Origin of the sequence: Janthinobacterium sp. (genome assembly GCF_031995485.1) — a bacterium.
Classification (GTDB): domain Bacteria; phylum Pseudomonadota; class Gammaproteobacteria; order Burkholderiales; family Burkholderiaceae_D; genus Janthinobacterium.
In genome coordinates this window covers 20,432-76,256 of the sequence record NZ_DAMAGB010000006.1, presented here as the reverse complement: position 1 = coordinate 76,256, position 55,825 = coordinate 20,432, and the positions used below count along the sequence as shown (strand labels likewise).

Annotated in this window: 55 protein-coding genes; 35 read left to right on the top strand and 20 right to left on the bottom strand. The window is 65.1% G+C overall.

Annotation, left to right across the window (positions count from 1 at the left end):
- The first annotated feature begins 34 nt into the window (after positions 1–34).
- Complete coding sequence (locus tag RTQ46_RS06345) at positions 35–373, top strand: hypothetical protein (RefSeq protein ID WP_312435317.1); 339 nt, start codon at positions 35–37, stop codon at positions 371–373.
- Positions 374–386: 13 nt separating this feature from the next.
- Here the strand turns inward: RTQ46_RS06345 and RTQ46_RS06340 are convergent, their stop codons facing one another.
- From RTQ46_RS06340 to RTQ46_RS06315, 6 genes are all read right to left on the bottom strand, one after another.
- Positions 387–1,388: an SDR family oxidoreductase gene (locus RTQ46_RS06340; protein WP_312435316.1), complete on the bottom strand. Its 1,002-nt coding sequence runs from the start codon at positions 1,386–1,388 to the stop codon at positions 387–389.
- A gap of 107 nt (positions 1,389–1,495) precedes the next feature.
- Positions 1,496–2,122 carry a M17 family peptidase N-terminal domain-containing protein gene (locus tag RTQ46_RS06335; RefSeq protein WP_312435314.1) on the bottom strand — a complete coding sequence of 209 codons (627 nt, stop codon included), beginning with the start codon at positions 2,120–2,122 and terminating at the stop codon, positions 1,496–1,498.
- 94 nt (positions 2,123–2,216) lie between these two features.
- Positions 2,217–2,927 carry a hypothetical protein gene (locus RTQ46_RS06330; RefSeq protein ID WP_312435313.1) on the bottom strand — a complete coding sequence of 237 codons (711 nt, stop codon included), beginning with the start codon at positions 2,925–2,927 and terminating at the stop codon, positions 2,217–2,219.
- Positions 2,927–3,511, bottom strand: a complete 585-nt coding sequence (locus tag RTQ46_RS06325; RefSeq protein ID WP_312435311.1) for a hypothetical protein — start codon at positions 3,509–3,511, stop codon at positions 2,927–2,929. The genes RTQ46_RS06330 and RTQ46_RS06325 overlap by 1 nt, the downstream gene beginning before the upstream one ends.
- Positions 3,512–3,593: 82 nt before the next feature.
- Positions 3,594–3,881 carry a putative quinol monooxygenase gene (locus RTQ46_RS06320; protein WP_312435310.1) on the bottom strand — a complete coding sequence of 96 codons (288 nt, stop codon included), beginning with the start codon at positions 3,879–3,881 and terminating at the stop codon, positions 3,594–3,596.
- A 101-nt stretch (positions 3,882–3,982) separates the two neighbouring features.
- On the bottom strand, positions 3,983–4,555 hold the full coding sequence (locus RTQ46_RS06315; protein WP_312435309.1) for an FMN-dependent NADH-azoreductase: 573 nt from the start codon (positions 4,553–4,555) through the stop codon (positions 3,983–3,985).
- 134 nt (positions 4,556–4,689) lie between these two features.
- Here RTQ46_RS06315 and RTQ46_RS06310 point away from each other — a divergent pair, with 134 nt between their 5' ends.
- Positions 4,690–5,115, top strand: a complete 426-nt coding sequence (locus RTQ46_RS06310) for a winged helix-turn-helix transcriptional regulator (RefSeq protein ID WP_409518303.1) — start codon at positions 4,690–4,692, stop codon at positions 5,113–5,115.
- 89 nt (positions 5,116–5,204) lie between these two features.
- On the opposite strand, the gene RTQ46_RS06305 is transcribed toward RTQ46_RS06310, so the two are convergent.
- Together RTQ46_RS06305 and RTQ46_RS06300 are read right to left on the bottom strand one after the other, a co-directional pair.
- Positions 5,205–6,029: an aldo/keto reductase gene (locus RTQ46_RS06305; protein ID WP_312435308.1), complete on the bottom strand. Its 825-nt coding sequence runs from the start codon at positions 6,027–6,029 to the stop codon at positions 5,205–5,207.
- Positions 6,030–6,179: 150 nt separating this feature from the next.
- The gene (locus RTQ46_RS06300; RefSeq protein WP_312435307.1) at positions 6,180–7,211 is read right to left on the bottom strand and encodes a helix-turn-helix domain-containing protein; all 1,032 of its coding nucleotides are present in this window, start codon (positions 7,209–7,211) and stop codon (positions 6,180–6,182) included.
- Between the two features lie 223 nt (positions 7,212–7,434).
- Between RTQ46_RS06300 and RTQ46_RS06295 the strand changes: the two genes are divergently transcribed.
- From RTQ46_RS06295 to RTQ46_RS06210, 18 genes are all read left to right on the top strand, one after another.
- A complete protein-coding gene (locus RTQ46_RS06295) occupies positions 7,435–9,444 on the top strand; it encodes a glycoside hydrolase family 3 N-terminal domain-containing protein (protein WP_312435306.1) in 2,010 nt (669 codons plus the stop codon).
- A gap of 297 nt (positions 9,445–9,741) precedes the next feature.
- The gene (locus RTQ46_RS06290) at positions 9,742–11,550 is read left to right on the top strand and encodes a DUF885 domain-containing protein (protein WP_312435305.1); all 1,809 of its coding nucleotides are present in this window, start codon (positions 9,742–9,744) and stop codon (positions 11,548–11,550) included.
- Positions 11,551–11,638: 88 nt separating this feature from the next.
- Positions 11,639–12,094 carry a MarR family transcriptional regulator gene (locus tag RTQ46_RS06285; RefSeq protein ID WP_312435303.1) on the top strand — a complete coding sequence of 152 codons (456 nt, stop codon included), beginning with the start codon at positions 11,639–11,641 and terminating at the stop codon, positions 12,092–12,094.
- Positions 12,095–12,448: 354 nt separating this feature from the next.
- Positions 12,449–13,621: a porin gene (locus tag RTQ46_RS06280; protein ID WP_312435301.1), complete on the top strand. Its 1,173-nt coding sequence runs from the start codon at positions 12,449–12,451 to the stop codon at positions 13,619–13,621.
- Positions 13,622–13,646: 25 nt separating this feature from the next.
- On the top strand, positions 13,647–14,159 hold the full coding sequence (locus RTQ46_RS06275; protein WP_312435299.1) for a sugar dehydrogenase complex small subunit: 513 nt from the start codon (positions 13,647–13,649) through the stop codon (positions 14,157–14,159).
- A gap of 9 nt (positions 14,160–14,168) precedes the next feature.
- Positions 14,169–15,776: a GMC family oxidoreductase gene (locus RTQ46_RS06270; protein ID WP_312435298.1), complete on the top strand. Its 1,608-nt coding sequence runs from the start codon at positions 14,169–14,171 to the stop codon at positions 15,774–15,776.
- A complete protein-coding gene (locus RTQ46_RS06265; RefSeq protein WP_312435297.1) occupies positions 15,773–17,149 on the top strand; it encodes a cytochrome c in 1,377 nt (458 codons plus the stop codon). The genes RTQ46_RS06270 and RTQ46_RS06265 overlap by 4 nt, the downstream gene beginning before the upstream one ends.
- 78 nt (positions 17,150–17,227) lie before the next feature.
- Positions 17,228–17,899, top strand: coding sequence for an ABC transporter ATP-binding protein (locus tag RTQ46_RS06260; RefSeq protein WP_312435295.1), 672 nt, complete (start codon positions 17,228–17,230; stop codon positions 17,897–17,899).
- Complete coding sequence (locus RTQ46_RS06255; protein WP_312435294.1) at positions 17,887–19,086, top strand: ABC transporter permease; 1,200 nt, start codon at positions 17,887–17,889, stop codon at positions 19,084–19,086. The genes RTQ46_RS06260 and RTQ46_RS06255 overlap by 13 nt, the downstream gene beginning before the upstream one ends.
- A gap of 10 nt (positions 19,087–19,096) precedes the next feature.
- Complete coding sequence (locus tag RTQ46_RS06250; protein WP_312435293.1) at positions 19,097–19,576, top strand: hypothetical protein; 480 nt, start codon at positions 19,097–19,099, stop codon at positions 19,574–19,576.
- On the top strand, positions 19,576–20,013 hold the full coding sequence (locus tag RTQ46_RS06245; protein WP_312435291.1) for a TlpA disulfide reductase family protein: 438 nt from the start codon (positions 19,576–19,578) through the stop codon (positions 20,011–20,013). Before RTQ46_RS06250 ends, RTQ46_RS06245 begins: the two co-directional genes overlap by 1 nt.
- 50 nt (positions 20,014–20,063) lie before the next feature.
- Entirely contained in the window at positions 20,064–20,516 is a 453-nt protein-coding gene (locus RTQ46_RS06240; RefSeq protein WP_312435290.1) for an Rrf2 family transcriptional regulator, read from the top strand.
- A complete protein-coding gene (locus RTQ46_RS06235; protein ID WP_312435289.1) occupies positions 20,503–21,423 on the top strand; it encodes an NAD(P)/FAD-dependent oxidoreductase in 921 nt (306 codons plus the stop codon). The genes RTQ46_RS06240 and RTQ46_RS06235 overlap by 14 nt, the downstream gene beginning before the upstream one ends.
- Positions 21,424–21,497: 74 nt before the next feature.
- Positions 21,498–21,677, top strand: coding sequence for a hypothetical protein (locus RTQ46_RS06230; protein ID WP_312435287.1), 180 nt, complete (start codon positions 21,498–21,500; stop codon positions 21,675–21,677).
- Positions 21,674–22,369, top strand: coding sequence for an ABC transporter ATP-binding protein (locus RTQ46_RS06225; protein ID WP_312435286.1), 696 nt, complete (start codon positions 21,674–21,676; stop codon positions 22,367–22,369). Before RTQ46_RS06230 ends, RTQ46_RS06225 begins: the two co-directional genes overlap by 4 nt.
- Entirely contained in the window at positions 22,359–23,216 is an 858-nt protein-coding gene (locus RTQ46_RS06220; protein WP_312435284.1) for a metal ABC transporter permease, read from the top strand. Before RTQ46_RS06225 ends, RTQ46_RS06220 begins: the two co-directional genes overlap by 11 nt.
- A 21-nt stretch (positions 23,217–23,237) precedes the next feature.
- On the top strand, positions 23,238–24,149 hold the full coding sequence (locus RTQ46_RS06215; protein ID WP_312435282.1) for a metal ABC transporter solute-binding protein, Zn/Mn family: 912 nt from the start codon (positions 23,238–23,240) through the stop codon (positions 24,147–24,149).
- A gap of 40 nt (positions 24,150–24,189) precedes the next feature.
- Positions 24,190–25,626, top strand: a complete 1,437-nt coding sequence (locus RTQ46_RS06210) for an MFS transporter (RefSeq protein WP_312435281.1) — start codon at positions 24,190–24,192, stop codon at positions 25,624–25,626.
- Here the strand turns inward: RTQ46_RS06210 and RTQ46_RS06205 are convergent.
- Positions 25,623–26,387 carry an SDR family oxidoreductase gene (locus RTQ46_RS06205; RefSeq protein WP_312435280.1) on the bottom strand — a complete coding sequence of 255 codons (765 nt, stop codon included), beginning with the start codon at positions 26,385–26,387 and terminating at the stop codon, positions 25,623–25,625. The genes RTQ46_RS06210 and RTQ46_RS06205 overlap by 4 nt on opposite strands.
- A gap of 123 nt (positions 26,388–26,510) precedes the next feature.
- Between RTQ46_RS06205 and RTQ46_RS06200 the strand changes: the two genes are divergently transcribed.
- A complete protein-coding gene (locus RTQ46_RS06200; RefSeq protein WP_312435279.1) occupies positions 26,511–27,434 on the top strand; it encodes a LysR family transcriptional regulator in 924 nt (307 codons plus the stop codon).
- 16 nt (positions 27,435–27,450) lie between these two features.
- Positions 27,451–28,203: a DUF4303 domain-containing protein gene (locus RTQ46_RS06195; RefSeq protein WP_312435278.1), complete on the top strand. Its 753-nt coding sequence runs from the start codon at positions 27,451–27,453 to the stop codon at positions 28,201–28,203.
- Between the two features lie 88 nt (positions 28,204–28,291).
- Here the strand turns inward: RTQ46_RS06195 and RTQ46_RS06190 are convergent, their stop codons facing one another.
- The 10 genes from RTQ46_RS06190 to RTQ46_RS06145 form a co-directional block, all read right to left on the bottom strand.
- Positions 28,292–29,413, bottom strand: a complete 1,122-nt coding sequence (locus RTQ46_RS06190; RefSeq protein WP_312435277.1) for a metallophosphoesterase — start codon at positions 29,411–29,413, stop codon at positions 28,292–28,294.
- A gap of 24 nt (positions 29,414–29,437) precedes the next feature.
- A complete protein-coding gene (locus RTQ46_RS06185) occupies positions 29,438–30,289 on the bottom strand; it encodes a transporter substrate-binding domain-containing protein (protein ID WP_312435276.1) in 852 nt (283 codons plus the stop codon).
- Positions 30,276–31,790 carry a response regulator gene (locus tag RTQ46_RS06180; RefSeq protein WP_312435275.1) on the bottom strand — a complete coding sequence of 505 codons (1,515 nt, stop codon included), beginning with the start codon at positions 31,788–31,790 and terminating at the stop codon, positions 30,276–30,278. The genes RTQ46_RS06185 and RTQ46_RS06180 overlap by 14 nt, the downstream gene beginning before the upstream one ends.
- Positions 31,777–33,609, bottom strand: a complete 1,833-nt coding sequence (locus tag RTQ46_RS06175) for an ATP-binding protein (protein WP_312435273.1) — start codon at positions 33,607–33,609, stop codon at positions 31,777–31,779. Before RTQ46_RS06175 ends, RTQ46_RS06180 begins: the two co-directional genes overlap by 14 nt.
- The gene (locus RTQ46_RS06170; protein WP_312435271.1) at positions 33,606–34,682 is read right to left on the bottom strand and encodes an ATP-binding protein/SpoIIE family protein phosphatase; all 1,077 of its coding nucleotides are present in this window, start codon (positions 34,680–34,682) and stop codon (positions 33,606–33,608) included. The genes RTQ46_RS06175 and RTQ46_RS06170 overlap by 4 nt, the downstream gene beginning before the upstream one ends.
- Entirely contained in the window at positions 34,679–35,092 is a 414-nt protein-coding gene (locus tag RTQ46_RS06165; protein WP_312435270.1) for an anti-sigma regulatory factor, read from the bottom strand. The genes RTQ46_RS06170 and RTQ46_RS06165 overlap by 4 nt, the downstream gene beginning before the upstream one ends.
- Before the next feature lie 52 nt (positions 35,093–35,144).
- On the bottom strand, positions 35,145–35,507 hold the full coding sequence (locus tag RTQ46_RS06160) for an STAS domain-containing protein (protein WP_065308606.1): 363 nt from the start codon (positions 35,505–35,507) through the stop codon (positions 35,145–35,147).
- 7 nt (positions 35,508–35,514) lie between these two features.
- Positions 35,515–36,393 (bottom strand): STAS domain-containing protein, encoded by an 879-nt coding sequence (locus RTQ46_RS06155; protein ID WP_312435267.1) that lies wholly within the window; start codon positions 36,391–36,393, stop codon positions 35,515–35,517.
- Positions 36,394–36,567: 174 nt separating this feature from the next.
- Positions 36,568–37,572 (bottom strand): NADP-dependent oxidoreductase, encoded by a 1,005-nt coding sequence (locus RTQ46_RS06150; protein WP_312435266.1) that lies wholly within the window; start codon positions 37,570–37,572, stop codon positions 36,568–36,570.
- 3 nt (positions 37,573–37,575) lie between these two features.
- Positions 37,576–38,391 (bottom strand): oxidoreductase, encoded by an 816-nt coding sequence (locus RTQ46_RS06145; protein ID WP_312435265.1) that lies wholly within the window; start codon positions 38,389–38,391, stop codon positions 37,576–37,578.
- Positions 38,392–38,495: 104 nt separating this feature from the next.
- Here RTQ46_RS06145 and RTQ46_RS06140 point away from each other — a divergent pair, with 104 nt between their 5' ends.
- From RTQ46_RS06140 to RTQ46_RS06115, 6 genes are all read left to right on the top strand, one after another.
- Positions 38,496–38,927: a helix-turn-helix domain-containing protein gene (locus tag RTQ46_RS06140; RefSeq protein WP_312435263.1), complete on the top strand. Its 432-nt coding sequence runs from the start codon at positions 38,496–38,498 to the stop codon at positions 38,925–38,927.
- 127 nt (positions 38,928–39,054) lie between these two features.
- Positions 39,055–39,465, top strand: coding sequence for a hemerythrin domain-containing protein (locus RTQ46_RS06135; RefSeq protein ID WP_312435262.1), 411 nt, complete (start codon positions 39,055–39,057; stop codon positions 39,463–39,465).
- Positions 39,466–39,503: 38 nt separating this feature from the next.
- Positions 39,504–40,685 (top strand): NO-inducible flavohemoprotein, encoded by a 1,182-nt coding sequence (gene hmpA / locus RTQ46_RS06130; protein ID WP_312435260.1) that lies wholly within the window; start codon positions 39,504–39,506, stop codon positions 40,683–40,685.
- 105 nt (positions 40,686–40,790) lie between these two features.
- Positions 40,791–41,099 (top strand): DUF485 domain-containing protein, encoded by a 309-nt coding sequence (locus RTQ46_RS06125; RefSeq protein ID WP_312435259.1) that lies wholly within the window; start codon positions 40,791–40,793, stop codon positions 41,097–41,099.
- Positions 41,096–42,769, top strand: a complete 1,674-nt coding sequence (locus tag RTQ46_RS06120) for a cation acetate symporter (protein ID WP_312435257.1) — start codon at positions 41,096–41,098, stop codon at positions 42,767–42,769. The genes RTQ46_RS06125 and RTQ46_RS06120 overlap by 4 nt, the downstream gene beginning before the upstream one ends.
- Before the next feature lie 157 nt (positions 42,770–42,926).
- Positions 42,927–45,419 (top strand): ATP-binding protein, encoded by a 2,493-nt coding sequence (locus tag RTQ46_RS06115; protein WP_312435256.1) that lies wholly within the window; start codon positions 42,927–42,929, stop codon positions 45,417–45,419.
- A gap of 115 nt (positions 45,420–45,534) precedes the next feature.
- Here RTQ46_RS06115 and RTQ46_RS06110 read toward each other — a convergent pair whose 3' ends face one another.
- Positions 45,535–45,996, bottom strand: a complete 462-nt coding sequence (locus tag RTQ46_RS06110) for an Rrf2 family transcriptional regulator (RefSeq protein ID WP_312435254.1) — start codon at positions 45,994–45,996, stop codon at positions 45,535–45,537.
- Between the two features lie 386 nt (positions 45,997–46,382).
- Between RTQ46_RS06110 and ppc the strand changes: the two genes are divergently transcribed.
- From ppc to RTQ46_RS06075, 7 genes are all read left to right on the top strand, one after another.
- Positions 46,383–49,136 (top strand): phosphoenolpyruvate carboxylase, encoded by a 2,754-nt coding sequence (gene ppc / locus RTQ46_RS06105; protein WP_312435253.1) that lies wholly within the window; start codon positions 46,383–46,385, stop codon positions 49,134–49,136.
- 158 nt (positions 49,137–49,294) lie between these two features.
- Positions 49,295–50,755 (top strand): pyruvate kinase, encoded by a 1,461-nt coding sequence (gene pyk, locus RTQ46_RS06100; RefSeq protein ID WP_312435252.1) that lies wholly within the window; start codon positions 49,295–49,297, stop codon positions 50,753–50,755.
- A 274-nt stretch (positions 50,756–51,029) separates the two neighbouring features.
- The gene (locus RTQ46_RS06095; protein WP_312435250.1) at positions 51,030–51,593 is read left to right on the top strand and encodes a DUF6891 domain-containing protein; all 564 of its coding nucleotides are present in this window, start codon (positions 51,030–51,032) and stop codon (positions 51,591–51,593) included.
- A 31-nt stretch (positions 51,594–51,624) separates the two neighbouring features.
- Positions 51,625–51,963 (top strand): hypothetical protein, encoded by a 339-nt coding sequence (locus tag RTQ46_RS06090; RefSeq protein WP_312435248.1) that lies wholly within the window; start codon positions 51,625–51,627, stop codon positions 51,961–51,963.
- A 130-nt stretch (positions 51,964–52,093) separates the two neighbouring features.
- A complete protein-coding gene (locus tag RTQ46_RS06085; protein ID WP_312435246.1) occupies positions 52,094–52,666 on the top strand; it encodes a (2Fe-2S)-binding protein in 573 nt (190 codons plus the stop codon).
- Positions 52,663–53,697, top strand: a complete 1,035-nt coding sequence (locus RTQ46_RS06080) for a xanthine dehydrogenase family protein subunit M (RefSeq protein WP_312435244.1) — start codon at positions 52,663–52,665, stop codon at positions 53,695–53,697. The genes RTQ46_RS06085 and RTQ46_RS06080 overlap by 4 nt, the downstream gene beginning before the upstream one ends.
- A partial coding sequence (locus RTQ46_RS06075) for a xanthine dehydrogenase family protein molybdopterin-binding subunit (RefSeq protein ID WP_312435243.1) occupies positions 53,694–55,825 on the top strand: 2,132 nt, incomplete at its 3' end. The genes RTQ46_RS06080 and RTQ46_RS06075, both read left to right, overlap by 4 nt.

Sequence of the window (55,825 nt, the reverse complement as noted above, 5' to 3'; positions counted from 1 at the left end):
TGGCAGGGTATTTACCCTAATGATATGAACTTACATGGAAAATGAAAACATTATCGGTCACACCGATCAGCTGGAGATGGATCGCCGCCGACGGATCGACGCGCTCACCGCGCAAAAAATAGACGTGGCGATTATCTTCCAGGAGATGCTGGGTACTGCGGTGGCGGCGAAATATTTGTACGAGAATGATGTGTCATTGGCGGTTGCATTACGCGTATTGGTGCACACTCGCAGAAAAGATCCCTCGCCACCGAAAATGATCGGCATGTCGGTGCCCCCGGAAACAGCTGTTTTATCCGGACAAGTGGCAAGGGAAGCCCCGAAAAAAATACCCGGAACCGCGGCGCCTGCGGATGACGGCCGCGATCAATAAGGCAATCGCACGCTCAAGGTCCGCCATTCCCGCCGACGGCCGCATACACCTGACCGGTTGCATAGCTCGATTCACCGGACGCCAGCAACACATACACGCCCGCCAGTTCGGCCGGCTGTCCCGGACGGCCCAGCGGCGTGTCCTTGCCGAAGGTGGGCAGCTTGTCGGGTGGCTGGCCGCCGGTCACTTGCAGCGGGGTCCAGAACGGACCGGGCGCGACGGCGTTGACGCGGATGCCCTTGCTGGCCAGCTGCTTGGCCAGTCCTTTGGTAAAGATCATGATGGCGCTCTTGGTGGCTGCGTAGTCGAGCAGGTTTTCGCTCGGATCGTAGGCATTCACGGACGAGGTGTTGATAATGGCCGAGCCGGCTTTCATCAGGGGGACTGCCGCCCTGGTGATCCAGAACATCGCATACACATTGGTCTTGAAGGTTTCGTCGAAATGCGCGGTGCTCATCTCGGTGATCGAGTCGGCCGAGAACTGGCGCGCCGCGTTGTTGACGAGAATGTCGAGGCCGCCCAGCGCCTTGGCCGCGTCCGCCACCAGTTTCTGGCAGAACGCTTCGTCCTTGATGTCGCCGGGAATGGTGACCGCCTTGCGGCCTGCGGCGCGGATCAGCTGCGCCACTTCGCGCGCGTCTTCCTCTTCGGCCGGCAGGTAATTGATGGCCACGTCGGCGCCTTCGCGCGCAAAGGCGATGGCGGCGGCGCGGCCTATGCCCGAGTCGCCGCCCGTAATCAGGGCGCGGCGGCCCGCCAGGCGGCCCGAGCCCTTGTAGCTGGTTTCGCCATGGTCGGGGCGCGGATTCATCTTGCTGGTGAGGCCGGGCCACGGTTGCTGCTGGATGGCAAATGGCGGCTGGGGATATTGCGTGACGGGATTGGGCGGCACGCCGGCCGGGCGCGCGGCGCCACCCGATTGCGCCATGGCCGGTGCGACGACCGATGCGAGTGCGCCGGTGGCGGCCACGCCGACGAAGTTGCGGCGCGAGCGGTTGGTGTTATCAGCATCCATGAGTTGACCTTTCTTGTAAGCATGCGTGGAGAGAATGGCAAGCAAGGTCAAGCATGCGGTAGTGCGCGCTGAACTACCGTACGGTAACTCACATGTGAGTGATTTTGCTATCTGGCATCATTCAGCCTGGTGAAAGCAGCGGCAAACGCCAGTGCTGCCGCTTGCACGCGCGGCGCACCGACATCGAAAGTGCAGTGCTGCAGGGCAGGTGCCGGTGCCAGGCCCGTCGCGGCCAGCGTGACTTCGGCGGCCAGCGCGCTGAGCATGCCATCCAGCATTACTTCCGGCATGTTCAGCGCCGCATTGTCCGCATGCCCCGCGTCGAGCACGCTGGGCGCGAACGCCATCGAGCGCGCGCCATGGCGGATCGCCTCGCGCATGGCCACTCGGGTGGCACGGCGCAGCACGTCGGACGTCAGCAGGTCCGGATCGCCAAGGCCGATGACCAGGATCGCGCGCGGCACCATTGCCGGCGGCGGCGTGGTGATCAGCAGCGTTTCCATCGGCTGCGCGCGAAAGGCGCCATCGGCGCGCAGCCGTGTCAGCTGGCCAGCGAGCGCCTGGTCCAGGCCCAGCAGGCCGCCGGCGACAGGCGCGCCGGCCACCTCATGTTCAAACATGCAGGCCACGCTCAGGTCGACTTCGGCCAGGGCCGGTCCCCAGGCGACGACGTCGAACACGACGCCATGGGCGGAGCCGATCTGGTGGCGTACCACGGTACGGGATGGTGGCATGGCGGTCATGGCAGCAACTTTCTTTGCATAAGACGATGCGCTCAGCTTAACCGCGCACGGCGCCGCCGGCACCTGCCAGAAGGCAGGCCGTGCGTCACACCGTGTTGCGCATCAACCCCGCATGGCCCACGAACACCTGCAGCGCAGGCATGGTCTGTTCATGCAGCGCTTCCAGTTCTTTCTGCAGTACGGGCGTGACCGCGAGCACGCCGTCAGGCTGTTTGCGCACCGGCAAGCCCAGCGCCTGCGCCATCTCGACCGGGTAGTTGGTAAAGTCGCCATACGGGCGCTTGCCGTCGACGGACGGCGTGGGCCAGTAGCCTTCGGCCAGGTAATCCTCCGCAGCCATGCCCAGCATTTCCAGCGGCATCCACGCCTGGCGGCGCAGCAAGGTCAGATGCCGTCCGGAAAAGGCAAAGCCGGTGTTGCCCAGCGCATAGGTACCCGGCTTGAGGTTGGCCATCTGCACGAAATGCGGCAGCAGCAGCGCCGCTTCCATCAGGCGCTGCGCCGCTGTTGCCGCATCCTTGCCGCCGGTCGCCTGCATCGCCAGCGCAAGCGTGTCGCCTTCGCCCAGCGGGTGTTCCGGGTTGAGCATCGGCGCGCCGCTTTCGACCGGCGACCAGTCGATCCGGAAACGCCGTATCAGGGCAAGGTGCTGGACATTCAAGACCTGGGGCAAGGGTGCTTCGATGGTCGCCAGGATGCGCCGGCGCACGGTGCCGGACAGGCCGGTTTGCGCCGCGCGCGCCAGCACCGGCGAACACAGCAGAACGCTGGCCAGGCGCAGCATCTGGCGCCGCATCACGGTTTCGCTGCGGCTTGTTTCACTTGCTGCTGCTGGAACTCGATGCGGTTGTTCTGGTAATCCCATTTATTGTAGGGACCGAACACGCGCAGGTTTTCCTTGCTGACGGCATTGCCCTGCTCGCGTTTCATGCGCCGTACCAGGGCCGGGTCGGTCAGGGGCGCGGTGGTGGGCGCGAAGACATCGTGCCGCACGCTGGCCTTGGCGTCGTAACCGCGCGAGATCATGGTCAGCTTGCGCGTGGCCGGGTCAAAATACAGGCGCATGGAGTCCGTGTTCATGTCCTGCAGGTACAGGCCGTCATCGCGCCGCTGGGCGTAGAAGAAATCGCTGCAGACGGCTTTTGGCTCGCGCTTCCATTCGCAGGCGAACAGGATCAATAAATGCTTGTCGTCGAGCGGCTTGATCGAAATGCGGCCCTTGGTATAGCCCCATTTGCTGGCCGGCACGGTGGTCGACGAAGCAAGATCGTAGTCGCCGGCGATATCCGTGTTGGCGGTTTGCGCCGCTGCGTTGAACGAGGAGAAGAGGGCGGCTGCCGCCAGGGCAAGTGCACGGGGTGTGCTGCGAAATGAAATCATGATCGAGACAAGAAAGGAAAGTTGCCATATTCTATATGGCAACGTTTCCTCAGGCGCGCGCGTTTGGAAGCGCTTGAGCCGCTTACGCCAGCCTGCTCAGTTCCGCCACGTCAATCTTGACCACCTTGTCGCCGACGGCGGCGACCAGTTGCTTGAAATGCGGCGTGGCTTCATGCTCCGTCAGGGCTGCCTTGTCCGCCCACTCTTCCAGCATGATAAAGCGCGTGGGCGTCTTGTTGTCCAGGTGCAGTTCGTAGCGCAGGCAGGCGCTCTCTGCGCGGCTCGGTGGCACCACCGCTTCGAGCGCGGCGCGCACGGCGGCGATATGGTCGGGTTGGGCATCGATGGTAGCGACGACGATCAGGGTCATGGTATTCCTTGTGATGAGGGTGGGCGCAGCGCTTGCTGCGCGGGCAGCAGGAGCTTAGCGCATCTGGCGCAGGTTTGCCCGACCCTGCCGAGATTCGGTTTTTATGCCGCCTGCAGCGCGGCGATCTGCCCGAACGCGGCGGCCATGGCCTGCGTTTTCACCTCCTCGCTGACCTTCAGTCCCTCGGCGCGCACGATGTCAAATTGCGTCACGCCGACAAAGCCGAAGAAGCTTTTCAGATAGTTTTCCTGGTGGTCGAGGCTGGCCATCGGCGTGCCAGGCGTGTATATGCCGCCACGCGCCGAGGCGACGATCACGCGCTTGGCGCCCAGCAGGCCTTCGGGGCCGTTGGCGCCATAGGCAAACGTCTTGCCCGGCACGGCCAGCGCGTCGAGCCACGATTTCAGTTGAGTCGGAATGCTGAAGTTGTACAGCGGCGCGCCGATCACGATCACGTCGGCTGCCAGCACCTGCTCGAGTGCGGTGGCCAGTGCGGCGGCGTCTTCTGCGCCAGGTGCGGCGGTAAACTGCGGCAGCGGTTCGGCGGCCAGGTCGCGGTAGACGACTTGCGTGGCCGGTGCGGCCGCCCGCAGGCGCGCGGTAATGGCCGCCGTCAGCTGGCGGGTGGTCGAATGGTCGCCGAGGATGCTCGAATCGATATGCAGGATCTTCATGGTAGGCCTTGTTCAGTAGTGTGTCGAGGGTGGTATCATTTTGTACCTGAGGCTAATATAGTGACTAAAAAATGAACGCACAAGAAGGCACTTTTTCCATACCCGGGCACACCGGTGTGACTGTGGACAGCGCCATGGCGCCGGCCACGCACCTGGAACAGCGCATGCGCGAGGAGGGCGGCTATCCGGCCGTCGCGCATTCCTGCCAGCCGGCGACCGATATCCTGGCGCGCGTGGGCGACAAGTGGAGCGTGCTGGTGGTGATGTTGCTGGGCAATGGCAGCAAGCGTTTCAACGAGATGCGCCGCCTGATCGGCGGCATTTCGCAGCGCATGCTGACATTGACCTTGCGCGGCCTGGAACGCGACGGCCTGGTTACGCGCACGGTGTTTCCCACCGTGCCGCCGCGCGTCGATTACGCATTGACCGACCTGGGCCGCTCGCTGCTGCCGCCGATCAGCGCGCTGGGCCAGTGGGCGTTCGGCCACCGCGCGCAGATCGAGGCGGCGCGGCTGGCGTATGACGCGAAAAATGAGGCTGGGCTGGACGGGTTGGCCTAGGGCCTGCCATCAGCTGCGTGGCCGCTGATCCTCTGGCCGCTGCCGGCATGTCACCTGAGTAGCAATTCGACGAGGGGCCAGGCAGAGCACTACGGAAACAGCAGGGGATCCGGACCGATCCGGCCATTGCGATCCAGGGCCGCGATGGCCGCCATATCATCGTCGCCGAGCACAAAATCGAAGACGTCGAGATTCGAACGGATGCGCTCTGGCGTGACCGATTTCGGGATCGCGATATTGCCAAGTTGCAGCTGCCAGCGCAGGACGATTTGTGCCGGCGTACGATGGTGGCGTGCCGCGATGGCTGCGATGGTCGGATCTGCCAGCGCAGCGCTTTGGCCCAGCGGGCTCCAGGCCTGCGTGCGTATGCCCATGCGCTGATGGACAGCACGCAAGTCGTGCTGCTGGAAAAATGGGTGCAATTCGATCTGGTTCAGGGTCGGCACGATGCCGGTCTCGTCGACCAGGCGCTGCAGGTGTTCTTCAGTGAAGTTGGAGACGCCGATCGAACGCACCTTGCCCGCGTCGCGCGCCTGCGCCAGGGCCTGCCACGTTTCCACATACAAGTCCTGCTTCGGAACTGGCCAGTGTATCAGCAGCAAATCAACATAATCGAGTTTCAGCCGTTTCAGGCTCGCGTCAAGCGCCTGCGCGGTTTTGTGCAAGCCTTGGGCGTCGTTCCAGATCTTGGTCGTGACAAACACGTCTTCGCGCGGCAAGCCAGCCCTGGACAGGCCGGCGCCGACGCCGTCTTCATTCTCGTAGATTGCTGCCGTATCGATATGGCGGTAACCCGCAGCCAGTGCTTCCACGACGGCGGCGCTGGCCTGCTCGGGAGTCGCTTGCCAGACACCGAGTCCGATGGCCGGAATATGGTTGCCGTCGTTCAGTTCGATCAGTTTTTGTGTCGTCATTGTCAGGGAAAGAAAAAATGGGCAGCCGGTTCAGATGCCCGATGGTTGGAATAACTCGATGGCAGCAGGGTATCGCCATCGCCCGTGGCGCCACTGGTGCGCCGTGATGCCCGGTACGCCGTACCTCTGTCATGTGCGTCTGCCGCTGCGCTATCTCGCCTCCTGCCGGTAGCGCGCCGGCGGCAGTTCGAACTGGGTCCTGAAGAAACGGGTAAAGGCGCTTTGCGAGGAGAAGCCCAGGCGGTCGCCGATTTCGGCCACGCTCAGTGTCGTCTCGCGCAGCAGGCGGCGCGATTCGCGGCTTTTGGCGCGCAGTTCCAGCGCGCGGAACGAAGTGTCCTCCTGCTGCAGCTGGCGCCGCAGGGTCCAGCTGTTCATCGCCAGGCCGTCGCACAGGGCCGGCAGCAGCGAGGCGCTGTCGGCCTGCAGGCCATCACTTGTTGCCAGCAGGTCGATGATGGCCTGCTCCACGCGGGCTGAAAACCGCTGGGCGCTGCGCAGCTTGTGCAGTTGCGCCTGCGCGTGCTCCAGCGCATGCGGCGCCAGCAAGGTATTGAAGTGGCGGTACGGCGCGTCGAGCCGGCGCGCATCGAATACCAGCGTATTGCGCGCCTGGCCGTAGCGCGCCGGTGCGCCGAAGCTGTCCGACACGGCAGGCGCAAACCATGGCGCCTTGCCCTGGAAGCTGGCCTCGAATGCCGTCGGCACGCCGTCGTCATAGGCACGCGCCACCAGCGACAGGATCTTGAAGTTGGCCAGCGCCTGCATGGCGCCGCCCTGCGGGCAGAATTCGGACAGGTATTCGATTTCGACGCGGCTGCCATTTTCCCGCATCAGCATGAAATCGAATTCGCCGATCAGGCCGCGCAACTGCAGCAGCTGGTGCAGCGCGTCGCGCAGGGCAGGGCGGTTGAAGCAGACCTGGGCCACTTCCGGAAAGTGCGCCAGCCAGTGCTGTGGCTCGATGTCGAGCATGCCCCGCTGCAGCGGCAGTTGCTGCGCATACGCCACCATGCGCCGGTGGCGCTGCGCATCGATGCGTCCTCCGGGCTCGACGAGCTGCGCGCGCGTGATGCCGGTATGCCGGTAAAAATCGTCCGGGCCATGGCCATCGGCCTCCAGCGCCATCGCGCACTGGCGTGCGATATGGTTCGCCACCGTGCGGGTGTCGGTTTTGTGCATGTCGTCTCCAAAGCCTCTGCGGACTTGTTTGTAGTAATTTTTCACAAATGGTAGCACTTTTGCTGGAAATGTTTGATTGCCGCACGTCAATGTCAAAAATTGTTCACGCCGGTATAAATACTGTCTCGCGCGGTCAAGAAGATGACGACATGGCACGCTATATTGCGTCGGGGCCGGCCTCGATGCCGCGCCCCCAATCACAAAAAACACAATGGAGACAACCATGAACTGCACCATGAAACCGATGGCCCGCGTGGTCGCCGGCAGCTTCGCCGCGCTTGCCCTGGCCGCCTGCGGCAACCACGACACCGTCAGCGAGCAATACACGCAGCCCGTATTCGGCAGCACCAGCTACAGCATACTCAAGGTTGACGGCTATACCTTCAAGGACATGAACCGCAGCGGCAAGATCGAGCCGTACGAGGACTGGCGCCTGTCGGCCGAGGCGCGCGCCGACGACCTGATCGCGCGCATGACGCTCGATGAAAAGGCCGGCCTGATGATGCACGGCACGGCGCCCACGGTGGCCGACCCGACCGGCATCGGCCAGGGCAGCGGCTACGACCTGACGGAGCTGCAGGATCTGATCGTCAAACAGTACGTCAACACCTTCATCACGCGCATGGCTGGCGACTCGGCCAATATGGCGGCGCAATACAACAAGGTGCAGGCGCTGAGCGAGACCTCGCGCCACGGCATTCCGGTGTCGATCAGCACCGATCCGCGCCACCATTTCCAGTACACGGTCGGCGCCAGCGCCAGCACCAATGGTTTTTCGCAATGGCCTGAAACGCTGGGCCTGGCCGCCATCGGCGACGATGCGCTGGTGCGCCGCTTCGGCGATATCGCGCGCCAGGAATACCTGGCCGTCGGCATCACGCAGGCGCTGTCGCCACAGGCGGATCTCGCCACCGAGCCGCGCTGGTCGCGCATCAATGGCACCTTCGGCGAAGACGCCGACCTGGCCAAGCGCATGGTGCAGAACTATATCGAAGGCTTCCAGGATGGCGGTACCGGCCTGCACGATGGCAGCGTGGTGGCGGTCGTCAAGCACTGGGTCGGCTACGGCGCGACGAAAGAGGGGTTTGACGGCCACAATTACTATGGCCGCTACATGACCTATCCGGGCAATAACTTTGCCTATCACGTGAAGCCGTTCGAAGGCGCGTTCAACGCCAGGGCCGCGTCCGTCATGCCGACCTATGCGCTGCCGGACGGCAATATCACGATTGACGGCATCACGCTGGAGCAGGTGGCGGCCGGTTTCAGCAAGACCATGCTGACCGACCTGCTGCGCGGCAAATACGGCTTCGAAGGCGTGATCCTGTCCGACTGGGGCATCACCTCCGACTGCGACGCCAACTGCCGCAATGGCACGCCGGCCGGCGTGGCGCCATCGTTTATCGGCTTCGGCACGCCATGGGGCATGGAAGACGCCACCAAGGCCGAGCGCTATGTCAAGGCCGTCAATGCAGGCATGGACCAGTTCGGCGGCGTGACGGAAGCGCCTTACCTGACGCAGGCGGTGCAGCGCGGCCAGCTGACGGAAGCGCGCATCAACGCTTCGGCGCGCCGCATCCTGGTGCAGAAGTTCAGGCAGGGCCTGTTCGAGCATCCGTTCGTCGACACGGTAAAAGCGGCGGCCACGGTTGGCAAGGCCGACTTCGTCGAAGCGGGCCTGGAAGCACAGCGCCGCTCGCTGGTGCTGCTGGAAAACAAGGACAAGGTCCTGCCACTGGCAAGCACCGTGAAGAAGGTGTACCTGTATGGCATCGACGCGGCCGTCGCCCGCCAGTACGGCTATACCGTGGTGGCGACGCCACAAGAGGCCGACGTGGCGCTGCTGCGCGTGGCCGCGCCGTATGAAATCCTGCACCCGAACTATATCTTCGGCAGCATGCAGCATGAAGGGCGCCTGAACTACGTCGACGGCGACTCCGACTACGAGGCGATCAAGAACGCCGCCCGCCTAGCGCCGAAAACCGTGGTCACCGTCTACCTGGACCGCCCGGCCATTCTCGGCAACGTGCAGGACAAGGCCAGCGCCATCATCGGCAACTTTGGCGTGAGCGACGGCGCGCTGTTCGATGTCCTGACCGGCAAGGCCAAGCCACAAGGCAAGCTGCCGTTCGAGCTGCCGTCGTCGATGGCCGAAGTGCAGGTACAGAAGTCGGACGTGCCGTATGACACGGCGCGGCCGCTGTACAAGTTCGGCTATGGCTTGGGGTATTGATATGGCGTGATGTGCCGGTGGCGTGGGATGACGGCCGTTCAGGCCTGATCCGACCGGCGCCGGTGAATGCTGTGGTGGTGCCGGATTACGCTACGCTAATCCGACCGCCGGCAGCATTCAACTGCGCGATATCTTCCACGCCGGGCGTCAGCCGGGTGGCCGCCGCCAGGTCCTGCACTTGCTGCAGCCGCCTGGCGTCCGGCCAGATCCTCCATCTTCCCGCCCTGATTGACAGCCATGCAGCGCTGGCCGATACTCGCCGCTTCGCTCATGGTTCACCTCAGGAAGGAATCCCCGATGTCCGTACGCCCGCATTTGCGCCAGACCGTGTTTGCCATCGCGCTGGCCAGCGCTTTTTCCATTACAGCCGCGGTGGCCCATGCCGCACCTGTGGCGCCGGCATCCAGCGCCTGGGTCGAAGCGAGCAACCGCAATGCCGCCATCGTGCTCGAAGCGCAGGCAAAATTCTCGCCCGAAAACGCGTCCGACACGGGCCTGCCGCAATACGACGGCCTGGCTGCCGACCTGGGGCCGGATATCGTGGCGCGCCAGGTCGCGGCGCTGCAGCAGGCGCGCGGCAAGCTGCAGCAAAAACTGGAGCTGGAACGCGATGAGCGGATCCGCCAGGACCTGGAAATTTTGATCGGCGCCGTGGACCAGGAAATCGCCGGTGTGCAGATCGAGGACAAATACACCCTGCCGTGGATCGATGTGCCGCAGATGGTGTTCGGTTCGATGCAAAGCCTGCTGCAGGAACAGCGTCCGGCCGCGCGCCGCGCGAAAGCACTGGAACGGCTGCAGCGCTATGTGGGCCAGTTCAAGGGCAGCACCGCCATCACGGAACAGGCCAAGGCCCGCTTCAGGGAAAAAATCGGCCAGCCCGGCCTGGCCGGTCCCGTGCGGCTGCAGGTGGAACAGTCGCTGGAGAACGTGCCGACGTATATCGCCGGTATCCGCAAGCTGTTTGCGGACATGAAGATCGCCGGCGCCGAACCGGCGCTGGCGGCGATGGAAAAGCAGCTCAATGACTATGCTGCGTGGGAGCGTGAAGTGGTGCTGCCGCTGGCGCGCACGGATTTCCGCATGGCGCCGGAGCAGTATGCGTTCCGCCTGAAGCAGGTCGGCATCGATATCGAGCCGCGTGCGCTGGTCGAGCGGGCCGAAGTGGCCTACCTGGAAACGCGTTCGGCGATGCAGGCGCTGGCGCCGGTGGTGGCGGCCAAGCTGGCGCTGAAAGGCATCGATGGCAGCGACTATCGCCAGGTGCTGCGTGCACTGAAAAGCGCGGCGATCCCGAACGACAAACTCGAAGCGCATTACAAGGGCGTCAATACCGAGCTGGAACAGCGCATCCGCCAGCAGGGCGTGGTCGATATTCCGGCGCGTGCGATGACCATGCGCCTGGCCTCGCCGGCCGAATCGGCGGCGCAGCCGGCGCCGCACATGCGGCCGCCTCCGCTGATCGGCAATGCGGGCGAGCATGGCCAGTTCGTGCTGCCGGTCGGGAACCCGGCCGCCAGCGGCAAGGGCGAAGCGTATGACGATTTCAATTTTGCCGGCGCCGCCTGGACCCTGAGCGCGCACGAGGGCCGTCCCGGCCACGAACTGCAGTTCAGCGCGATGGTCGAGCGGGGCGTGTCGCAGGCGCGCAGCCTGTATGCGTTCAACAGCGTCAACGTCGAAGGCTGGGCGCTGTATGCGGAAGCGGAGATGATTCCGTACGAGCCGGCCGAAGGACAATTCATTGCGCTGCAGTTCCGCATGCTGCGCGCGGCGCGCGCCATGCTCGACCCGATGCTGAACCTGGGCCAGATCACGCGCGAGGAAGCGGGCCGCATCCTGACCGACGAAGTGATGCTGTCGAAGCCGATGGCGCGCCAGGAGCTGGACCGCTATACGTTCAACGCACCGGGCCAGGCCGGCAGCTACTTCTATGGCTATACGCGCATCCTGCAGCTGCGCGCCGAGACGGAAGTGGCGCTGGGCGCGAAGTTCGACCGCCTGGCGTTCAACAACTTCCTGCTGGGCCAGGGCCTGCTGCCGCCGGAGCTGCTGGCCAGGGCCGTGCGCGAGCAGTTCATTCCGGCGCAGAAGGCAAAGGGCTAAAGCCGCGCAATACGGCGCACATGGCCCGCACGTGGCCTGATGTGCGCCGTATAATTGCCAGTGTTATCACCTTTTTCAGGAGTGCAGTTTGCAGCCACCGATCCGCTATCCGAATATGCCGCAACTGCTGCTCAAGGCGCGCGATAGCCTGCTGCAGCATTTCCGCCCCATTCTCAACCACTATGGCGTCACCGAGCAGCAGTGGCGCATCATGCGCGCGCTGAACGAATGGCAGATGCTCGAGCCGCGCGAGCTGTGCGACATCTGCCAGATCTCGAGTCCCAGCATGAGCGGCATCCTGGCCCGCATGGAAGAGACGGGATGGCTGGCGCGCAGCAAGTTCGAAGGCGATCAGCGCCGCCGCAAGGTGCACCTGTCCGTGGCCGGCTCCGAGCTGCTGGTGGAAATGGGCAGGCTGATCGACCTGCAGTATGAAAACCTGGAAGCGGCCTACGGCAAGCAGGTCTTCGAAGACATGCGCCTGGCGCTCGAAGCGTTCGTGGCGCTCGATACCTTGCCGGTGGCGCCGGCGATTTTGCGCTGATTTTCCCCTTTTCTTCTAAATTCAACGGGGATGGCGCAGGTCTGTGGTGGCGTCGGATTACGCCGTTCCGCCCAATCCGACCTGCCCGGCCTGCCCGATTCGCGGATGCGCAAGCACCGACAATGTTGCCCGATTCCCCTTTATTTGACATATCCACTCCGCTCCCTGCGGGGCATATGGCCGTTCGCTCGCCGCTTTTTCTACAAGAGTTGGCCTGACAGTTAATCGCTTACATATTAGTAAAAAGGCGTATAATTTCCTGCACTTGATCCAAATCAAGAAAGACGCGATGCCAAGGCCTTGTTTGCCGGGCAGTCGCGCTACGTCACTCCCCCAGGATAGTCAGGAAAAAAAATGAAGAACCCATGCATGCGCGCTGCCGCGCTGGCCGCCACCACGCTGATCTGCGCAAACGTTTGCGCGCAGAGCAATGTCACCATCTACGGTGTCGTTGACGAAGCCGCCGCCTACGCCAGCAACCAGAACGGCAACTCGAACACTTATATGCGCAGCGGCAGCCTGTCGGCCAGCAAGATCGGCTTTTTGGGCACGGAAGACCTGGGCGGCGACCTGCAGGCGCTGTTCCTGCTCGAAAGCGGCTTCGAAGCCGACACGGGCGCGCAAAGCGTGGCCGGTTCGCTGTTCAACCGCCAGGCCTATGTGGGCCTGCAGTCGCGCGCATGGGGTAGCGTCACCGCCGGGCGCCAGTACACGCCGTACTACCTGCTGGTCGGCTCGCTCGCGTCGAGCAATATCCTGACCGGCGCCACCGGCGCGCATCCGGGCGACTTCGATGGCCTCGACACCACCGTGCGCGTGAACAATTCGCTCACGTACAGCTCGCCCGTCTGGCGCGGCCTGCAGGCCAGCACGCAGTACGGTTTTGGCGAAGCGAAGGACGGCAACGGCGCCGGCAGCAGCTTCAGCGCCGCCGTCAAGTACAGCGCTTCGCCAGCCGAATTTGCGCTCGGCTACCTGAAACTGAAAAACGGCCAGAACAGCAATGCCGCCGGCTGGAGCGACACGGCCTCCGGCAACTTCGGCGTCTCGGCGATCAATCAGGGCTATGTCTCGGCCGAGTCCATCCAGTTTGTCGCTGCCAGCGCGCGCTACACCTTCGGCAAATTTATGGTGGGCGCCAATGCCAGCAATGTGCAGTTCCAGGCCGGCAGCGCTTCCGCCTTCCGCGACACGGCCGTGTTCAATACGGCCGGCCTGGTCGCCAGCTACCAGGCGGCGCCCGCGCTGTTCCTGTCGGCCGGCTACAGCGACACGCGCGCGGCGCACGCCAACGACATAAGCGACCGCGCGCGCTACCGCCAGCTGTCGTTCGAGCAGAACTACGCGCTGTCGAAACGCACGGCGCTGTACGCGATCGAAGCGCGCCAGCTGGCGCATGGGCAAACCCTGGGTGCCAGCGGCAATGTCGTCAATGCGGTGGCCTCGATCGGCGACTCGCAGAATGGCACCCCCTCGTCGAACGGCGGCCAGACCGCCGTCATGCTCGGCCTGAAGCACGCCTTTTAAGCTGTTTCCATCCACAGGAGCTGCAATGAAAACGCATTCCAACGAGGGCGCGAGCCCCGTCAATCCCGGCCGCCGCATGGTGCTGGCCGGCCTGCTGTCGGCCTCCGCCGCCGCCCTGATACCGTGGGCGCTGGCCGAGCCGGTTGCCAGCGCGGAGCAGGGCGCTTTCCTGGGCGTGTCGGCCATGCTGGTGGGGCGCCAGGCGCTCGATCCGGTGCTGGCCACGCGCCTGTATGAAGCGCTGGTGGCGCAGGACAGCGCTTTTCCCGTCAAGGTGCGCGCGCTGCTGGCACTGATCAACACGGACGGCTTGCAGGCGGCCGGCCTGCAGGAAGCGCTCGACGCAGCCAGTTCGCCATTGGCGGCGCTGCCGCGCCAGATCGCCAGCGCCTGGTACCTGGGCATCGTCGGCACCGGCGAGGCGGCCGTCTGCGTCGCCTACGAGCAGGCGCTCAACGCCGCCGTGGTCGCCGACGTGCTCAAACCCCCATCGTATTCGTATGGCGCCTACGGCAGCTGGGCCAGAAAACCAATCTAAGGAGCCATCATGGCTGAACAAATGAGTGCCGATTACGTGGTGATCGGCTCGGGCATCATCGGCTCGCTGTCTGCGCGCAAGCTCGCGCTGGCCGGCGCCTCGGTACTGATCCTGGAAGCAGGGCCGCGCGTGTCGCGTGGCGAAATCGTCGCGCGCTTTCGCAATTCCACGCGCCGCAGCGACCTGATGTCGCCCTATCCGTCGGTGGCCACCGCGCCGCATCCGATCTACCAGCCCAAGGACAGTGGCTACCTGGTGCAGGCTGGCCCGTATCCGTATCCGGCCGAATATATCCGCCAGTTCGGCGGCACCTCGTGGCACTGGGCGGCGCAAGCGTGGCGCAATGTGCCGAACGACTTCCGCATCCACAGCCTGTACGGCGTGGGCGTCGACTGGCCGATCAGCTATGAGGACCTGGAGCCGTTCTACCAGGAAGCCGAGGAGATCATGGGCGTGTCCGGCGCGGACAATACGGGCTCGCCGCGCAAGCAGCCATTCCCGATGGCGCCCGTGATCGAGCCGTACGCCATGCGCCGCGTGCGCGAGCGCCTCGAACCCGCCTATAAAGTGGTCAGCAATACCACTGCGCGCAACAGCGTCAGCTACGATGGCCGCCCGGCCTGCTGCGGCAACAACAGCTGCCAGCCGATCTGCCCGATCGACGCGCAATACCACGGCGGCATCGCCGCGCTGCAGGCCGAAGCGGCCGGCGTCACCATCCGCGTCAACGCCAATGTCTACAAGCTCGAACACGACGAGCAGGGGCGCATCACGGCCGCGCTGTATTACGATGTCGACAGGCAGAGCCACCGCGTCACGGCCAGGACGTTTATCCTGGCCGCCAACGGCATCGAAAGCCCGCGCCTGCTGCTGCTGTCCGCCTCCGACAAATATCCGAAGGGCCTGGCCAACAGCAGCGACATGGTGGGCCGCCACCTGATGGACCATCCGAGCACCTCGCTCACCTTCGACGCCGACGAAGACCTGTGGCTGGGCCGCGGTCCGCAAAGCCCCAGCTCCATCAACACCATGCGCGACGGCGACTTCCGCGGCGAACATGCGCCATACCGGCTCGACTTCACGAATATCTCGCGCGTTGATGGCGCGACAAAAGAACTGATAGGCCAGGGCGTGTTCGGCGAAGCGTTCGAGCAGCAGCTGCGATTCCGCTCGGCGCGTGAAATGAGCCTGAAGACGGTGCTCGAAGTGCTGCCCAATCCCGAGAACCGCATCGCGCTGAGCCACGAAAAGGATTCCATGGGCATCCCGAAACCGCAGGCCCATTATTCGATCGACGATTACACGCGGCGCGGCCACGAACGGGCCAGGCAGGATTTCGAACGCATCGCCAGGCTGATGGGGGGCAGCAATCTGCGCCACAGCAAGGAAGGCGTGTTTTCCAACAACCAGCATATCTGCGGTACGCTGGCGATGGGCAAGGACCCGGCCCGGGCCGTCTGCAACGAATGGGGCCGCACGCACGACCATGCCAACCTGTTCTTGTGCAGCACCGGCGTATTGCCGACCTCGGGCACCTGCAATTCGACGGAAAATGGCCTGGCGCTGGCGCTGCGCACGGTCCAGCATATCCTCGACGAACAGGGAGCGAAGGCATGATGGCCATACTGAACCGGCCGCTGGCCGGCCTGCTGCTGGCGTTTGTTAGCGCTTCCGCGATGGCTGCGACCAGCGACGCCGCCACGGTCGAACGGGGCCGCTACCTGGCCACGGCCGGCGACTGCATCGCCTGCCACAGCGTCCCTGGCGGCAAGCCGATGGCGGGCGGCCTGGCGCTGGCCACGCCGCTCGGCCCGATTATCGCCACCAATATCACGCCGTCCAAAACGCATGGCATCGGCAGCTACACGCTGGCGCAGTTTTCCGACGCGGTGCGCCACGGCGTGCGGGCCGACGGCGCGCATCTGTATCCGGCCATGCCCTACACGGCCTACGCCAAGCTGACCGATGCCGACCTGGCGGCGCTGTACGCTTATTTCATGCACGGCGTGGCGCCGGTCGATGCCGCCCCGGCGACAACCACCAAGCTGCCGTTCCCGTTCAATATCCGCCTGTCGATGGCGGGCTGGAACCTGCTGTTTTTGGACAAAAAACCGTTCGAGCCGGATCCGGCAAAGAGCGCCGAATGGAACCGCGGCGCCTACCTGGCGCAGGGCCTTGCCCACTGCGGCACCTGCCATACGCCGCGCAACCTGCTGATGGCCGAGCAGCTGTCGAAAGAACTGGGCGGGGCAGACCTGGGTACCTGGCATGCGCCGAACATCACCTCGGATGTCAACAGCGGTATCGGCAGCTGGAGCCGGCAGGACCTGGTCGACTACCTGCGCACGGGACGCGCCGCGCAGCGTGGCCAGGCCGCCGGCCCGATGGCCGAAGCCATCGACCATAGCCTGCAGCACCTGAACGACACCGACCTGAACGCCATCGCCGCCTACCTGCAAAGCATGCCGGCGCTGCGCGACGCGGCAGATACGAAACCGGTCACGCAATGGGGCGCGGCCGGCGAGGAACTCAATGCGATACGCGGCGTACCGCTGCCGAAGGACCTGAACCGCATGTCCGGCCCGCAGTTGTACGATGCGCACTGCGCCAGCTGCCACCAGGCGAAAGGCGAGGGCAGTTTCGACGGCAGCCTGCCGCCGCTGTACCATAACTCGGCGACGGGCCGCAGCCAGACCAACAATTTGGTGATGGCGATGCTCGATGGCGTCGAGCGGCAGTATGGCGGCAGCAATCATCTGATGCCCGCGTTCCGCCAGGTGCTGTCCGACGAACAGATCGTCACCTTGGGCAATTACGTGCAGGGCAAATACGGCAACCCGGCCGGCAAGGTGACGCTGGAGCAGGTGACGACCCTGCGCCGCGGCGGCGCGCCATCGAACCTGATCGGCATTGCGCGCGGCGCCATGATCGTCGGCTTGCTGGCGCTGTTGCTGCTGTTTCTGTGGTGGCGGGGGCGCAGGGAGGAGTAAGCCGGAACGGGTGCAGCGGGCATGCTAGTATACGCAACTCATTTGCGTTTACTAATTTTCGTTCACATCGAGGCTGCCTTGCTGACCATTACCAACCTGGAGCACCGCTATGGCGGTGCGACCGTGCTGTCCGTGCCATCGTTCGACCTGCCGCGCGGACGGCACGCACTGCTGCTGGGACCATCGGGCTCCGGCAAATCGACCTTGCTGCATCTGCTGGCGGCGATCCTCACGCCCCAGTCGGGGCACATCGCGGTCGACGGCGTGCAGCTTGCCATGCTGGCGCCGCGCGCCGCCGATGCATGGCGCGCCCGCCATGTGGGCTTTTTGCCGCAGCAGCTGGCGCTGGTCGCCAGCCTCACCGTGCGCGACAACGTGCTGCTGGCCAGCTATGCCAGCGGCATGGCAGCGGACCCGCAGCGCGCCGACAGCCTGCTGCATGAACTGGGGCTGGCCGGCAAGGCCCGCGCCCATCCCCATCAACTGAGCGGCGGCCAGCGCCAGCGCGTGGCGATCGCGCGCGCCATGCTGTCCATGCCACGGCTGCTGCTGGCCGACGAACCGACGGCCAGCCTGGACGACAGCGCCTGCGCCACCGTGGTCCGGCTGCTGGCGCGCCAGGCAGCGCAGGCCAACGCCTCGCTGCTGATCGCCAGCCACGACGCGCGCCTGGTGGCCGCCTTGCCCGACGCGGCTGTCCTGCGCCTGCCGGCGCGCGGTGAATCGCCGGAGCTGCCATGCGCCGCCTGAACGCCATCTCCCTGGCGCTGGCCGCGTTGCGCCACAAGCCGCTGTCCACTTTCCTGAACCTGCTGCTGATGGCGATCGGCGTGGCGATGATGACCTTTATCGTCTCCGCTTCCAGCCAGCTGGAGCTGGGTGCCTCAAGGGATGCGAACGGCATCGATATGGTGGTGGGCGCCAAGGGCTCGCCGCTGCAGCTGGTGCTGTCCTCCGTCTACCATGCCGATATCCCGACCGGCAATATCCCGGCCTCCGCGCAGGCGGAGCTGGCGGCCAATCCGCTGGTGGCCGGCGTGATCCCCCTGGCGCTGGGCGACAGCTACCGGGGCTACCGCATCGTCGGCACCACCGTCGACTATGTGCGCCAGTATGGCGGCCAGGCGGCCAGCGGCGTGGTTTTCGGCGGCGCCATGCAGGTGGTGCTGGGCGCCGACGCGGCGCGCAACACCGGGGCGGCTCCCGGATCGCGCTTTGCCGGCTCACATGGCCTGATGGCGGGCGGCGAAGTGCATGCCCATGCGCCCTATACGGTGGTGGGCATCTTGCGGCCGACCGGCACGGTGCTGGACCGGCTGATCGTCACGCCCGTCGCGTCGGTCTGGCGTGTGCATGAAACCGATCCGGACGAAGCGCATGCAGAACAACATGAGCATGAAATCACCGCGCTGCTGGTGCGCTACGCCTCGCCGCTGGCCGCCATCAGCCTGCCGCGCTGGGTCAACAGCCAGACCCGCCTGCAGGCGGCGCAGCCGGCGGTCGAAGCGGCCAGGCTGTTCGAGCTGGTGGGGGTGGGCGCGGATGTGCTGCGGGCGATTGCCGCCATCGTGCTGGCGGTGGCGTGCCTGTCGATGTTCGTGGCCCTGTACCACGCGCTGGAAGAGCGCAAAACGGACCTGGCGATCCTGCGCGCGCTCGGCGCGCCGCCGCGCAAGCTGTTGCTGCTGTTGCTGGCGCAGGGACTGATGCTGTCCACCGGCGGCGCCGCGCTGGGCTGGCTGCTGGGGCATATGGGAGTAGGGCTGCTCGGCCAGATGATGGTCGGGCAGCAGAACCTGGCGCTGTCGGCCTGGCGCATCGATGCCCAGGAAGCGTGGCTGCTGCCGGCTGCTGTGCTGGTGGGTATGCTGGCCGCGTTTGTCCCCGCCGTGCGCGCCTACCGCACCGATATCGCCGCCACGCTGGCGCATACATAAAGGAAAGCTCATGAAATCACTGCTTGTTTTGCTGCTGCTGGCGGCCGGTGGCGCACATGCCGCCAGGATCACCACGCCCGCCACCGAGGACCATCCGCCGTCGTTCTTTGCGCCGCTGGAGGATATTCCCGGCGTGTTGCCCTGGTCGCTGCTGTCGAAGGCCACCACCGTCAAGGCGAAAGGCGGGCGCATGGTGCCGAAATATACCAGCGAGATCGCCGCGCTGGACCAGACCGAAGTGAAAGTGCAGGGCTACATGATGCCGCTGCAGCCGGGCCGGAAGCACAAGCACTTCCTGCTGACGGTGACCTCGGCCAGTTGCCCGTTCTGCCTGCCGGCCGGCCCGGAAGGCGTAGTGGAGATCAACAGTGCGGCGCCCGTCAAGTTCAGCTACGCGCCGTTGATCATGATGGGCAAGCTGACGGTGCTGAAAAGCGATCCGATGGGGCTGTATTACCGCATCAGCGGCGCCAGCCTGGTGGCGCCGTGATGGCGGCATTGCTGGCGCTGGCCATGGCGGCAGCCGCGCCGGATTTTTCGCTCTCCACGCTCGATGGCAGCCGCACGGTCAGCCTGGCCGACTTGCCCGGCCCGGTGCTGCTCAATTTCTGGTCCGGCGACTGCCTGCCCTGCGTGCGCGAGCTGCCGCTGCTGCAGGCGCAGTCGACCCGGCTGTCCGGCCTGCGCCTGGTGGGCATTGCCATCGATCAGGGCAGCAGGGCGGCGCCGTTTGCGCGGCGCGCCGGCACCACCTATCTGCAGCTGGCCGCGCCCGGCAACCACGCCTTGCTGCGCCGGTTCGGCAATACGCTGGGAGCGTTGCCGTATACCGTGATGCTCAATCGCGCGCACCAGGTCTGCACCGCGCGCATGGGGATGGTCGATGCGCAGTGGCTGGCAAAGGCAGCGCAGGCGTGCGTGCAATAGCTTTCGCAGGCTGGTTGCATTAGCGGGTCTTATGTAATATCATTGGTTACATGAGAAAAGACAGCAAACTATCGTCGATATTGCATGTGCTGCTGCATATGGCGCACCTGGACCGTCCCATGACGTCCGAACAGCTGGCCGGCTACCTGGACACCAATCCGGTGCTGGTGCGGCGCGTGATGGCGGGCCTGCGCGAGCGCGGCTATGTCGCCTCCAGCAAGGGGCATGGTGGCGGCTGGTCCATCAGCTGCGACCTGCGGCAGGTGACGCTGCGCGATATCTACGAAGCGGTTGGCTCGCCCACCGTGTTCGCCATGGGCAACCGCATCGAGCAGCCGGGCTGCCTGGTGGAACAGGTGGTCAACCAGTCGCTGGCGTCTGCCTTTGACGAGGCCGAAGCGCTGCTGATCGCGCGCCTGGGCGACGTGACCCTGGCCCAGCTGTCCGAACGCTTCAGCCAACTGTATGCCAACCACGAAAGAGCACCCCATGCACACCATTGAACCTTCCAATATATATGACGTGATGATTCTCGGCGGCAGCTACGCCGGCCTGTCCGCCGGCATGCAGCTGGCCCGCGCGCGCCGCCGCGTGCTGGTGATCGACGCCGGCCAGCGCCGCAACCGCCATGCCAGCCACTCGCACGGCTTCCTGACCCAGGATGGACGCCCACCTGCCGATATCGCGGCCGACGGCAAGCGCCAACTGCTGGCCTACCCGACCGTCACCTGGCGCGAGGGCAGGGCAGAACATGCCGAGGCGACCGCAAGCGGCTTTGGCGTGACCCTGGACGACGGCAGCGTGTTCCACAGCCAGCGCGTGATACTGGCCACCGGCGTGGTCGACGAACTGCCGCCGGTCGAGGGATTGGGCGAGCGCTGGGGCGCCAGCGTGTTTCACTGCCCGTATTGCCACGGCTATGAGCTGGACCAGGGCCGCATCGGCGTGATCGCCACCGGCGCGCTGTCGATGCACCATGGCCTGATGCTGCCGGACTGGGGCCAGGTGACGTTTTTCCTCAATGGCGCGTTCGAACCCGATGCGGCGCAGCTGGCCGAACTGGCGCGCCGCGGGACCCGCGTCGAGCGCACGCCGATCACGCGCATTGCCGGCGTGGCCGACGTGGTGCTGGCCGATGGCAGCGTCCATGCGATGGCCGGCCTGTTTGTCGCGCCGCGCACGCACCAGGCCAGCGCGCTGGCCGGACAGCTGGGCTGCGCGTTTGACGATGGTCCGATGGGCCAGATTGTACGCGTGGACGAGATGAAGGCGACCACCGTGCCGGGCGTGTTCAGCTGCGGCGACGCGGCCCGCGCGGCCGGCAATGTGGCATTTGCCGTGGCCGATGGCGCGATGGCGGGCGTGGCGGCGCACCGTACGCTGATGTTCGGGCTTCCCCAAGCCGCCTGAGCTTGCTGTTTGATGCGGGATCCTTTAAAATCATTAAATGCAACTGACTTGCATATGTTGATTTCAAGGAACCCATGAACGACTGCCTGCCCGATGTGGCAATCAAGCCGGCCCCCGCCATGCCGGAACCGGCCAGGACTGCCCGCGGGCGCCAGCGCATCAGTGTGTTTGCCTGGCCGGCCTGGCTGCGCGTGCTGGCCGTGCTGCCTGCCTGCGCGGTGTTGTGGTTGGGCGTGCGCTGGGCGCTGGCATGAGCGCGCTGGCCAGCCTGCATGGACTGACGGTGCGCTACCACGGTCATTGCGCGCTCGATGGCGTCGATGGGGTACTGGAACAGGGCAGCCTGACCGCCGTGGTTGGTGCCAATGGCGCCGGCAAGAGCACCTTGCTCAAAGCCATGCTGGGACTGGTGCCGATCGCTGGCGGCCATATCGAACTGCATCTGCCGCGCCAGCGCATCGCGTATCTGCCGCAGCAGTCCGGAATCGAACGCGGCTTTCCCATGCTGGCGCGCGAGTGCGTGCTGCTGGGCGCATGGCAGCGCGTGGGCTTGTTCGCACGCGTGCCCTCGGCGGTGCAAACGCGCGTCGACCAGGCGCTCGATGCGGTCGGCATGACGGACCTGGCGCGCGTTCCCATCGCCGCGCTGTCGGCCGGCCAGTTCCAGCGCCTGCTGTTTGCCCGGCTGATGGTGCAGGATGCGGACCTGATGCTGCTCGACGAACCGTTCAATGCGGTCGATGCGGCCACCACCGCGCTGCTGCTGTCGCTGATCCATGCCTGGCACGCGCAGGGACGCACGGTGCTGGCGGTGCTGCACGACCACGCCCAGGTGCGCGGCCATTTTCCGCAGGCGCTGCTGCTGGCGCGCCGCGTGCTGGCCTGGGGCGATACCAGTACCGTGCTGTGCGACGCCAGTGCGGACAAGGCGCGCGATGCCGCTTGAACTTCTGGCCGGACCCTTTGTCGAATTTGCCTTCATGCGCCGCGCCTTGATCGCCGTGCTGGCGCTGGCGCTCGGTGCCGCGCCACTGGGCGTGCTGCTGACGCTGCGCCGGCTGAGCCTGGTGGGCGATGCCCTGAGCCACGCGGTGCTGCCCGGCGTGGCGCTCGGTTTCATGTTTTTCGGGCTGTCGCTCACCGCGCTCAGTATCGGCGGCGTGCTGGCCGGCATGCTGGTGGTGATGGTGGCCGCCCTGGTCAGCCGCCATGCGCGCATCGCCGAAGACGCCAGCCTGGCCGCGCTGTACCTGGTGGCGCTGGCGCTGGGCGTGATGCTGATCTCGCTGCAAGGCTCGCAGATCGACCTGCTGCACATTCTGTTCGGCAATGTGCTGGGCGTGGACCGCGACGGGCTGCTGCTGGTGGCCAGCGTCGCCAGCGCCACCTTGCTGCTGCTGGCGGCGATGTATCGCGGCCTGCTGATCGACAGTTTCGATCCCGCTTTCCTCGCCGCCGGCAAGGGTGGCAACAGCGGGTTCCAGCAGCTGTTTTTGATGCTGGTGGTGGTCAACCTGGTGGCCGCTTTCCAGACCCTGGGCACGCTGATGGCGGTGGGGCTGATGATGCTGCCGGCCATTTCGGCGCGCCTGTGGCACAACACCCTGGCGGCGCAGCTGGTCCACAGCAGCTGCCAGGCGATGGCCGCTGGCCTGGCCGGGCTGCTGCTGTCGTATTACGCGGCGCTGCCCTCGGGACCGTCGATCATTGTCTGCGCGGGCCTGCTCTACGGCGGCTCGCTGCTGCTGTCGCCGCACGGCGCGCTGGCCACGCTGCGGCGCGCCCGCACCTGATTTCCACTCTGAAGGGTATTCATGTCTCGTCTGAAAAAATGCGCTGCTGTCGCCATCGTGCTGCTGCTCTTCGCCCAGCGCGCGGCCGCCGAACAGCTGCCGGTGGTGGCCAGCTTCAGCATCCTGGCCGACCTGGTGCGGGTGGTGGGCGGCGAGCGTGTCAGCGTTACCGCGCTGGTGGGACCGGACGCCGACGCCCACGCGTTCGATCCCACGCCGCAGGATGCGAAACGCCTCGCCCGCGCACGGCTGGTGGTGGTCAATGGCCTCGGCTTCGAAGGCTGGCAGCAAAGACTGGTGCAGGCTGCCGCCTACAGGGGCGAGGTGGTGGTGGCGTCCAGCGGCGTCAGGCCGCGCGGCCATGCGCACGAAGGTGAGCACGAAGGTGGCCACGACCATGGCCATCTCGATCCGCACGCCTGGCAGGACCCGCGCAATGTCATCATCTATACCGCCAATATCGCCGCCGCGCTGGCGCGTGCCGATCCGGACGGGGCCACCGTCTACCGCGCCAATGCGGCCCGCTACCAGCAGGCGCTGCGCGAACTCGATGCGTGGGCAGCCAGCCGCTTTGCCGCCATTCCTGTACAGCAGCGGCGCGCCGTGACGGCCCATGCGGCGTTCGACTACCTGGCCGCGCGCTACGGCCTGCGGCTGACGGCGCTGCAGGCCTTGTCGACCCACAGCGAGCCGGGCGCGCGCGCCATGGGCGAACTGGTACGGCGCCTGCGCGCCGACGGCACGGTGCCCGTGTTTGCGGAAAACCTGCACAACGCCCGCCTGCTGCGCCAGCTGGCCGGCGAGGCGGGGCTGACAATCGGCGGCAAACTGTATTCGGATGCGCTGTCCGGTGCACGCGGCCCGGCGCCGACTTACCTGGCGCTGATGCGCTACAACGTCGACCAGCTGGCGCGTGGCATGCAAGGCAAGTGACGCCAGGCGATAATGGCGCCTGGACTTTTCAGGACATGGCATGAATGCACAGGCGGCCGCACCGGCCCATCCCATCGAGGCGCGCAAGGCGCGCTGGATCGCGCTGCTGGTGGCGGGCGCTTTTTTCATGGAAAACCTCGACGGCACCGTGATCACCACGGCGGTGCCCGACATCGCGCGCTCGTTCGGCGTGGCGCCGCTGGACTTGAATATCGGCGTCAGCGCCTATCTGCTGACGCTGGGCGTCTTTATCCCCATCAGCGGCTGGGTGGCCGACCGCTTTGGCGCGCGCAAGGTGTTCGCGGCGGCGCTTGCGCTGTTTACGATTGCGTCGGTCCTGTGCGGCATGGCCGACGGCCTGCCGGAATTCGTGCTGCTGCGCGCCTTGCAGGGCGTGGGTGGCGCCATGATGGTGCCGGTGGGGCGGCTGGTGGTGCTGAAAAGCACCCCCAAGGAAAAACTCATCTCCGTGATCGCCACGCTGACCTGGCCGGCGCTGGTGGCGCCCGTGCTGGGCCCGCCCCTGGGCGGCTTTATTACCAGCTACAGTTCGTGGCGCTGGATCTTTTACCTGAACCTGCCACTGGGGCTGCTGGCGCTGTGGTTTGCCTGGCGTCTGATTCCCGAGCATGTCCCGTCCGAGCGCAAGCCGTTCGATACGACGGGGTTCTTGTATGCAGGCGGCGCGCTGCTGTCGCTCACCTGGGCCGCCGAAACCCTGAGCCGGCCCGCTGCGCCGTGGGCCGAGGCGGGGCTGTTCTTTGCCATCGGCGCGCTGCTGGGATACCTGGCGGTGCGCCATCTGCGCCGCGCCGCGCATCCGCTGATCGACCTGCGCACCCTGGGCACGCCCACCTTTGCCGTGGCCATTTACGGTGGCTCGCTGTTTCGCATGGCGATCGGCGCCGTGCCGTTCCTGCTGCCGCTGCTGTTCCAGGTCGGTTTTGGCCTGAACGCTTTTCACTCGGGCATGCTGGTGATCGCCGTGTTTGCCGGCAACCTGATGATGAAACCGGCCACTACCGGCATCCTGCGCCGCTTCGGCTTCCGGCCGGTGCTGCTGGTGAACGGCGCCATCAATGTATTGTCGCTGCTGGCCTGCGCCTTCCTGACGCCCGCCACGCCCATCTGGCTGATCGCCCTGGTCCTGTTCGTCGGCGGCCTGACGCGCTCGATGCAGTTCACGGCCTACAACACGATCGCCTTTGCCGACATGGCGCAGGCGCGCATGGCAGCCGCCAATACCCTGTTCAGCACTGCCTTCCAGGTCGCCATGGGCCTGGGGGTGGCGCTGGGCGCGCTCGGCGTGCGGCTGGGGCACTGGCTGTCGCAGACGGTCGGCATGGGCCAGATGCCGGCCGCCGAGTTCCGCCTGGCGTTCGTGCTGGTAGCCTTCGTCAGCTTGCTGGGGATGATCGACAGCTGGCGCCTGCAGGCGGGGGCCGGCGACCACCTGTCCGCGAAAAAACCGGCCTAGGCCGCAAAGCCGCCGTCGATCTTCAGCCCGGCGCCAGTGACGAACGCCGCTTCCTCGCTGGCCAGGTAGGCCACCATGCCGGCGATTTCGTCGGCCGTGCCGTGGCGCGGCAGGGCCATCAGGCCATGCATCAGGGTGGCGAAGTCGCCGGTCGGCGGGTTCATGTCGGTGGCGACCGGACCCGGTTCCACGTTGTTGATGGTGATGCCGCGTGGACCAAGGTCGCGCGACAGGCCCTGCGTCAGGCCCGACAGGGCCGACTTGCTCATGGCGTACGCTGCCGCGCCGCCGAACGGCATGCGGTGCGCATTGGTGCTGCCGATATTGATGATGCGCGCGCCCGACCGCATGTGCGCCACGGCGGCCTTGATGGCGACAAACACGGCGCGCACATTGACGGCCAGCGTCTGGTCGAAGTCCGCCAGCGAAAAATCGTCGATGGCGCCGGGCAGGAATACGCCCGCGTTATTGACCAGGATATCGAGGCGGCCGGTGCGCGCCGCTGCCGCATCGATGGCGGCGGTGAGCGACGCGGCGTCGGCGGCGTCGGCCTGCACGGCCTGCGCCTGGCCGCCTTCGGCCTCGATGGAGGCGACCAGCGCTGCGGCCACGCTGGCCGAACTTTGATACGTGAACACGACCTGGGCGCCCTGGCGCGCCAGGCGGCGCACGATGGCCGCGCCGATGCCGCGCGCGCCGCCGGTGACAAACGCGGTTTTGCCGGTGAATGGCAGGGTCGTGGTGGTGTTGGTAGCGGTCATGATGGGCTTTCAGTCAGTGAGTAAGGAGTACACAGTATCTTCCTCCGATTGCATGCGCGGTAGCCATCAATCGCTACAATCACTTTCAATGATCAGTATCAAATGACGCGGTAGAATGGCGGCATGGAAGCGCTCAATCATTTGCAATCGTTCGTGCTGTCGGCCGAAGCAGGCAGCTTTTCGGCGGCCGCGCGCCGCCTGGGATTGACGCCGGCCGCCGTCAGCAAGAACGTCGCGCGCCTGGAGGCCAGCCTGGGCCTGCGCCTGTTCCAGCGCAGCACGCGCAAGCTGACCCTGACCGAAGGCGGCGAGCGCTTCCTGCAGCAGATCGGCGGCGCGCTGGCCACTCTGCACGCAGCGATTGCCGACGTCAGCGAGGAGGGCGGCCAGCCGGCCGGTATCCTGAAAATCAGCCTGGCGCCGTCGTTCGGCCGCAGCTACGTGGTGCCGCTGCTGGCCGGATTCATCCACCGCTATCCTGGCGTGATTCCCGACTGCCATTTCGACAACCGCCAGGTGGACCTGGTCGGCGAAGGCTTCGACGTGGCCATCGGCGGCGGCATCGAACTGACGCCAGGCGTGGTGGCGCGCGAACTGGGCCACGCGCATATCGTCGCCACCGCGTCGCCCGCCTTCATGCGCGGCAAGGCCATGCCCAGGCACCCCTCGGAGCTGGCGCAATGGGATGGCGTGGCGCGCCGTTCGGCCGGCAGCGGCAGGCTGCGCAGCTGGATACTGCGCGATGGCAAAGGGGGCGAAGGCGTGGCCGAATGCCGGCCGCGCGCCATCTTCGACGATCCGGAAGCGATGGCGCAGGCGGCGATTGACGGCGTCGGCGTGGCGCTGCTGCCGATGCCGCATGCGCTGGCGCATCTGCGCAGCGGTGCGCTGATCCGCCTGCTGCCCGGCTGGCGCGCCGATTCCGGCCCACTGTCGCTATACTATCCGAGCAAAAAACTGTTGCCGGCCAAGACGCGCGTGTTCGTCGACTACCTGCTGGAGCAGTTCCGCCAACAGGATTTTGCGGCGCAGATGACACCCGATTAATTCAGAAGCTTGCTTGATGACGACTGACTACAGCCTGTTCTACCAATACGACGGCGATCTGCCGGCACGCTTTCGCGAAGTGCGCGTGTTCGATGCCACCGTCTGGACGGCCGCTGGCGCGGCCATGACCTGGGGCGAAGACGCGCGCACGGAGCACGGCAGCGCCGCCGAGGCGCAAGCGGCATACGAGGCCGCCTGCGCGGCCGCGCTGGCCGATGGCTACACGCTGGCGCGCGCCGCCACCATCGATCCTGCGGTATTTGATGCACCGCTGCTCAAAACGCTGCTGGTGGCCGCCACGCGCCAGGCCGTCGCCATTGTTCGCGCCGCCCATCCCGGCCAGCATTTCAACGCCTGGGCGCTGCTCGGCGACGACAGCGCCATGACCATTTCGCTGCTGGCCAACAGCCGCGAAGCGCTGGCAAGCGCGGACGACGAAAACGAGATGTTCTGGAACCCCGGCGAATGGCAGTTCGACGAGGCCGGTGCCTGCTTTGACAGCGCCTACCGGCTGCTGTTGCAGGCGCACCGCGATTTGCCGTTCGAGGTCGATTTTGACAAGTTTCGCGCCAGTGCGTTCGAGGCGTGCATCGCGGCCCTGGAGCAACTGGCGGCGCAAGGACTGTTTGGCACGGGCGTTGAACGCGAGGCGACGCTGGTGCTGTTCGAGGTCAGCGACAGCGAGGAACTCGATGGCGTGATGGAGCGGCTCAATTCGCCGCAGATGGTCAGGCGGCTCAATGACTGGATGGCCAGCTGGGAGGAGTAAACTTTTTAACCCAAAAGCAAATTCCGGGGTCGGACCCTGCAGGGTCCGACCCCGGCCTTTCCGCTGTGGGGGGTGATAATAAAGCGCGCTATTTCCCCACCAGCACAATGCGCGTAATCTCCGCCGGCGCCCCCAGCCGCATCGGCGGGCCCCAGTAGCCGGTGCCGCGGCTGATGTAGATCTGCAGCCGTCCGCGCCGGTGCAGGCCCGCCACATACGGCTGCTGCAGCGGCACGAACAGGTTCCACGGCCAGAACTGGCCGCCGTGCGTATGGCCGGACAGCTGCAGGTCGTAGCCGGCCGCCTGCGCTTCCACCACGCTGCGCGGCTGGTGCGCCAGCAGGATGCGCGGAATGTCCGTTGGCGCGCCAGCAATCGCCGCCTGCGGGTCGCTGCGCTGGTCGGGATGGAAATGGGCTGCGTTGAAGTCGGTCACGCCGGCCAGCGCCAGGCGGGCGCCGGCGTGGTCGATGATCACATGTTCGTTCATCAGCGCTGTCAGGCCGATGCGCCGGAACTCCGCCACCCACGGCGTGGCGCCCGAATAGTATTCGTGGTTGCCGGTAACCAGGTACACCCCATGGCGGGCGTGCAAGGTGCCCAGCGGCGCCGTGTGCGCGCCCAGCTGCGCCACCGTGCCGTCGACGACGTCGCCGGTGATCGCGATCACGTCGGCGTTCAGGCTGTTGGCGCGCCTGACCATCTTCTCGACCCAGTTGCGCTTGATGGTGGCGCCCACATGGATATCGCTCAGCTGCACGATGGCAAAGCCATCCAATTGCGCTGGCAGGCCCTCGATCACCACCCGTAGCTGCTTGACGCGCGCCACGCGGCGGGCGTTGACAAAGCCGATCAGCGTGGCCAGCAGGGCCAGTCCCAGCACGGCAATGGCGCTCGCTTCGGCGTGCAGGCGCGCCGGCGGATACAGCATCGCCAGTTCGCGCAGCACGCTCAACACGAACAGCGACGAGAAAAAGCCCATGCACAGCGAGCCGGCCCAGCTCAGGCGGTCGGCCAGGCGCGGATTGCCGGTGACGGAACGCGCAAACATCGTCATCGGCATCAGCATGGTTGACGCCAGCAGGATGGCGCCAGCCAGCAGGAAACCGGGCAGGCCGATCGGCAGGGCGGGCAGCAGCAGGAAGCCGAGCACGGCGTGCAGGGCGCCCAGGATCATCGTGATGCGCAGCAGTGGCGGGCGTATGCTCATGGGGTACTCATGGGTGTCTTGTCGTCAGGGTTCGAGTGCGCTCGCGCCGACGTAGGCGGAACTGATGCGCGCAAAGGTGCCGTCCTGGCGCATGCGCCTGAAGACGCGGTCGAAGGCGGCCGCCAGCGCGGCCGAGTGGGCGCTTTTGCGAAACACGATATACGTGTCGAAGCGGCTCAGGGGCGGCGCCAGCCGGGCGATGCCGGCCAGCTTGAGCTGGCGCACGGTGTACAGGCCGACGTAGCTGTCGGCCAGCACGGCGTCGATACGGCGCAGCGCGAGCTTCTGGAAGTTGGCCGCATCGCTCTGGACTTCGGCGATCTTCCAGCGGCCGCTGGCCACGCCATCGGCGATCTCGTCGGGCAGGCGGAAGCCGGCGCGCACGCCGATCACCTTGCCGGCCATGTCATCCAGGTGGCTGAACGGTTTCGCGCCGTCGCCCTGGCGCACGAACAGCGCGTATTCGGTCGGCTGCAGCGGCACCTTGCCAAATTCGAGGTATTGTTCGCGCTGCGGCGTGCGGCTCATGGCGAACGCGCAATCGACGCTGCCGCCCGGCTTGGCCAGTTCGGTTTCCAGGCGGCGCCACGGCATGGCGGTAAACGATATGGCAATGCCCAGGCGGCTGGCCGCTTCGCGCAGCATGTCGACGTTCAGGCCTTCGATGCGGCCGTCGTTCTGCATGAAGTAGGGCACGAAGATATCGTCGTGGCAGGCCAGGCTGGCCGGCAATGTCTCGGTCAACGGGGCCGGCGCGGGCACCGCCGTCACCGCCGGCGCGGCCAGCACCATCGCCGGCATGGTCAGGCAGGCCAGCGCCAGGCGCCGGCACCATGGGTGCAGCTTGAAGGTAGCGATGATACTAGCGCCCGACATGCAGTCCCAGAGTGGCCAGCTTGCCGAAATCGACCGGCTTGGCGAAATGGTCGTTGAAGCCGGCGTCGAGTGCGGCGCGCCGGTCGTGTTCCTGGCCATAGCCGGTCAGCGCGATCAGCAGGAAGTTCTGCGGGATCGGCAGGGTGCGCAGCTTGCCGGCCACTTCGTAGCCGCTCATGTCGGGCAGGCCGATGTCGAGAAACACGATATCGGGCTTGAACTGATACGTGTGTTCGACCGCCTGCGCGCCCGTGTAGGCGGTGCGCACTTCGTGGCCGTCCAGTTCCAGCAGTTCGGCCAGCGTATCGGCCGCGTCTTCATTGTCGTCCACGACCAGGATGCGCTTGCTGCTGCCGGCCACCGGCGCCGCTTTGGCAGCGGCCTGCTCCGGCACCTCGAAGTCGAGCGGCAGGATCACTTCAAACGTGCTGCCCAGGCCCACGCCGGGGCTTGTTACCGATACCTGGCCGCCGTGCAGTTCGACCAGGTTGCGCACCAGCGACAGGCCGATGCCCAGACCGTCCTGTACCCGGTCTGGCGCATGGCCGCTCTGTTCGAACAGGCCGAAAATGGTGTCGATGCTGGCGGCGGCGATGCCGATGCCGTTATCGCTCAGGCGGATATGCACTTCGCTGCCCACGCGAGCGGCGGAAATGCCGACGACGCCGCCGGGCGCGGTGAACTTGGCCGCATTGAGCAGCAGGTTGGCGACGATCTGCGACAGGCGCACGGCGTCGCCGCGCACCCACAGCTCTTCCTGCGGCAGGTCGACCGACAGCGCGTGGCCGCGTCCGTCGAATACATGCGAACTGGTCTCCAGCGCGCTGGCCATGAAGCTGGCCAGGCTGACGCGCTCCCATTGCAGCGAAATCTTGCCCTGTGAAATGCGCGATACATCGAGCAGGTCGTCGACCAGACGCACCAGGTGATCGGTATGGCGCGTGATGGTGCGGCGCGCGTTTTCCTGCATTTCCGGCACCACCGGATCGAGCTTGCGCAGCAGCGCCAGCGCGGTGCGGATGGGTCCCAGCGGATTGCGCAATTCATGCGCCAGCGTGGCCAGGAATTCATCCTTGCGGCGGTCCACTTCGCGCAGCTCGCGCTCGACCCGGCCCAGGCGCAGCAGGGCCTTGACGTTGGCGATCAGCTCATCGGGCTCGATCGGCTCGACCAGGTAGTTGTCGGCGCCGCCATCGAGCGCGCGGATCTTGTCGGCCGTGCCGATAAACGAGGCCGATGTCTGCAGCACCAGGATGGTATTGGTCTCGGGGTTGTCCTTGAGCCGGCGGCACACCTCCAGGCCGTTGATGTCGGGCAGCTTGACGTCGAGCAGGATCAGGGCAGGGCGGTCCTTGGCCGCGCGCACCAGCGCGTCGCCGCCGTTGGACGCCTCGATCACGTTGAAGCCGGCGCGCGTCAGGATGCGCGACTTGGCGTAGCGCGCGCCGTCGCTGTCATCGACATTGAGTATCAGTGCATCACTGTAGTTATGCGGAGGCATGCTTGTCCCAGGTTGAATTGCCATGCGGCGCGCCGGATTCCGGATTGTTCTCTTGTCTGGCGCCGCTGTGGCCTGTCAGTGCGCGCAGGTTCGACAGCAGCTGCTGGCGCAGCATCGGCTTGACGTAATAGGCGTCAGCGCCCAGCGCCAGTCCCTTGCGCGGATCGTCGATTTCGGTCGCGACAATGACCGGCACATGGCGCCGCAGCGGATCGTTTTTCAGCTCGGCCAGCCAGTGCCAGGCGTTTTCGCCATGCAGCATGATATCGAGGATGACGGCGGCCGGCGGTTCCTGCTCCCACTGCTCGACCGCTTCGCGCACGCTGCGCGCGGTCACCAGGCGAAACTCCGTGCCGTCCAAAAATTTTTCGTACAGCAGGCGGATCGGCGGATTGTCCTCCACCACCAGCACCGGCATGCGCTCATCGTCTGCCAGAGCGGCAACCGGTTCGGCCACCGGCTCGCCGCCGTCTGCCGGCAGGAATTTGACCGGCAGCGTCACGGAAAACAGCGAACCGACGCCGGGCGTGCTTTGCACGGCCACACTGCCATGCAGCAGGGTCGCCAGGTTGCGGCACAGCGGCAGGCCGAGACCCGTGCCCTTGACGCGGCGCTGCAGATGATTCTCCACCTGGCTGAATTCCTCAAAGATCAGCTTCTGGTCCTCGGTGCTGATGCCCAGGCCCGTGTCGGAGACGGAAAAGCGGATCGCGCCTTCGCCCGGCAGCGGCGTGGCGCTGACGATGATGGCGCCCGCTTCGGTAAATTTCAGGGCGTTCGAGATGAAATTGCGCAGGATCTGCGACAGCTTGCCCTCGTCGGTATGCATTTCCAGCGCCGGATCAGGGTCGATGAAGGTCAGGTTCAGCGATTCGGATACCAGCAGCGGGCGCAGCATGCCGCGCAGGGCGCTGAACAGATCCCCTACATTGAAGGTGTTGGCGTGCACGTCGACCTTGCCCGCCTCGATCTTGGCCAGGTCCAGCAGGTCGTTCACCAGGTCGTTGAGGCTGACGGCGCTTTGCAGGATGAACATCACCTGCTTTTCCTGCTCGCCCGACAGCTCGCCGTCGACGCGGTCGAGCAGCAGCTTGGACAGCGCGCGGATCGAACTGAGCGGCGTGCGGAATTCATGGCTCATGTTCGATAAAAAGCGCGACTTCATCTGGTCGGCGCGGCGCAGGTGGTCGGCCTTTTCATCGAGTTCCGCATACAGCGCCACCACGCCGCGGTTGGTGTCTTCCAGTTCGCGCGTCAACTGCAGCAGGTCGTCCTGGCGCGTCTTGAGTTCGGCCAGGGTCGACATCAGCTCCTGGTTCTGCTGCTGCACCTCGGACAGCGTGATATCGGACGGCAGCGCCTGCAGGCTGCCGCTCAAGGCGCCGATCTTCGGGCCATCGAGCACGGGCGCCTCGCGCGGGAACAGCTTTTGCAGCGTGATTTCCGTGCCCTTGCCCGGCACGCTGTGGATATGGAAGCGGTCCATCAGGCGCCGCGCGCCAAGTATCCCCAGGCCCATGCCGGTTTGCGACTGGTACTGGCCGGCCAGGATCCGATCGAGCTGCTCGATGCCGGGACCGCGGTCCTCGATGCGGATCGACAGCACCTGCGGCGCCGTATTGCCTTCGATCGCGAAATGGATCTTGCCGGTGACGGCATAGTTATAGACGTTGCGCGCCAGTTCCGACACGGCGGTGGCGATGCGCACCTGGTCCTGCACGCCAAAGCCGCACAGGCCGGCGATCTGGCGCGCACGCTGGCGCGCCCCGACCACGTCGAGTTCATTGCTGATGACTGCCGTCAGAATGCGCTGGCTCATGCGTCACCCGTGTGTTCGTCGCCGATTGCCGCGTGTTCGCGCAGCGCCACCACGCTGACATCGTCGCGCCCGCGCGTGAAATCGCGGTACAGCACGCCGGCGATCAGGGAAGGGTGGCACTGTGCCAGGCCCGGATACTGGTCCAGGTCCCAGCGCGTATGCAGGCCGTCCGAATGCATCACCAGCAGCATGCTGCTCTTCCACGGATGGACGAATTCCTGCACCTTGCGCAGGTTGCTGCCGACGATGCCGTTGTGCGACAGCAGATGGCGGCCCTGTCCCGCATCGAAGGCGCAGGCGGCGATATTGCCCACGCCCGCAAAGCGCAGCTCGCCGCGCGTGCTGTCGATATGCGCCACGGCCATGGCCGCGCCGCGCGTGCCGTTCAGCGCGCCGTGCGCCAGTTTCAGGAAGTTGCCGGGCAGCGGCGGCAGGCCCGGCGAGCAGGTGTCCAGCAGCGCGCTGGCTGTCTCGGACGCCTCGGCCGCCATCGGACCGTGGCCCAGGCCGTCGGCCATCATCAGACTCAGTTCATCGGCCTGGCAGACCACGTTCCAGGCGTCGCCGGAAACTTCTTCCGACGCCAGCGGCAGGCAGACGCCGCCGATCTGCCAGTGCGGGGCGGGGGGTGTGGCGGCACTGGCTGTCGCGCCCCATACCACCATCCTCAGCGCGGTGCCCAGGCCCGGCATCGAATACAGATCGAATTCCTGGCTCAGGCGGCGAATCGCGCCCAGGCCGACGCCGTAGGTGCCGGCAGTGGAGTGGCCGTCTTCCATATACTGGCGCACATTGCGCATGCCGGGCCCCTTGTCCAGCGCCAGCACTTCGATGCCGTCGGCGCCGCCGCGCGTGACCTTGCGCAGCAGGATTTCGCCGTGGCCGGCATGCTTGAGGATATTGGTGGCCGCTTCGCTGATGACGATGGCCAGCTGGCCGGCGCGTACTTCGTCAAAGCCCACGCGCCGCGCCAGGGTATTGCCGGCGCGGCGGGCGGCGGCGATCTCGCTTGGTTCGCCGATGGGAAAACGTTGTTGCCTGAATGCGTCAGGCGAAAGTGCAGCGAGGTTCAAAACAGCTTCCATTTCACAATGGTGACGGTCGTGCCGGCACCGGGTGTGGTGTCAATCTCGAAATCGTCGGACAGGCGTTTTGCGCCGCCGAGCCCTAGTCCCAGGCCGCCGCCGCTGGTGTAGCCATCCGACAGCGCCAGCGCGATATCGGCAATGCCGGGACCCTGGTCGCTGAAACTGAGCTCCAGGCCTTGGCGGCTGCCATCGCGCAGATAATTGATGCGGCCTTCGCCGCCACCGCCATAGCGCAACACATTGCGCGCCAGTTCGCTGGCGGCCGTGATGTACTTGGTCTGTTCGACCAGGCCGAAACGCATGGCGATCATGCTTTCCCGCACCTGCTTGCGCAGGCGTACCACGTCTTCATCCGTATGCAGGGGCAATACCTGCGTTTCGCCGGGGACGCTCATGCGACACCTGCAGGTCTTGCCTTTGCCGGCGAGATGGCGCGCTCACGCGCGATCAGTCCCACAGGCTGCCTCGTTCGAGCAGCTTGATCCCCAGTTCCACATTCAGCGCCGTGCTGACGCCTTCCAGCGTCAGGCCCAGCTCGACCAGCGTGATGGCGACGGCCGGCTGCATGCCGACCACCACCGTGCGGGCGTCGAGGATCTTGGCCATCGCGGCCGTGTTGCTGATCATGCGGCCGATGAACGAGTCGACGATATCGAGCGCGGAAATGTCGATCAGCACGCCAGTGGCGCGATCCTTCACGATGCGCGCCGTCAGGTCATCCTGCAAGGTCATGGCCAGGCGGTCATGCATGTCCACCTGGATCGTGACGAGCAGCAGTCGCCCCATCCGTAAAATGGGAATTCTTTCCATGGGCGCCTCAGTTCTGTTGTTGCGAGTAGGTGATGGTGGAACCGGTGCGTTTCAGCGCCACCACGAAGGCGTCGGCCAGCGTGGCCTTGGTGATCACGTCTTCCAGGTTCACGCCCAGGTGCACGATGGTTTGCGCGATCTGCGGACGGATGCCGCTGATAATGCAGTCGGCGCCCATCAGGCGGGCGGCGGCGATGGTTTTCAGCAGATGCTGGGCCACCAGGGTGTCGACGGTCGGCACGCCGGTAATGTCGATGATGGCGATCAGGGCGCCCGTGTCGACGATTTTCTGCAGCAGGCTTTCCATCACGACCTGGGTACGCGCGCTGTCGAGCGTGCCGATCAGGGGCAGCGCCAGCACGTTCTGCCACAGCTGCACCACCGGCGTGGACAGTTCCAGCAATTCCTGTTGCTGGCGCAGGATGACCTGCTCGCGCGCCTTCTGGTAGATTTCAATCGTCAGCAAGCCCAGCTTGTCGAACAGGTTGCTGGTGCTGACGATGGTGTCGCTCAGCTGTTGTGGGTTGTCACCCAGTGCCACGCGCAGGTAGCCGAACAGCGGTTCCTTCAGCGAGAACACAAAGCTGGCGGTGTCGATCGGCGAATGGCCCTGGCGCACGCGCGATTGCGACATTTCGCTCAGCAGCTGGCGTGTATCGTCCCAGGCGCGTGTCTCGATATCGAACGAGCCGCTCGATTCGAGCGCACCGGCCAGCAGCGGCAGGAATTGCGATGCCTGCTGGCGCAGCTCGTTTTCCGCATTCTTGTCGCGGCGCATCAGGCGGCCGATCAGGTCGGCCATCCAGCCTTCCAGCAGTTGCGTGTGGTGTTCGCTGATAATGCTGGCCAATTGCTTGGCCTGGCCGGCGCCCGTCTCTATGTTCATGCTCATCCTTGGCTGGTGTGTTTGGTTGTTTGCCGCTGGCCTGGTGCCCCTGTTCAGGCAGGGGCGCCGGCTACGGTCTGTCGTGCCCGATTATAAACGCGGCGATTCATTTTATTATGTTCTCTGGCGAACATTAGGATAAAAAGACCGGACTTTTTTTGCCCGGCTGCGGTTTTAAGGGTGGCCGCCGACAATCACCTTGCCTTTCGCATGGCCTGTCTCGACATATGCCAGTGCCTCGGGCGTGCGCGCAAACGGAAAAACGCTGTCGATCACGGGCCGGATCACGCCCGCGTCGACCAGCGCGGCGAGCTGCTTCAGCTGCGCGCCATCGGCCTGCATGAACAGGAAGTCATACCGCACCTGGCGTTGCCGGGCCAGGCGCCTGACCCGGGCGCTGAGCAGCCGCACGGCCAGCCGCAGCAGCCATGGCGCGCCGATGGCGCGCGCAAAGGCGGGGTCGGGCGGACCGGATAGCGACACCAGCCGCCCGCCTGGCCTGAGGACGGACAGCGATTTGAGCAGCGTGGCCGTATCCTGGCTGTGCAGCACCACGTCGTAGCCATGCAGCAGGGCGGCAATATCGTCGTTTTTGTAGTCGAGCACCAGGTCGGCGCCCAAATCCTTCAGCCATGCGGCATTGGCCGCGCTGGCGGTGGTGGCGACATGGGCGCCCAAGTGTTTCGCCAGTTGAATGGCGATGCTGCCCACGCCGCCGGAACCGGACTGGATGAACACTTTTTCGCCGGCCTGCAACTTGGCCACGTCGACCAGCGCCTGCCAGGCCGTCAGGCCGACCAGCGGCAGCGACGCCGCCTGTTCCATCGACAGCGTGGCCGGTTTCTTCGCCAGCGCGCTTTCCCTGACGGCGATGCGCTCGGCAAAGGCGCCGATGCGCAGGTCGTCCGGCCGCGCGTATACCTCGTCGCCAGGCGCAAAGCGCGTCACGCGCGCGCCGATGGCCAGCACGGTGCCGGCCACGTCATGACCGAGTACCAGCGGCAACTTGTAAGGCAGCAGCAGCTTGAATTCGCCATGCTTGATCTTCGCGTCGAGCACGTTGACGCCGGCGGCCCGCACTTGCACCAGCACGTCGTCGGCGGCCAGCGCCGGTTCTGCCACCTCGGCCAGGCGCAGCGGCTGTTTTTTTCCATATTTGTCGAGTAACCAGGCTTGCATGGCTCACCCCTCCAGGCGCAGGTCTTTGCGCACGCCCGCGTCGAGCATGCGGGCAGGGGCGAAGCGGCGCAGCCACTGCATGCGCCGCGCCAGTCCCGGCGTGTAATGCAGTTTCGGTGCTGGCGCGGCGGCAGCCCTGACGACGATGGCAGCCACTACTTCCGGCCCATCGGCGCCGGCCAGCACCTGCTTGACGCGCTGCCCGACTTTTTCACAGATGGCGCGGTAGGCCGGCAAGGGCGCGTCGGGCGCCATCAGGTTGGCGTCGAACGGGGTGTTGATATACGCGGGTTCGACCACCGAGACGCGCACGCCCATGGTGCGCAACTCATGGTCGAGCGCCTCCGAGTAGCCGGCCACCGCGTGCTTGCTGGCCGAATACAGGGCCATGTAGGGCATCGGCAGGAAACCCAGTACCGAGCCGATATTGATGATATGGCCGCTGCCCTGCAGGCGCATATGTGGCGCCACGGCGCGCGTCATGCGCACGATGCCGAAGAAATTGGTGTCGAAGATGGCTTGCGCCTGTGCCAGCGAGCTTTCTTCGGCCGCGGCCGGCGCCACGCCGAAGCCGGCATTGTTGACCAGCAGGTCGATGCGTCCGGCGCGCTGCAGCACGTCGTCCACCAGCGCCGCGACCGAGGCGTCGCTGGTGACGTCGAGCGCCAGCATCTCGATGCCTGGCGCCGCATGGGTGGCGGCGCGGCGGCTGGTGCCGAAGACCCGGTAGCCGGCCTGGGCCAGCTGCTGCGCCGTGGCCTGGCCGATGCCCGATGAGGCGCCCGTGACGACGGCGACGCGTTGTGCTGCTTGATGCATGGAGTACTCCCTTGTAAGGATGGTGGTGCGATGGGCTGCAAAGTGTTACTATCTTTTTAGTACGAATATTACTATCATTTTGAAAGTAAAAGTAAACGCCAGCCATGAATACTGAAAATACTTCCGCCCGCTCCTGTCCCATCGGGCGCAGCCTGGCCGTGTTCGGCGACGCCTGGAGCATGCTGATTCTGCGCGACGCCCATGCGGGTCTCACGCGCTTCGACCAGTTCCGCAAGAACCTGGGCATCGTGCCGACCATGCTGACGCGCCGCCTGGCGGCATTGACCGAAGAGGGGCTGCTGGAAAAACACCGCTATTCGGACAGTTCGCGCGAAGAATATGTGCTGACCGAGGCCGGCCGCGACCTGCTGCCCGTGCTGTTTACGCTTGGGGAGTGGGGGCGGCGCCACCGCTGCGAGGGTGAATTGGTGCGCATTGTCGACGCCGAAACGGGGATCGACGTCAGGCCGGTGGTGATCGATGAAGTGACGGGTGCACAGATCGGCACCCGGCCACTGCGCGTGCTGAACCCCTAGCGGGTCTTTTTGTCGCGCACTGACGCGCTTGCAGCCTGTGGCTTTAAAGATGTAGATTATTTGCATGTTTAAGCAAAAACCGCTACACTGGCTTCACTTCACCAGAGAGAACGAAACGGCAACGACCATGAATATCGACAAATTCAAGCATGAACACGTGGCCATCCTGGCCGCCATCGACAATCTGCGCAACCTGGCGCGCGCCGGCGTGGCCAGGCAGGCGCAGGCCATCGCCGAACAGATCGTCGCCATGAGCGGCATGATCAAGCTGCACCTGGCCGTCGAGCAGCGCTATCTGTATCCGGCCGTGCAGGCCTCGGGCGTGGCGTCGGTGGCGCGCATGGGCCATCGCTATGAAATGGAAATGCAGGGCATCGCCGGCGACTACCTGGCCTTTGCCGCGCGCTGGAATACGCCGGCGCGCCTGGAACTGGAACCCGAATCGTTCCGCAGCGAAGCGAACAGCGTGCTGCATGCGCTGTACCAGCGCATGCGCCGTGAAGACACGGAGCTGTATCCGGCCGTCGAAGCCATCTGACCAGACACCACCCAACCATTCACACCCAGGAGTTCCCCATGCTGACCCAAGACCAACGCGCCATCGTCACCGCCACCGTGCCCATTCTCGAACAGGGCGGCGAAGCGCTGACACGCCATTTCTACAAGGGCATGTTCCGCGACTATCCGGAAGTAGCGCCGTACTTTAACCAGGCGCACCAGCACAGCGGCGAGCAGCAGCGCGCGCTGGCCAACGGCGTGCTGGCATATGCGCGCCATATCAACCAGCTCGATGCGCTGGGCGGCCTGGTGGCCACCATCATCAACAAGCATGTGGCGCTGCAGATCCGTGCCGAACACTATCCGCTGGTGGGCGCCAGCCTGCTGAAAGCGATCCGCGAAGTGCTGGGCGAGGACGTCGCCACCGACGCGGTGATCGAAGCCTGGGGCGCGGCCTACGGCCAGCTGGCCGAAATTTTGGCCGGCGAGGAAGGACGCATCTACAAGGAACAGGCGAATGCGCCGGGCGGCTGGAGCGGCGCGCGCGATTTCACGGTCGTGAGCAAGGTGGAAGAGAGCGCGGAAATCACCTCGTTCCTGATGGCGCCTGCCGATGGGCTGCCGGTGCTGGCGTTTGCGCCGGGCCAGTATATCGGCGTGGTGGCCAGCGTCGACGGCGTGCCGATGCGGCGCCAGTATTCGCTGTCGGCGGCCAGCAATGGCGAGACCTACCGCATCAGCGTCAAGCGCGAGGCAGGCGGCAAGGTGTCGAACCATTTCCACGATCACGTACAGGTGGGCGACACGGTGCAGCTGACGCCGCCGTCGGGCGAATTCGTGCTGGCCGACAGCGACAGGCCGCTGGTGCTGATCAGCGGCGGGGTCGGCATCACGCCAACCCTGGCCATGCTGGCGCAGGCGCTGCGCGGCACGCGCCCGGTGCACTTCATCCATGCGGCGCGCAACCATGGCGTGCATGCATTCCGCGCGCAGATCGATGCGCTGGCCGCGCAGCATCCGCAACTGAAGCGCTATTACTGCTACGCCGAGCACAGCGGCGACGACCTCGCGCCGGATGCGGTCGGCCTGCTGAACCGGGAAAACCTGGCCGCCTGGCTGCCCGCGTCGCGCGATGTCGATGCCTACTTCCTGGGACCGCAGCCGTTCATGCGCGCCGTCAAAGGCTACCTGCGCGAACTGGGCGTGCCGGAGCAGCAGACGCACCATGAATTTTTCGGCCCCGCCAGTGCATTGAACTGAGGACGAAAAATTGCGCCCGCCGTAAGGGGCGGGTAAGCCTTTCCCTTTATTGTGATCCCAAGCTCGCTACAAAAGAGCATGGGTTCATATAAATGGAGGCAACAAATGCATGACGATCTGGTTCAAAAAATCAAGGGCGACCCGAATTACCACAAGCTGGTCAAGGTCCGTTCCACATTCGGCTGGTGGCTGACGGCCGCCATGATGGTGGTCTATTACGGCTATATCCTGCTGATCGCGTTCAACAAGGAGTTTCTCGCCACCAAAACCGGCGCAGGCGTGATGACCTGGGGCATGCCGATCGGCCTGTTCGTGATCGTCTTCACGGTGCTGGTCACCGGCATTTACGTCAGCCGCGCCAACAAGCAGTTCGACGACCTGACGGCCGCCATCGCCAAGCGGGTGGACGCATGAGCGCCGCCAAGCAGCTGCAGGGTGGCCTGGCCGCGTTGACATTGCTGGCCGCGAGCGGCGCGGCGCTGGCCGCCGGCGCCGACCTGGGCCAGGCTGTCAAGCAGCCGACCAACTGGACCGCGATCATCATGTTCGCCGTGTTCGTCATCTTTACCCTGTTCGTCACCAAGTGGGCGGCCGCCAAGACCAAGTCTGCGTCCGACTTTTATACGGCTGGCGGCGGCATCACCGGCTTCCAGAATGGCCTGGCGATCGCCGGCGACTATATGTCGGCCGCCTCCTTCCTCGGCATTTCCGCCGCAGTGTTCCTGAACGGCTACGACGGCCTGATCTACGCGATCGGCTTCCTGGTCGGCTGGCCCGTCATCACCTTCCTGATGGCCGAGCGCCTGCGCAACCTGGGCCGCTTTACCTTTGCCGACGTGGCAGCCTACCGCTTCAAGCAGGCGCCGATCCGCATTTTCTCGGCTTCCGGCACGCTGGTGGTGGTGGCGTTTTACCTGATCGCGCAGATGGTCGGCGCGGGCCAGCTGATCAAGCTGCTGTTCGGCCTCGAATACTGGATCGCCGTGGTGCTGGTCGGTACCCTGATGATGATCTACGTGCTGTTCGGCGGCATGACGGCCACCACCTGGGTGCAGATCATCAAGGCCGTGATGCTGCTGGGCGGCGCTACCTTCATGGCCGTGGCCGTGCTGGCGCAGTTCAATTTCAGCCCGGAAGCGCTGTTCGCCAAGTCGGTCGACGTGCACGCCACCAAGGAGGCCATCATGGGTCCTGGCAGTTTCATCAAGGATCCCATTTCCGCGATTTCGTTCGGCATGGCGCTGATGTTCGGTACCGCCGGCCTGCCGCACATCCTGATGCGTTTCTTTACCGTGCCTAGCGCCAAGGAAGCGCGCAAGTCCGTGTTCTGGGCCACCACCTGGATTGCCTATTTCTATATCCTGACCTTCATTATCGGTTTTGGCGCCATCGTGCTGGTCAGCACCAATCCTGAATTCAAGGACGCGGCCGGCAAACTGCTGGGCGGCAACAACATGGCGGCGGTGCACCTGGCCAAGGCGGTCGGCGGCAATGTGTTCCTCGGCTTTATGTCGGCCGTCGCGTTTGCCACCATCCTGGCCGTGGTGGCCGGGTTGACCCTGTCTGGCGCCTCGGCTGTCTCGCATGACCTGTACGCCACCGTCATCAAGAAGGGCAAGGCTACCGGCGCGAACGAACTGAAAGTGTCGCGCGTGACCACCATCGTGCTGGGCATTATCGCCGTGGTGCTGGGCATCGCCTTTGAAAAGCAGAACATTGCCTTCATGGTCTCGCTGGCCTTTGCGATTGCCGCTTCGGCCAACTTCCCGGTGCTGTTCATGTCGGTGCTGTGGAAAGACTGCACCACGCGCGGCGCCACCGTCGGCGGCTTCCTGGGGCTCATCACGGCAGTCGCCCTGACGGTGGTATCGAAATCGGTATGGGTCGACGTATTGGGCCATCCGGAAGCGCTGTTCCCGTACGCGTCGCCGGCGCTGTTCTCGATGACGGCCGGTTTCGTCGGCATCTGGCTGTTCTCGGTCCTCGACAAGAGTCCGCGCGCGCGCATCGACCGTGCCGGCTACGAAGCGCAGCAAATGCGTTCGGAAACGGGCATCGGCGCCTCGGGCGCCAGCGCGCATTGATCTGAACCGTCATATCCTGCGTCATCGCTGACGCAGCCACGCAGGGCCGGTGTTGCAACCGGCCCTTTTTTTGCTTGTTGAAACGGCCAAAAGAATGCCCTCAGGCCAACAATCATGGCATAGTTGCGCCCTACGCATGATTGGAGTTTGACGTTCGATGGATACGCCCCCGACTTTTCCGCACGACGCCGGTGCGCCGGCGCGCCTGTCCATGGAAGGGGGCCGCGTGCCGCTCGAACTTGCGCCATTTTTCCACGCCATGCCGCTGCCCTGCATGCTGCTGACGCCGCAACTGGCGATTTTTGCGGCCAACGACGCCTATATGCGCCTGTCCGGCCGCCAGCGCAAGGATGTTGTCGGGCGCCATATTTTCGATGCGTTTCCCGACAATCCGCACGATCCCCTGTCCGATGGCGCTGCCAACATGCTCGCGTCGCTGCAGCGCGTGTGCGCCTCGGGGCAGGCGGAACAGCTGGGCATCCAGCGCTACGACGTGGCGACCGAAGCCGACGGCAACGTGTTCGAGACGCGCTACTGGAAGCCGCAGAATATCCCCGTGCAGGGCGCCGATGGCAGCCTGCGCTATATCATGCAGATGGTCGAGGAAGTGTCGGACTTCTACCTGCCCGGCCAGAACACGCTGCGCGACGTGCTGGCCAACCTGAGCGAATCGCTGCGCGACCTGCGCGCGGCCAGCGAGATCGGCCATGCGGCGGCGGCCATCCTGGGCGTGGCGCTCCAGGCCAGCCGGGTCGGCTACGGCACGATCGATCTGGCCGCCGAAACGCTGGAGGTGGCGCGCGACTGGTGCGCGCCGGGCGTGGAGACGCTGGCCGGCGTGACGGCGCTGCGCGACTACGGCTCCTTTATCGACGACCTCAAGCAGGACCAGTTCATCGCCATCGTCAATGTCGACAACGATCCCCGCACGGCCGGCGCCGCCGCGGCCTTGCGCGCGCGCAGTGCGGCCGCGTTTGTCAACGTGCCGGTGCTGGAGGACGGCGTGCTGGTCGCCGTGCTGTTCGTCAACGATGCGCAGGTGCGGCACTGGACGGGCGAGGAGATGGTGCTGATCAAGGAGGTGGCAGCGCGCATCCGCGCCGCTACCGAGCGCGAACGCAGTGCGTCAGCCTTAAGCCGGAGCGAAGCGAAATTTCGCACCATTACCGACGCCATGCCGCAGATGGTGTGGTCGACGCTGCCCGATGGCTACCACGATTATTACAACGAGCAGTGGTACGGCTATACGGGCGTGCCGCGCGGTTCGACCCATGGCGACGGCTGGAACGACATTTTTCATCCCGATGACCGCGAGCGGGCCTGGGCCGCCTGGCATGCCAGCCTGGCGAGCGGCGACACGTATGAGATCCAGTACCGGCTGCGCCATCACAGCGGCAGCTATCGCTGGGTGCTGGGCCGCGCCTTGCCGGTGCATGCCGACGACGGCAGCATCGTGCGCTGGATGGGTACCTGCACCGATATCGACGACCAGAAGCATGCGGAAGACGAATTGCGCCGCCTCGGCGTGCGCAAGGATGAGTTCCTGGCCATGCTGGCGCACGAGCTGCGCAATCCGCTGGCGCCCATCAGCAGCGCGGCCCAGCTGTTGCTGTTGGGTGGCAACGACCCGCAGCGCGTGCAGAAATCGGCCGGCGTGATCCAGCGCCAGGTGCGCCACCTGACCAACCTGGTGGACGACCTGCTCGATGTGTCGCGCGTCACGCGCGGCCTGGTGAGGCTGGACCGGCGCGTGCTGGACCTGAGGGACGTGCTGCATGGCGCCGTCGAACAGGTGCGCCCGGCAATCGATGCGCGCCGGCACCAGTTGGCCGTCACGCTGCCGCCAGCGCCGGTACTGGTCAGCGGGGACCGCACGCGGCTGGTGCAGGTGGTGGTCAATCTGCTCAGCAATGCCGCCAAATATACGCTGCCCGGCGGCCATCTCGCCCTGTCGGTGCAAGTGGCGGACGGGCAGGCGCGCATCACTGTCGGCGACAACGGCATCGGCATGGCGCCGGAGTTGCTGCCACATGTGTTCGAGCTGTTCGTGCAGGCCGAGCGGACGCAGGACCGGGCTCAGGGCGGGCTGGGTCTTGGACTGGCGCTGGTGCAGCGTATTGCCGAGCTACATGGCGGCAGCGTGCAGGCGCACAGTGCCGGCCTGGGACAGGGCAGCACGGTGACCGTGCAGCTGCCGCTGGCCGAGGGGGAAAGCAGCCTGGCTTTTGATGCGGAGCCGATGCCGCCAGCCACGCCTGGGGCGGTCCGGATCGCCGAAGCACAGCTGCCCCGTTTGCTGCTGCTGGACGACCATATCGATGGCGTGCAGATGTTTGCCGCCCTGCTGCGGGCACGTGGCTATCCGGTAACGATCGCGCAGGACGGCGCCAGCATGCTGCAGATGGCGGCGCAGCAGCATGTCGATACCTTTATCCTCGATATCGGCTTGCCGGAGATGGATGGCTACGAACTGGCCCGGCGGCTGCGGGCCAGTCCCGCCACTGCCCGGGCGCAGCTGATTGCATTGACCGGCTATGGCAAGGAAGAGGACAGGCAGCAGGCGCTGCTGGCCGGTTTCGACCAGCACCTGGTCAAGCCGGTCGATATTGCAGAATTGATCAAGCTGCTCGACGGGCGCCGCACGGCTTGAACGAAACCCGCTCTGCTGCGATGCCGGGATCGGACCCTCAGGGTCCGGCCGCAGTGTGTGCTGTCGGGTTGAGGCAGGCTTTAAGGTGAGAGCCGTTTATCCGCGTTCGCAAACATCAGCTTTCCCGCTTTAACGGAATCACATTCTGCAGATCCACGCCGCCCAGCGCGGCCGGCGCCGGCGCCAGGATGGTTGCCAGCGTTACCTTGTCGAGCACGGCCAGGAACGCGCCCGTGGCCTGGCCCAAGGCCGACTTCAGCTTGCAATCGGGCGTCAGCGGACAGGTATTGCTGTCCTTGTTAAAACACTCGGCCATGAAGAAATCGCTTTCCGTCTCGCGCACCACGGCGCCGATATTGATCTCGGACGGCTCGCGCGCCAGGCGCAGCCCGCCATTGCGGCCGCGCACGGTTTCCACGATGCCAGACAGTCCCAACTGGTGTACCACCTTCATCAGATGGTTTTTCGAGATCAGGTGCAGGTCGGCGATATCCTGGATCGTCACCAGGCGGTCGCGGTTGGCGCCCAGGTACATCAGGGTGCGCAGGGTGTAGTCGGTATAGGCGGTCAGTCGCATGGCATGGTCAGATTCTTGAAAGATGCGGATTACATCCTTGTTTCAAGGCGCAGCATACAGCAAAGCGCATGTGCCATGGCATGCCATGCGGCGCAGGCAGGCGTTGCATGCGATGCAGCTTGTTGCCCGTTTCAAGCGAAAAGTAGTAAAAGCTGATTGCTTTTCAATTAAATGCGTAGTAAATTTTCATATTGCAGCAATCAGAAGCAGGCGCAAAGCCCTGTAGCACCCGTCGACATGGGTGGGAACGACAAGAAGCAAGGAGATGTCAAGGCATTCAGGTAAATTTACTACAAATTTGACGGATGCGTTTTCCATGGGAAGCGCGTGACAAGCAATCTGTGCGGTTCGCCAGCAAGCTGGTGGCTGCCCCGGGAATACATACCATGCAAATGAACGAAGTAAAAGACGAACTGCTCAGCAGCGATATCCGCCAGCTGGGCCGCCTGCTGGGCGACGCCATCCGCAGCCAGCTCGGCAACGCCGCTTTCGACGGCATCGAAAACGTGCGCCAGCTGGCGATCCGTTTTCGCCGCGATAACGATGAAGCGGCACGCGCGCAGTTGTCCGATTCGCTGGCAGCGATGTCGCAGGAAGAAACCACGCAGCTGATCCGCGCCTTCAGCTATTTCTCGCTGCTGGCCAATATCGCCGAAGACCAGCACCATATCCGCCGCACGCGCGCCCACCTGATCGCCGGCTCGCCGCCGCGCCAGGGCAGCCTGCGCCATGCGATCGGCAACGTCTTCGACGCCGACAAGGCCGATGCGCTGGAAACCTTTTTTGACGACGCCTTCGTCAGCCCCGTGTTCACGGCGCACCCGACCGAAGTGCAGCGCAAGAGCATCCAGAATTGCCAGCTGGCCATCGCGCGCCTGTTGAACGAACGCGACCGCGTGCAGATGACGCCTGACGAAGCGGAGCAGAACGAAGAAGCGCTGGGACGCGGCATCGTCACCCTGTGGCAGACGCGCCTGTTGCGCACCACCAAGCTGTCGGTAATGGACGAGGTGGAAAACGGCCTGTCGTTCTATGACCATACGATCTTGCGCGAACTGCCCAAGTTGTATTCGTCGCTGGAAACCATGCTGGCCGAGCGCGATGCGCGCTGGCAAGATACGGAACTGCCCAATTTCATGAAGGTCGGCAGCTGGATCGGCGGCGACCGCGACGGCAACCCGTTTGTCACCGCCGACATCCTGCGCAACACCCTGCGGCAGCAAGCCACCAAAGTGTTCGGATTTTACCTGGAAGAATTGCGCAAGCTCGCCTCGCAGCTGTCGCTGGCGCAAAAGCTCAGCGGCGCCAGCGCGGAATTGTCGGCGCTGGCCGAACGCTCGGCCGACACCTCGCCGCACCACGCCGATGAGCCATACCGCCGCGCGCTGCATGGCGTGGTGGCGCGCGTCGAAGCGGCCCGTTTTGTGCTGTGCGGCAAGGGTCGGCAGGGTGACGGCGTGCAGCCGTATGCCGCGGCCGGCGAACTGCTGGCGGACCTCGACGTGGTCAATCAGTCGCTGGTGGCCCATGGCCTGCGTGCGCTGGCCCGTGGCCGCCTGCGCCAGTTTCGCCGCGCCGTCAAGGTATTCGGCTTTTCGCTGGCGCCGCTGGACCTGCGCCAGAATTCCGATGTGCACGAACGCGTGGTGGGCGAACTGTTTGCCGGCGTGCAGCCCGGCCTGGTCTACACGGACCTCGACGAAGAGGCGCGCATCGCCTTGCTGCTGAAAGAACTGGCGTCGCCGCGGCTGCTGATGTCGCCTTACGCCACCTACTCGGAAGAGACCACGGGCGAGCTCGACATCTTCCGCGCCGTGCGCGAGGCGCATGCGAAATACGGCCGCGAATCGGTGCCGAACTGCATTATCTCGAAGGCGGCCAGCGTCTCGGACCTGCTGGAAGTGGCGCTGCTGCTGAAAGAAGTGGGCCTGCTGCGCCAGGACACGCTGGAAGTGGATGTCAATATCATTCCGCTGTTTGAAACCATCGACGACTTGCGGGCCGGCCCGGCCATCATGGCGCGCGCGTTCGGCCTGCCGTTTTACAGCGGCCTGCTGGCGTCGCGTGGCCGCCAGCAGGAAGTCATGCTCGGCTACTCGGACAGCAACAAGGACGGCGGTTTCCTGACCTCGGGTTGGGAGCTGTACAAGGCCGAAATCGAACTGGTCAATGTCTTCAGGGAGCACCAGGTCAAGCTGCGCCTGTTCCACGGCCGCGGCGGTTCCGTCGGCCGCGGCGGCGGGCCCAGCTACGAAGCCATCCTGGCCCAGCCAGCCGGCGCCGTGCAGGGCCAGATCCGCCTGACGGAGCAGGGCGAAGTCATTACCGCCAAGTATGCCAATCCCGAAGTGGGACGCCGCAACCTGGAAGTGCTGGTGGCCGCCACCATCCAGTCGACCCTGCTGCCGCAGGCGCAGCTGCAGCCAAGCGCCTCGGCCGGCGCCGGCCACCTGGCGGCGATGGAAGAATTGTCGGGCACGGCCCTGAACGCCTACCGCGAGCTGGTGTATGGCACCGAAGGCTTCGAGCAGTATTTCTGGGAATCGACCGTGATTGCCGAAATTGCCGCCCTGAATATCGGCAGCCGTCCTGCTTCGCGCAAGAAATCGACCTCGATCGAGGACCTGCGCGCGATTCCGTGGGTGCTGAGCTGGGCCCAGTGCCGGCTGATGCTGCCGGGCTGGTTCGGTTTCGGTTCGGCCGTGCAGGCGTATCTGAAAGCCCATCCGGACACGGGCGCCGAGCTGCTGCGCGGCATGTACCAGGACTGGCCGTTCTTCACCTCGCTGCTGTCGAACATGGACATGGTGCTGGCCAAGAGCGATATCGCGATTGCCGGCAGGTATGCGGAACTGGTCAAGGACGAAGCCTTGCGCACGGCGATCTTCACGCGCATCCGCGCCGAATATGCGGCCACGCTCGACGCCCTGAAACTGATCACGGGGCAGGAAGAATTGCAGCAGGCCAATCCGCTGCTGCAGCGTTCGATCCGCCACCGCTTCCCGTATATCGACCCGCTCAATCACGTGCAGGTGGAGCTGCTGAAACGCTTCCGCGAAGGCAAGCAGGATGCAGCGGCGCGTACCGGCATTCATCTGTCGATCAATGGCATTGCGGCGGGGCTGCGCAACAGCGGCTAAGCTTTAACCCCAACGGCAGACTCCGGGGTCGGTCCTTCGGATCGTCAATCATCCCACTGGGATAATTGACCCCTCAGGGTCCGACCCCGGCTGTTCACGGGGTCAACAACGTCAGCTCACAAGGCTGGCCAGATACGACTATTTATAGAAAGCACACAATGACTCTGCAAACCCAGCAACGCGCGACCAAGATCGTCGCCACCATCGGCCCCGCCTCGAACGATATCGACACCCTGGTGCGCATGTTCAAGGCCGGCGTCGACGTGGTGCGCCTGAACTTTTCGCACGGCAAGGCGCAGGACCATATCGACCGCGCGCGCATGGTGCGCGAAGCAGCAGCCCTGTGCGGCCGCGAAGTGGCCATCATGGCCGACCTGCAAGGCCCGAAAATTCGCGTCGGCAAGTTTGAAGAAGGCAAGATCCAGCTGGAAAACGGCGCCAAATTCATCCTGGACTCCAAATGGGGCGAAAATGGCGAACTGGGCAACCAGGAACGCTGCGGCCTCGACTACAAGGAACTGCCGCGCGACCTGCGCGCCGCCGACGTGCTGCTGCTCAACGATGGCCTGATCGTGCTGACGGTCGACCGGGTGATCGGCAGCGAAATCCATACCACCGTGAAAATCGGCGGCGAACTGTCGAACAACAAGGGCATCAACCGCCAGGGCGGAGGGCTGTCCGCACCGGCGCTGACGGCCAAGGACATGGAAGACGTCAAGACCGCCATGAGCTTCCAGGCCGACTACGTGGCCGTGTCGTTCCCGAAAAACGCCACCGACATGGTGATGGCGCGCCAGCTGGCCAATATCGCCGGCGAAGCATGGGACCACAAGCCGATGATGATCGCCAAGATCGAGCGCGCCGAAGCGATTCCTGCGCTGCAGGAAATCCTCGATGCCTCCGACGGCATCATGGTGGCGCGCGGCGACCTGGCCGTCGAAGTGGGCAATGCGGCCGTGCCGGCCTTGCAAAAGCGCATGATCAAGATGGCGCGCGTGTCGAACAAGCTGGCCATTACCGCCACGCAGATGATGGAATCGATGATCGTCAACGCCGTGCCGACCCGTGCCGAAGTATCCGACGTGGCCAACGCCGTGCTGGACGGTACCGACGCAGTGATGACCTCGGCGGAAACGGCTTCGGGCCGCTACCCGATCGAAACGGTGGAAGCGATGGCCGCCATCTGCCTGGACGCGGAAAAATGGGACGCCGTCAAGCTCGACGCCGACTTTTTGAACGCCACCTTTACCCGTATTGACCAGTCGATCGCCTACGGTGCCTTGTTTACCGCCTATCACCTGCGCGTAAAAGCGATCGCCACCCTGACGGAATCGGGCTCGACCGCCTTGTGGATGAGCCGCTGCAATATCGATATCCCGATCGTCGCGCTGACGCCGAGCGTGGCCACGCGTCGCAAGCTGGCGCTGTACCGCAACGTCAGCACCATCGAGCTCGGTTCCGGCACCGACCGCGACAAGGTCCTGAGCCAGGCCGAGGCGCTGCTGGTCGAGCACAAGGTGGTGTCGAAAGGCGATACCGTGGTGCTGACCTGGGGCGAGCCGATGGGCAAGGTCGGCGGCACCAATTCGCTGAAGATCACCAGGATCGGCCAGCATTGATCAGGCTATTCGCGCCGGCGCAGGCCGGCGCAGGTCGGCGTAGGTCGGCTTAGCGCTTCGCGCGCAAGCCGACAACAGCCACGCTGCTCGCAGCAGGCTCAAGAAGCGCTGAAAAATCCTCATTCTCCGCGCCATTACGCGTGCCGTGATTGCATGGATAACTTTTCCATGTCAGCATGCGTTTCTTTCGCATCTGACCGGAGTTTCCATGACCGAATACTTTCCCGTGCTGCCCGGTCGACCCCATCGAGCCTGAGTGTAAATGGAACAGCACATGACCGACGACGAACAATACGTAGCCGACAGCATCGACAAATGGATCCGCGCCGGCTTTTACGCGCAGGACGATATCGAACGGATGGTGGACGACATCATCGAGGAAGATGCCGATGCCGGCGAGCTGAAATCGCTGATCGGCCCGAAGCTGCGCGCCAAGCTCAGGGAGGAACGAGCCTGGCCGGCCATCACCGACTGTGGCCGGCTGGACCAGGTCTTTTACGTTCTGCACGAACAGGGCATCTGCGCGCTGGCCAATGCGGGCTACACCATGTCCGATGGCTATTCCGAGGTTGCCGAAGCAGTGGCGCAGGCGCCCGATGGCCACTACCACGCTTACTGCTTCTATCATGGCCAGGATGTCGAGCGCGCCATCGAGGGTCATGGCGTGATGCTGGCCTTTGGCGATCTTGCCGATCACGGCGAGCGCAGCGTGGCGGCAGGGCAGGCGATCGCCGGCGCCTTGCGCCAGGCCGGCTTCCTGGTCGAGTGGGACGGCAGCATCGATACACGCATCAATCTGCCCCTGTTTGACTGGAAGAGAAGGGCAGCGACAGCCTGATGCACATAAACAGACTATGGAAGACAAGAACATGCTGATCAAGACTTGTATCGCGCTTGGCCTTGCAGCGATTGCCTGCACAGCCGTCGCGCAAGAGAGCGATGACCTCGATAAACAGATGCTCGCCAAATGCCAGGCGGTGGCGACCCAGTTGAACAAATCGAAAAACGCCGGCATCAGCTTGAAGGACATCACGCCTTTGGTCACCTGGCGTGCGGCCTGCGCCGAACGCCCGCCCAGCGGTCCGGGCAATGTCACCTCGCTGTGCGAAGGCAGGCTGGCTGCGGCAAAGGGCGGCAAGGGCGTGTTCTTCTGGCAGAAGTCCTACCAGGGCAAACTCGATACCGGCTACTTCGTGTGCGACCTCTGACCTGCAAACTGGTGTCCCTGGGCAACTGAGAGTTGGTCTGTATCGTCCATATGTGCGAGAGCGCATATAAGAAGCGTCGCTACAAACTTAATATTCATCTATCTCCACGATAGATGATAAAGGGTTTGCCATGGACACCCGTTTGCCCGCAGCACAGATTATTCCAGACCAGGCGGCGCCCCCGGTGCCCCTGTACCCACTCAAATTGAGTGTCAACGGCCAGCAGCAACAGCTGCATGTGGAGGCCTGGGTCAGCCTGCTCGACCTGCTGCGCGACCGGCTGGCATTGACCGGCACCAAGAAAGGCTGCGACCACGGCCAGTGCGGCGCCTGCACCGTGCTGGTCGACGGCAAGCGCGTCAATTCCTGCCTGACGCTGGCGGTAATGCAGGACGGCCGCGAAATCACCACCGTCGAAGGCATGGCCGAAGGGACCGAACTGCATCCGCTGCAGCAGGCCTTTATCGCGCACGATGCGTTTCAGTGCGGCTACTGCACGCCGGGCCAGCTGTGTTCCAGCATGGGCCTGATCAGGGAAGGGCATGCAAAAACGCGCGCACAGGTGCGCGAGCTGATGAGCGGCAATATCTGCCGCTGCGGCGCCTATCCGCAGATCGTCGAGGCGCTGGCCGAGGTGATGCAGCTGCCCGATGAACCACAGGACGGCCAGGCCAACGCGCCGGTCGGCATGGTGCCCGCATGAATCCGCTCTCGTTCGTGGTCCCGTTCGACCAATCGTCCGCGCTGACGCAGATCCAGGCGCAAGGTGCGCGCTTTATCGCCGGCGGCACCAACCTGGTCGACCTGATGAAAGAGCGCGTGATGCTGCCGCAGCGGCTGATCGACATCAACCGCCTGGCGCTCGACGCGATCGACGATGCCGAAGACGGCGGCCTGCTGCTGGGCGCCCTGGCGCGCAATGCGGCCACCGCCTATCATCCGCTGGTGCTGGAACGCTATCCGGTACTCAGCGCCGCGATCCTGGCCGGCGCCTCGCCGCAGATCCGCAATATGGCCAGCAACGGCGGCAACCTGCTGCAACGCACGCGCTGCCATTATTTTTACGATGCCGGCGTGCCGTGCAACAAGCGCGAACCCGGTACCGGCTGCCCGGCCATTGGCGGCATCTCGCGCCAGCACGCGATTCTCGGCGCCAGCCAGGCCTGCATCGCCACCCATCCATCGGACATGTGCGTGGCGCTGCGCGCGCTCGACGCGGTGGTGCATGTGGCCTCTGCCAACGGCGAGCGCACCATTCCTTTCGGCCAATTCCACCGCCTGCCCGGCGACCAGCCGCAGATCGACACCACGCTGGCGCCCGATGAACTGATTACCCATATCGCGCTGCCGGCGGCGCCGCAGTTCGCCGCGCACTCGGTCTATCTGAAACTGCGCGAGCGCGCCTCGTATGCGTTTGCGCTGGTGTCGGTGGCGGCCATGCTCGATATCGGCGAGGACGGCGTGATCCGCGAAGGCCGCGTGGCGCTGGGCGGCGTGGCGCACAAGCCGTGGCGCCTGCCGGAGGCGGAAGCGTTGCTGCAGGGCCCGCCCGATCCGGCCCGCTTCGGCGCATTCGCCGACCGCCTGCTGCAGGGGGCGCAGGGGCAGGGCGGCAACGAGTTCAAGATCGTCATGGCACGCCGCGCCATCGTGCGCGCACTGGGCATGGCGGTGGCGGGTACCCATAACAATACTGGCAATGGCAGCACTGTCATGGCAAGGGGAGCGGCATGAGCGGACCGACGACAGAACTGATCCCGGAACTGCGCACGCCGATGGCGGATGCGGGCACCGGCTACGTCAAGACTGGTACACCCGTCTCGCGCGTCGATGGCCGCGACAAGGTCACGGGCGCGGCGCGCTATTCGGCCGAATTCGTGGCCGATGAGTCGGCAGAAAAGCTGCTGCACGGCGTGGTCATCAACAGCAATATCACCAGGGGGCGCATCGTCTCGTTCGACACCGGCGAGGCGCTGGCCCAGCCCGGCGTGGTCGAGGTGATCACCTACCAGAACCGGCCGAAAATGCGCAGTTTCGACCTGTTCTACAAGGACATGACTGCGCCCGGCGGCGCGCCGTTCCGGCCGCTGTACGACGAGCAGATCGTCAGCAACGCCCAGCCGGTGGCGCTGGTGGTGGCCGAGACGTTCGAAGCGGCACGCCATGCGGCGGCGCTGGTGAAAGTGCAGTATGCGGCCGAGCCGCACGAAACGGGCCTGCTCAATTACCTGTCGCGCCCGCACAAGCCGAAGGGCCTGAAGGCCGGCTACACGCCGCCGCCCGATGAAAAGGGCCATGCGGAACAGGCCTGGCAGAATGCCGACTGCAAGATCGACGGCGTCTATTACAGCGGCGTCGAGCACCATAATCCGATGGAGCTGTTCGCTTCGACCGTGATCCGTGGCGCCGACGGCCATCTCACCATCTACGACAAGACGCAAAGCTCGCAGAACAGCCGCTGGTATGTCTCGCGCGTGTTCGGCCTGTCGAAATCCGAGGTCACGGTGCGCAATCCCTACGTGGGCGGCGCATTCGGCGCCGGCCTGCGCCCGCAGTACCAGCTGCCGCTGGCCGTGATGGCCGCCATCAAGCTGCAGCGCTCGGTGCGCGTGGTGATGACGCGCCAGCAGATGTTCACCTTCGGCCACCGGCCCGAGACCTGGCAGCGCGTCAAGCTGGCCGCCAGCCGCGACGGCGTGCTGCAGGCAATCGCGCACGATGCGGTCGCCGAAACCTCGCGCTTCGAGGACTACGTGGAAGCGGTGGTCAACTGGTCGGGCCAGCTGTACGCCTGCGAGAATATCCGCCTGGGCTACCAGCTGGTCGACCTCGACCAGTTCAGCCCGATGGACATGCGCGCGCCGGGCGCGGCCCATGGCGTGCATGCGCTGGAAGTGGCGATGGATGAATTGTCGTACGAGGTCGGCATCGATCCGCTGGCGTTCCGGCTGAAAAACTATGCCGAATCGAATCCCATCGACGACCTGCCGTATTCGACCAAGGAGCTGCGCGCCTGCTATGCGCAGGGCGCCGAGCGCTTCGGCTGGAGCCGCCGTCCGCTGGCGCCGCGCAGCCGCAAGGAAGGCACGGAATGGGTGGGCTGGGGCATGGCCACCGGCATCTGGGATGCGATGCAGATGTTTGCGCGCGCCAGCGCCGTGCTGCATGCGGACGGGCGCCTGGTGGTCAGCAGCGCGGCCACCGATATCGGCACCGGCACCTACACCGTGATGGCCACCATCGCGGCCGAGGAAATGGGCCTGCCGCTGGAACACGTGGCGTTCCAGTTGGGCGACTCGACCTTGCCCGTGGCGCCTATCGAAGGCGGTTCCTCGCATGTGGCCACGGTCGGCTCGGCCGTGCAGGGCGCCTGCGAAAAGCTGAAAAAGACGCTGTTCAAGCTGGCCAAACAGCTGCCCGACTCGCCGTTCCCGAAAGCGCGCTTCGCCGACGTGGAGTTTGTCGAAGGGCGCATCAGGCTGCGCCGCGAGCAGGAAACCGGTATTTCCCTCATCGCATTGCTGAAGGGAGCCGAGATGGCGAAGGTCGAGGAAAAATACCTGCTGCTGCCGAACATGCTGCAACAGCGCAAATACACGCGCGCCGTGCATTCGGCCGTGTTCTGCGAAGTGCGGGTGGACGAGGAATTCGGCACCGTGCGCGTCACGCGCGTGGTCAGCGCGGTGGCGGCGGGACGCATCATCAACACCAGGACGGCTACCAGCCAGGTCAGCGGCGCAGTGGTGTGGGGCATCAGCCAGGCGCTGCACGAAGAAACCCAGATGGACCATGCGCTGGGCCGCTTCATGAACCACAACCTGGGGGAATACCATGTGGCGGTGAACGCCGATATCCACGATAT

Coding starts and splice junctions, on each gene's coding strand:
- RTQ46_RS06345 (WP_312435317.1), top strand. CDS start 35: ATGGAAAATGAAAACATTATCGGTCACACCGATCAGCTGGAGATGGAT.
- RTQ46_RS06340 (WP_312435316.1), bottom strand. CDS start 1,388: ATGGATGCTGATAACACCAACCGCTCGCGCCGCAACTTCGTCGGCGTG.
- RTQ46_RS06335 (WP_312435314.1), bottom strand. CDS start 2,122: ATGCCACCATCCCGTACCGTGGTACGCCACCAGATCGGCTCCGCCCAT.
- RTQ46_RS06330 (WP_312435313.1), bottom strand. CDS start 2,927: ATGCGGCGCCAGATGCTGCGCCTGGCCAGCGTTCTGCTGTGTTCGCCG.
- RTQ46_RS06325 (WP_312435311.1), bottom strand. CDS start 3,511: ATGATTTCATTTCGCAGCACACCCCGTGCACTTGCCCTGGCGGCAGCC.
- RTQ46_RS06320 (WP_312435310.1), bottom strand. CDS start 3,881: ATGACCCTGATCGTCGTCGCTACCATCGATGCCCAACCCGACCATATC.
- RTQ46_RS06315 (WP_312435309.1), bottom strand. CDS start 4,555: ATGAAGATCCTGCATATCGATTCGAGCATCCTCGGCGACCATTCGACC.
- RTQ46_RS06310 (WP_409518303.1), top strand. CDS start 4,690: ATGGCGCCGGCCACGCACCTGGAACAGCGCATGCGCGAGGAGGGCGGC.
- RTQ46_RS06305 (WP_312435308.1), bottom strand. CDS start 6,029: ATGACGACACAAAAACTGATCGAACTGAACGACGGCAACCATATTCCG.
- RTQ46_RS06300 (WP_312435307.1), bottom strand. CDS start 7,211: ATGCACAAAACCGACACCCGCACGGTGGCGAACCATATCGCACGCCAG.
- RTQ46_RS06295 (WP_312435306.1), top strand. CDS start 7,435: ATGAACTGCACCATGAAACCGATGGCCCGCGTGGTCGCCGGCAGCTTC.
- RTQ46_RS06290 (WP_312435305.1), top strand. CDS start 9,742: ATGTCCGTACGCCCGCATTTGCGCCAGACCGTGTTTGCCATCGCGCTG.
- RTQ46_RS06280 (WP_312435301.1), top strand. CDS start 12,449: ATGAAGAACCCATGCATGCGCGCTGCCGCGCTGGCCGCCACCACGCTG.
- RTQ46_RS06275 (WP_312435299.1), top strand. CDS start 13,647: ATGAAAACGCATTCCAACGAGGGCGCGAGCCCCGTCAATCCCGGCCGC.
- RTQ46_RS06270 (WP_312435298.1), top strand. CDS start 14,169: ATGGCTGAACAAATGAGTGCCGATTACGTGGTGATCGGCTCGGGCATC.
- RTQ46_RS06265 (WP_312435297.1), top strand. CDS start 15,773: ATGATGGCCATACTGAACCGGCCGCTGGCCGGCCTGCTGCTGGCGTTT.
- RTQ46_RS06255 (WP_312435294.1), top strand. CDS start 17,887: ATGCGCCGCCTGAACGCCATCTCCCTGGCGCTGGCCGCGTTGCGCCAC.
- RTQ46_RS06250 (WP_312435293.1), top strand. CDS start 19,097: ATGAAATCACTGCTTGTTTTGCTGCTGCTGGCGGCCGGTGGCGCACAT.
- RTQ46_RS06245 (WP_312435291.1), top strand. CDS start 19,576: ATGGCGGCATTGCTGGCGCTGGCCATGGCGGCAGCCGCGCCGGATTTT.
- RTQ46_RS06240 (WP_312435290.1), top strand. CDS start 20,064: ATGAGAAAAGACAGCAAACTATCGTCGATATTGCATGTGCTGCTGCAT.
- RTQ46_RS06235 (WP_312435289.1), top strand. CDS start 20,503: ATGCACACCATTGAACCTTCCAATATATATGACGTGATGATTCTCGGC.
- RTQ46_RS06230 (WP_312435287.1), top strand. CDS start 21,498: ATGAACGACTGCCTGCCCGATGTGGCAATCAAGCCGGCCCCCGCCATG.
- RTQ46_RS06225 (WP_312435286.1), top strand. CDS start 21,674: ATGAGCGCGCTGGCCAGCCTGCATGGACTGACGGTGCGCTACCACGGT.
- RTQ46_RS06220 (WP_312435284.1), top strand. CDS start 22,359: ATGCCGCTTGAACTTCTGGCCGGACCCTTTGTCGAATTTGCCTTCATG.
- RTQ46_RS06215 (WP_312435282.1), top strand. CDS start 23,238: ATGTCTCGTCTGAAAAAATGCGCTGCTGTCGCCATCGTGCTGCTGCTC.
- RTQ46_RS06210 (WP_312435281.1), top strand. CDS start 24,190: ATGAATGCACAGGCGGCCGCACCGGCCCATCCCATCGAGGCGCGCAAG.
- RTQ46_RS06205 (WP_312435280.1), bottom strand. CDS start 26,387: ATGACCGCTACCAACACCACCACGACCCTGCCATTCACCGGCAAAACC.
- RTQ46_RS06200 (WP_312435279.1), top strand. CDS start 26,511: ATGGAAGCGCTCAATCATTTGCAATCGTTCGTGCTGTCGGCCGAAGCA.
- RTQ46_RS06195 (WP_312435278.1), top strand. CDS start 27,451: ATGACGACTGACTACAGCCTGTTCTACCAATACGACGGCGATCTGCCG.
- RTQ46_RS06190 (WP_312435277.1), bottom strand. CDS start 29,413: ATGAGCATACGCCCGCCACTGCTGCGCATCACGATGATCCTGGGCGCC.
- RTQ46_RS06185 (WP_312435276.1), bottom strand. CDS start 30,289: ATGTCGGGCGCTAGTATCATCGCTACCTTCAAGCTGCACCCATGGTGC.
- RTQ46_RS06180 (WP_312435275.1), bottom strand. CDS start 31,790: ATGCCTCCGCATAACTACAGTGATGCACTGATACTCAATGTCGATGAC.
- RTQ46_RS06175 (WP_312435273.1), bottom strand. CDS start 33,609: ATGAGCCAGCGCATTCTGACGGCAGTCATCAGCAATGAACTCGACGTG.
- RTQ46_RS06165 (WP_312435270.1), bottom strand. CDS start 35,092: ATGAGCGTCCCCGGCGAAACGCAGGTATTGCCCCTGCATACGGATGAA.
- RTQ46_RS06160 (WP_065308606.1), bottom strand. CDS start 35,507: ATGGAAAGAATTCCCATTTTACGGATGGGGCGACTGCTGCTCGTCACG.
- RTQ46_RS06155 (WP_312435267.1), bottom strand. CDS start 36,393: ATGAACATAGAGACGGGCGCCGGCCAGGCCAAGCAATTGGCCAGCATT.
- RTQ46_RS06150 (WP_312435266.1), bottom strand. CDS start 37,572: ATGCAAGCCTGGTTACTCGACAAATATGGAAAAAAACAGCCGCTGCGC.
- RTQ46_RS06145 (WP_312435265.1), bottom strand. CDS start 38,391: ATGCATCAAGCAGCACAACGCGTCGCCGTCGTCACGGGCGCCTCATCG.
- RTQ46_RS06140 (WP_312435263.1), top strand. CDS start 38,496: ATGAATACTGAAAATACTTCCGCCCGCTCCTGTCCCATCGGGCGCAGC.
- RTQ46_RS06135 (WP_312435262.1), top strand. CDS start 39,055: ATGAATATCGACAAATTCAAGCATGAACACGTGGCCATCCTGGCCGCC.
- hmpA (WP_312435260.1), top strand. CDS start 39,504: ATGCTGACCCAAGACCAACGCGCCATCGTCACCGCCACCGTGCCCATT.
- RTQ46_RS06125 (WP_312435259.1), top strand. CDS start 40,791: ATGCATGACGATCTGGTTCAAAAAATCAAGGGCGACCCGAATTACCAC.
- RTQ46_RS06120 (WP_312435257.1), top strand. CDS start 41,096: ATGAGCGCCGCCAAGCAGCTGCAGGGTGGCCTGGCCGCGTTGACATTG.
- RTQ46_RS06115 (WP_312435256.1), top strand. CDS start 42,927: ATGGATACGCCCCCGACTTTTCCGCACGACGCCGGTGCGCCGGCGCGC.
- RTQ46_RS06110 (WP_312435254.1), bottom strand. CDS start 45,996: ATGCGACTGACCGCCTATACCGACTACACCCTGCGCACCCTGATGTAC.
- ppc (WP_312435253.1), top strand. CDS start 46,383: ATGCAAATGAACGAAGTAAAAGACGAACTGCTCAGCAGCGATATCCGC.
- pyk (WP_312435252.1), top strand. CDS start 49,295: ATGACTCTGCAAACCCAGCAACGCGCGACCAAGATCGTCGCCACCATC.
- RTQ46_RS06095 (WP_312435250.1), top strand. CDS start 51,030: ATGACCGACGACGAACAATACGTAGCCGACAGCATCGACAAATGGATC.
- RTQ46_RS06090 (WP_312435248.1), top strand. CDS start 51,625: ATGCTGATCAAGACTTGTATCGCGCTTGGCCTTGCAGCGATTGCCTGC.
- RTQ46_RS06085 (WP_312435246.1), top strand. CDS start 52,094: ATGGACACCCGTTTGCCCGCAGCACAGATTATTCCAGACCAGGCGGCG.
- RTQ46_RS06080 (WP_312435244.1), top strand. CDS start 52,663: ATGAATCCGCTCTCGTTCGTGGTCCCGTTCGACCAATCGTCCGCGCTG.